The sequence below is a fragment of the Rathayibacter rubneri genome (assembly GCF_023743255.1).
In the GTDB taxonomy this organism is placed as follows: Bacteria; Actinomycetota; Actinomycetes; order Actinomycetales; family Microbacteriaceae; genus Rathayibacter; species Rathayibacter rubneri.
On record NZ_JAMRYM010000003.1, the window covers coordinates 113,258 to 159,121 of the forward strand.

Below are 45,864 nucleotides of genomic sequence, written 5' to 3' on the forward strand. Positions count from 1 at the left end.
GTCGGGGCTGAGGAAGTTGGGGCTGAGGAAGCTCGCGGCTACGAACACCACCGCGAGGATGATGAAGATGGAGTATCGGCTCGCATCGAGAGCCTTCAGTCTGGACAGCATTGTCATGCCACCTCGATTTCATTCATGGCGTACGTGAGGATGGTTTCCTGCGAGAACTGCTCAGGTTGCAGTTCAGCGGTGAGCTGCCCGGCCGCCATCACATAGATGCGGTCGCACATGCCAATCAGCTCGGGCAGCTCAGACGAGATCATCAAGATTCCCCGTCCTTGCTTGGCGAGGTCGGTCATGATCTTGTAGATCTCGACCTTGGCTCCGACGTCGATCCCGCGAGTGGGCTCGTCGAGGAGGAGGACCTTCGGGTCGGCGATCAGCCAGCGGGCTAGGAGGACCTTCTGCTGATTGCCTCCGCTGAGCGAGTCGATCCGCGTCTCGGAGCTGGGCGCCTTGACGTTCATCTTCGTGAAGTACTCGGCGACCAGTGCCTGCTCAGCGCGATGATGCGTGAAGCCGCCGTGCACAACCTTCTTCAGGCTCGCGAGCGTGGCGTTCTTCTTGATGCTCAGCTGAGGGATGATCCCGACGAGGCGGCGATCCTCCGACAGCATCGCCACACCGTTCTCGATCGATCGACGCGGGCTGCCGAGCGCGACTTCCTGCCCGTCGACCTCGATCGTCCCGGCATCGAGCGGGTCGAGACCGAAGGCGGCCCGGATGACCTCGCTCCGGCCAGCACCGATCAGACCCGCCAGTCCGACGATCTCGCCCGCCTTGATCTCGAAGCCGATGTTCTCGAACATGTCCCTGCTCGAGAGACCGGTCGCCTTGAAGACGGTCTTGCCGGTCTCGACCCGCTCTTTCGGATACTGCTGGTGGTTAAGGTCGCGGCCCACCATCTGCGCGATCACCTGACTCGGCGTGATTTCGGAGGACGGCTGGGAACTGACCACTGTGCCATCGCGCAGCACGGTGACGTCGTCGGCGAGCTCGAAGACCTCATCCATCTTGTGAGAGATGTAGATGATCGACTTCCCGGCCTCACGCAGAGCACGGATCTTCGCGAAGAGGGACTCGACCTCGCGGTGGGCGATCGCCGAAGTTGGCTCGTCCATCAGGATCACGTCGGCGCTGTGGTAGACGGCTCGCAGGATCTCAAGGGTCTGGATTTCGGACACCGTCAGGCTGCCCAGGCGCCGATTGACCGAGAGGGTGAGACCCTCGGCGCGCAGCACTTTCGTCGCCTCGGATCGGATGAACTTCCAGTCGATCCTGCCGAGCTTGCGCGGGAGTCGTCCGAGGAAGAAGCTCTCAGCGATCGACATGTCCGGGACGTAGTTGAGCTCCTGGGCGATCATCGCGATCCCGCGGCCGCGTGCGTCGATCGGGTTCTTGATCCGGACGTCCCCGCCACGTACCTGGATGACTCCGTCATCCGGCTGGTAGATGCCGTTGATGATCTTCATCAGCGTGGACTTGCCCGCGCCGTTCTCCCCGCACAGCGCGTGCACGGTGCCGGGTCGGACCGAGAAGGAGACGTCGTCGAGAGCTTTGACGCCCGGGAAGGACTTGGAGATGCCGGCAACTGAGAGCAGCGACTCCATCACTCGACACCTCGGACCGAAGGCTGGGCGATCTTACCGATCCCGGGGACGACCATCCTCTTCAATGAGTCCGAGGCTCCCTCGCCCGTGAGCGCCTCTTCGACCTGCTCGATCCCGTAGACGTGGGTCACGAGGGAATCGAGCTCGACCCGCCCGGAGGTGAGGAGAGCGCGGGCGATCGGCCAGGTGTTGGTGTACCGGAACGTGCCGGTCACCACGACTTCGCGCATAGCGATCTCCGGGACGGAGAGCGGAATCGTGTCGGCACTCCCGACGAGGACGACCGTTCCGCCCGCGCGCACGGAACGGATCCCGTTCAGAATGGCCGGGGTCGCACCTGAAGCGTCGATGAAGACGTGGGCGCGGAGACCCTCGGTCGGCTCGGCCGCCGGGTCGACCACTCGGGCGCCGTAGCCGGCCGCAAGCTCACGACGGGCGGGATTGATGTCGGCGACGACGACGTCCGAGGCGCCGAACGCGCGAGCGACCTGTGCCGCGATGACCCCGATGGGGCCGCCGCCCGCGATGAGGACCGTGTCGCCGACCTTGATGCCGCCCTTCTGGGCAGCGGCAATGCCAACGGACAGGGGCTCCATCAGGGCTGCAGCGTGGTCGCTGATTGAATCGGGGACGGCGTAGGCGAAGTCGTCCTGGATGAGAACGTACTCGCAGAAGGCGCCGTCGATCGGCGGAGTGGCGTAGAACTTCATGCTCGGGCAAAGGTTGTAGGCGCCTTCTCTGCAGAACTCGCAGCTGCGGCACGGGCGCTGCGGCTCGATCGCGACTCGCTCGCCGATCCGGGCGTCATCCACGTCGGACCCGACAGCGACGATGCGTCCGCTGGCCTCATGGCCAAGGATCATCGGAGCATCGACGATGAAGTCCGCGATGCGCCCGTGCTTGTAGTAGTGAACGTCGGATCCGCAGACCCCGACGCTGTGAACCTGTACGAGGACCTCGTCGTGAGCAGGGGTCGGGACGGCGCGCTCTTCGAGCGCGAGCTTGCCCTGACGGACGAGCACGCTGGCCCGCATGGTCGAAGGAACGGTCGGAGCAGTCATGCAGAGTCTTCTTCCTTAAGGGACGGGCTGAGAGGGGTGATGTTCTGCCCCAGCAGTGCGCGGCCAGAGACGGCGAAGTCCGCCCCGGCCAAGAAGCACGCGTCGGCAATCGGCCGTGTCACGCCGCCGTCCACTCCGACGCGAACGTGGGGTGCCCACGAACGGACCTTCTCGATGAGCGCATCGTCGGCCGACTGGGCGGTGCCGGGTTCGATCAGCATCACCAGTACTCCGGCGATGTCGAGGCGCTGGACGTCGTCGAGATCCGGGCTGTCGTGCGGCGCCAGGGCCAGCCATAGGTTGGGCGGGGAGTCGACTTGATGTATTGCCTGTCGAGTGGCGGCGACGAGGTCGTTCGATACGCAGATGCGCTGCGGACGCGCTCGAACGATCAACGGAATGTCGAGTGTGCCAAGAGCATCGGCGTGCACGATCGCATGCACGTCGATGAGCGCATCGGGATAGGTACTCCGCAGCTCTCCGAGAGCTTCTACGGGCACGCCGACCGAGGAACCGTCGGCATCGATGATGATGTCCACGTGCACCCAGGCACCCCGGGAGATCAGAGCCTCGGCGAACGCCATGCGGTCATCGTGCGCAGCCGAGTACAGGCTGCCGCCAATCCCCCCAGCGCCGAAGACGTCGATCCAAGCCTCGAGCTCGGTCCACGGATCCTCTCGGAGCACGCGGAGGCCGGCGCCCCGGTTCGGCGCCGGGTCGACGTTCTGCAGATGGTGGGCTACTTTGCCGCTCATGTGAGGCGATCCTGTTCTCAGGTGTGGAGAGAACAAGAGCGTGTCAGACCGGGTGAGCCACTCCAAACGAAATGCTCAATTGAGCAGCCCTGCTACACATCTGATGGATGTGCATCCGCTTCGTCGGCTGTCTATGACCGAGCTAGTAGCCGCTCCGCCGTCATCGCGTCGGTGATGAGTGTGGTGATGAAGCCAGCATCAAGGACAGCGCGGATCGCAGCCGTCTTGCGCGGGCCGCCGGCGACCGCGATGACCTCGGGGATTCTGCGGAGCTGAGCGAGGCTAATGGTCAGCGTGCGCTCACCGAGTTCGTCAAGACGCGAGCCGTCAGCGGTGTACAGCGATGCGCAGACCTCGGCACGAGCGCCGAGACCCGCCAGCCGCTCGCGTTCGACCGGTTGCAGGTTGTTGTACAGCTGCGACTCCGGCGGATCCCAGCTCCCGATCGCGACGACCCCCTTCGTGATTTCGCCGAATCGGGCGAACACCGACGAGATCTCCTCCTGTGACCGCAAGGACTGCGCCGTCTCCGCATCTGAAACGAGAAGTGGCGCGTAGATCGGTCGTGCGAGAGCGCCCGATAGTTGACTCACGGAGCGGACGACATCGCCCGCTGTCTCTCCCATCTCACCTGCCATCCCCGTCATCTGGACGATCTCTGCGGATGACAAACGCGTGAGGAAGTGGCTCATCGTGATCAAGGTGCGACCGGCACTTAGCCCCAGGACGTCGGTTTCGACGACGATGCTCTCGAGAAGCTCGGCCGCGACCCGCCCGAGTGACTCGCGAACGACTCGGTTCTCCTCGTTGGCCGTCTGGACTGCGAGCACCCGCTGGAGTCCGAAGGTGCTTCGCAGCCTCTCGGACAGCTCGGCGTTCACCGCACCGGGATCGGACACGGTGATGGTCACGAGCCCGCGTTCGCGGGCGTCGTCCAGGAGCTTTGCGACTCGGAACCGTGTAATGCCGAGTTCCTCCGCAATCTCGATCCGTGTTCGGTCGTCGAGATAGAAGCGTCGCGCCGCCAGGACCATCTTGACGTCGTCATCGATTCCCACGGAACACATTCGCCCTTCTCCTGTTGCTCGTCACACAGTAGAGGAGACGCACCCTGAGAGTGGGAGCGCGCACGCTGGTACGCAGACATTGTCAGAGGGGCCCGCGCGAACCGCCTGGACGCACCGCTCGGTTCGCGCACGGGGACACCAGCACGGGCGGGAACGTCACGGACCGAACGACGCAATTGGAACCGCACAGCTCAGCACTGCGATCGGTAGGACGACGAGGCCATCGAAGTGAACACCTGCACTCAGATGGTCGGTTTCAGCGGAAGCACGTTCTTGTTGCTCCTGCTTCAAAGGAACTGAATGCGACGACGTCTCGCGCTACTCCTGATTGTCGGTCCGGCAGACATGTGGCGCAACGGTGTCGTCACGCGAACTCGTGCGACAGAGCGATGAAGCGTCCTGCGTGCACTTGTCGTGGAGAAGCGCAGAGGGACGTCCTCAGGTTGACCGCGATGCGTTTTCGCTAGCTCTCAGTTCTGAGCCATTCGAGGGCGCCCGCAAGTAGGGCGAGGTGTCCTCGCGAGGTGAAGGAGGCTGCATTATGGCCGAGCGCGTCATAGACGGTGCGGCCGCCTCCGGCACGCTCGAGAGCCCAGGCGATCGGGTGATCCCGCCCTTCGTCGTGGTGGGTGGCGAGGACCTGGGCGGCGGGATCCACCTCGAGCAGGGAGTAGCGCTCGTCCTCGACGTCGAAGTCGGTGACGTGCTCGATCGCCGGATGCGGTTCGGTGGCGCGCTGGATGCGGGCGGGCCCGAAGTCCGGGTGCTTCGAGACACCGCGGATCCAGCGGCCGCCGAGAAGGGCCGGCCACTCCGGCGCGTCGATGAAGGTGGTCGAGCTGACGTGGATCCCGAGGACCGGCGTCGCGGAGCGCTCGATGAGCGCGAGCGCAGACCTGCCCTCCGGGCTCGGCGTGGGCTGTCCGTCCCGAGGGAGACCAGAGTTGACGACGAGCAGATCGGGCACCGTGACGCGGCCGGTTGCGATGTCCGAGAGTGCTCGGTCGACGTCCCCTCGGACCTCGACTCGGTGGCCGCGCGCCGTGAGGACCGCGACCAGCGCGGATGTCGTCTCGGCGAACGGATGCCAGGGGTCGCTGTACCTGCCCTCGCCCGTCAGCAGAAGAGTCGTCACGAGGAGCCCTGGCGCGCCCCGCCCACCCCTCCGGCCCCGATCTCCGACGCGTCGACGGGCTCCGCGCGCAGGCGGAATCCGGAGAAGTCGGCGGTGAAGGCCGCGTCGACCAGGTCGACGACGTCGAGGCCGGCGAACGCTCCGGTGAAGCGCAGGCGCGGGCCGTGGTCGTCGGAGAGGAAGGTGACGTCCACGGCCTCCCCGATGCGGGTGGGCGTCGTGTGCACCGCCCCGGCCGACAGGATCGCGAGGGGTCCGTCGAGGTCGGCGCGGAGGGTGACCGGGCCGGTCTCCGGGAATGCGCGGACAGCGAGGACGGTCTGCCCGTCCGGGTCGCGTCGGGTGAGGACGAGGGCGCGGTGGCCTCGTCCTTCCCACTGCTGACCGCGCTGCGGCTCCCCGTCGGGTTCCCGCCAGGTGATGTGCAGCGAGAGGTAGGCGTCGGTGTTGTACCAGAGCACCAGCCCGGCGGCCTGGGTGAAGGAGGTCGGGTCCGCGTCGACCGTGACGCTGACGGTCGTCCGGTGCTCGGTGAGGGGCTGGCCGATCAGGCTGTGCTCGCGGAGCGATTCAGGACCCTGGCGCCCGCGCAGTCGGATCCATCCCGGTCGTGCGTCCTGGTCGATCCAGTCCCGCGAGGCGGGCGTCCGCAGCGTCCGCCACGGCCAGGGCAGGAGCGACTGCGGAGGCGTCGGACCGGCAGCGGAGTGCGGGACGTCCGGCACGTCGAGTTCGATCCTCGGATGCCAGCCGCCTCCTTTCAGCCGGGGCCAGCCGTCCCGCCACTCGATCTCCTGCAGGGCGCTCTCCCGGCCGAGGGTGTTGAACGCGCCGTCCTCCGTGCGGATCGGTCGGCTGACGAGGTGGCCGAGGTACCAGCGCCCTGACGGCGTCCGGATCAGTTCTCCGTGCCCGGCCTTCTGAAGGGGCAGGTCGAGAGCGTCGCGGGTCGTGAGCAGGGGGACGTCGTCGACCTCGTAGGGTCCGTGGAGTGAACGGCTCCGGGCCATGAGGACCCCGTGCTCGATCCCGGTTCCCCCCTCGGCGAGGGCGAGCACGAACCAGCCGTCGTGATGGATGATCTTGGGTCCTTCGACGAGGTCGGGACGCTGCAGCAGGAGCGAGGTCGGGCCCGTCGTGCGGAGGACCCCGCCGTCGTCCACCAGCTCGGTGAGGACGATGCCGTCGAAGCGGTTCCCTCCGGGGCGGTGGTCGTTCTGGATGTTCACCAGCCAGTGCCGGCCCTCGTGATGGAACAGCGACGGATCGAACCCGAGACCGCTCACACGCTGCGGCTCGGACCACTCGCCGGGGAGACCGTCCACCTCCGGAGCGCGAGCGATGTAGGTCGCGAGGTTGAAGTACGGGCTCTGCAGCGACTCCACGATCGAGTAGACCACCCAGAACACGCCGTCCGCGGAGGAGAGAGCGGGCGCCCAGATCCCGGCCGAGTCCGGGTAGCCCGTCAGCGACCGGCCGGGTGCCGCCGACTCGACTGCACCGTGGAACTCCCACGTCGCGAGATCCCGCGATCGCTGGATCGGGATCGTGGGGAACCACTCGAAGGAGCTGACCGCGAGCAGGTACCAGTCCCCGACGCGGAGGAAGGAGGGATCGGGCGAGAACCCGCGGACCACGGGATTGGCCGTCGTCACCATCACGCCCTCCTGTCGATGTGGAGGACCCGAGCGCTCGGGCCGGGAGCAGTGCGCACTTGCACGAGGCCGTCCGCGGCGCCGATGTCCCACTCGGAGTCACCGCGCGGGAAGGCGATCGTCGGGCTCCCGTCGACGCGGAGGGAGAACTCCGCGGCGTGCTCGCCGCGGTCCCAGACGAACAGCAGCACGTCATCACCGTCACGGAAGCCGACGACGACGAGCTCGTCCTCCCAGCCGGGCAGCCCGAGGGGCCAGAACGGCGTGGAGCGCGCCAGGAGCAGCCGGTGCTCCTTCGCGAAGGCCACCGCGCCGGCGACCAGCGCGGACTGCGACGGCCGCAGCCGGTCGAGGAAGCCCGAGAGGATGAGACGCCCCGGCAGTCCCGTGACGAGGGTGAACACCGTCTCCTCCTCGGTCATCCCGGCGCTCGGATAGGCCCAGTTGCCGCTCTGCTCGGGGAGGACCGCCGCGGGTGATGCGGCGGCGATGACGGGGTAGCGGAGGAAGTCCTGCTGGTCCGACGTCGACTGCAGGTCGTTCTCGACGAGGTAGGCGTAGTCCATCCGCATCGCTCCGGAGGAGCAGTTCTCGAGGATCAGATCCGGATGCCGCTCGCGGATGCCCGTCAACCAGCCGACGAAGGCCCGGCTGTGCGCGAGGAGGCCGTCGCCGGCCGCCGTGGCGTCCCGCTCGGTCCCCGCTCCCGGGTTGATGTTGTAGTCGAGCTTGAGGTATCCGATGCCGTAGTCGTGGACGAGTCCGTCCACGACCGCGTCGAGATGGGCCCGGGCGGCCGGGTGCCGGAAGTCGAGGTGGTAGCGCTCGTGCTCGACGACTCGGGCGCCGAAGCGCTGGAAGAACGCCTCCTCGGGCAGGCTGCTCGCCATCGGACTCGTGACTCCGACCACCTCGGGCTCCAGCCAGGTTCCGGCGATCATCCCGGCTGACCTGATCTCGTCGAGGATCGAGAGGAATCCGCCGTCGAAGCGGTCCGGGTCCTCGGCCCACTCCCCCACCGAGTTCCACCAGTCGCCGGGCCCGGCGAACCAGCCGGCATCGATGCAGAACACCTCGGCGCCCGCCGTAGCCGCTCCCGCGATGAGGGGTCGGAGCTTCTCGCTCGTCGGGTCCCCCATCAGCGTGTTCATGAAGTCGTTGTAGATCACCGGCAGACCGCGGATCCCGCCGTGGCGGGCGACGAGCCACCGCCGGTAGAGCGTGAGCTCGGTCAGCGCCTCGTCTCTCGCCCCGTCGACGACGACCACGGCGGCGGGCGCGGCGGTGAACGAGTCACCGGGGGCGAGGCAGTGGGCGAAGTGGTGCTCGAGGTCCGCGGGACCGGTCAGGCTCAGGAAGCCCCCGTCCAGGGTGGATCCGAGGGACCACTGCCAGGCCGTGCCCGATTCGATCTGCCAGGCGAGGCTCGACGAGGTGCCCGGATCGACGACGACGCCGAGCGGGAGGTGCTCTCCGGTCGGCCAGGCGCCGTGGCTGGTCAGGGCGAACCGGCCCCGGCCGTCCTGCGCGTGGATGCCCAGCGAGAGCGCGGGGACCCGGTCGCGGAGGCGGTCCTCGTACCAGCGGCTCTCGGCCAGCCACTCGCTGTCGGCCCACGCGAGCACCATCGGGTCGAGGTCGGCTTCGGCGTGGCCGATGCCGACCACCGCCGACGTGACGGCCGTCAGAACGACAGGCGCTGAGCCCGCGTTCACGACGTGCTGCGTGATCCGGAGCGCGCGGAGACCGCGCGGCCGGGTGAACGTGCTCACGACGCGCACTCCCGTCCGCTGGTCGGACTGAGTGACGGTCACCTCCACGGCGTCCTCCCGCTCCCTCTCGACGAGGGAGTCCTGCCGGAGACGCTCCCCGACGGCGGAGCGGACGTAGCTCTGGCTCGTCCGAGCGCGCTGCTCGTCGGCGGTGAACACCTCGACGACGGGCCGCCAGGACACCAGCGAGGGGGCGGTGCCGGCGAACCCGCCGAACTCGACGGGGCCGTCGAGCCCTCCCCGAAGGAGGATCCCGGCGTCCGTACCGTCGCCGGCCGACGGTACGGACGTCTGCTGCACGGAGTCCCCGCTCATGCGATCGTCGCGAGCGACTCGGCGGCCACGGGGAACGCGGGCGGGAGTCCGTCGCGCAACCGCCTCGCCTCCTCCAGCACGGCCTCCCCGAGGAGGAGCAGCTCGGTCCCGCGGGACCCGGCGATGTGCGGAGTGACGAGCACGTTCGGGAAGGCGAAGAACGGATGGTCCTCGTTCAGCGGCTCGGGATCCGTCACGTCGAGCACGGCGTCCAGTCGACCGCTGCGCAGTTCCCCGAGGAGCGCGTCCTGGTCGACCAGCGCCTGCCTCGCCGTATTGATGAAGGTCGCGCCGTCGCCCAGGAGGGCGAACTCCCGCCGACCGAGCAGACCTCGCGTCGAGGGCAGGTCTGGCGCGTGCAGGGAGACGACCCGCGACCGCGTCAGCAGCTCGTCGAGCTCGACCTTCTCGACACCGAGCACGGCGGCCTCGTCGTGAGACAGATACGGGTCGGACACCAGCACCCGGTACGAGAACGGGCCGAGGAGGCGGATGAGATGCCGTCCGGTGCGCGACGCTCCGATGATCCCCACTGTGGAACGGTAGGCGCCGATCTGCGGGTACTCGTTCTCGAGGTCGATGGAGGACTGGCGGCGGGCGTACTCCTGCGCGATCGGCAGCACCTTCTTCCCCGCCAGGAGGACCATCGCGAGGGCGTACTCGGCGACCGGGACTGCGTTCGCGTCGGCCGCGGTCGTCACGAGGATCCCGCGGTCCCACACCTCGGGGGTGGTCATGCCCTTCACGGAACCGCCGGCGTGCAGGATCGCTCGCAGCCGGGGCATGCGGTCGAGGACACGACCGTCGACCGCGGGGGCGAACCATCCTGTGACGAGCACCTCGATATCGGCCAGGACCTCGTCGGATTCGCTCGAGTAGTCCGAGACGGTCCGGGTCAGATCGATGTCGACGAGCCGTTCGAGCTCGCGCGCGAGCCGGTCGTCGAACAAGCGGTACTGCAGGTCGGGCTGCATCGCCAATGCCGCTTTCATGCGGATGCTCCTTGTCTTCCCACCGCACAGGGGCGGCGGTGATGGCTGGGTGAGGTGCGAACGGGTGCGCTGAGTGGAACGCGCTCTCTTGGTAGAATTCGCGAAGAATCAGGGGACGAGCGAGGGAATCGATGCCGCAAGAGGGAACCGCTATCCGCACCGGCCCTGCCACCCTGGAGGACGTCGCCGCTCTGGCGGGTGTGTCGAGGGCGACCGCGTCCCGGGTCCTGAACCCGTCCGCCCGGACGGTGGGCGCGGCGAACCGGAAGAAGGTGGAGGCCGCGGCGGCCGAGCTGGGATACGTGGTCAACGCCTCCGCGCAGACCATCGCGAGAGGCCGCTCCGACAGCATCGCGTTCGTCGTGAACGCGATCCCGGACGACTACCTCTCCCCCATCGCCGCCGGCGTCTTCCACGCCGCCGATGCCGCCGACCTCATGGTGACGATGGTCTCCACGAACGAGAGCGCGGCGCGTGCGCGGCGCATCATCTCGGTGTTCCGCGGGCTGCGTCCCCGCCTCCTGATACTCGCCGGCAGCAGGCACGTCGACGACGCTGCCTTCGGACCCGTCGTCGACGAACTCCGCGCCTTCGAGGCCGACGGCGGCCGCGTCGTGGTCATCGGGCAGGTGGGGCTCCCCTTCGACACCGTCTCGATCGACAACGTCGGCGTCGGCCGGGCAATCGCCCGCGCCTTCCTCGACCTCGGCTACGAGCAGTTCACCGTCTTCGCCGGACCGGCCAAGGCCGTCACGCCGCGCGACCGGGCGGACGGCATCCTGGCGGAGTTCGCCGACGCCGGCATCCACCTCCCGCCCGATCGCATCATCACCGGCGCGTTCTCCCGAGAGGGCGGCTACGTCGCGGCCGGCGAGTTCCTCCGGCGCCGCAGCGACACGGAGGCGATCCTCGCGACAGCGGACGCCGTCGCCCTCGGTGCGATCGCCCGCTTGCGCGAAGCCGGCGTGAAGCTCCCCGGCGACGTCGCGATCTCCGGGGTGGACGACCTCCTCGCGCTGCGGGACGTGACGCCCGCGCTCACGACCGTCCGCCTCCCCTGGAACGAGGTGGGCGTGATCGCGCTCGAGCTCGGCCTCGAGCCGGCGCCGACGGACGGGCCCCGCACTCGCACGCTCTCCGGTCATGTCGTCCTCCGGGAGAGCAGCCCCCGCCTCGTCCCCGGCGGGTGACGGCTCGTGACGAGGCCCGGTGAGCGCGCTCCCGATGGCGACCATCGTCGCGCGGAGGTCCGCGCGGTCGCGGAGGGGCAGCGCACTCACCGGTCGCCTCACTTCGCCGCGAGGTAGGCGTTCGCCTGCTTCTCGAGCTCGGCCTGCACCTTGTCGAGACCGGCGGCCTCGACCGCCTTCTTGAGGTCGTCGAGGCCCTTGTCGACGTCGACCGCGCCCGCGTAGAGCGGATTGCCGTACTGCGCCAGCGCCTGGGTGATCTGCGCGTTCTCGGCCTCGACCGGGGCGAGGTCGGGGATGAACGAGGCGAACGGATCCGTCGTGAAGTTCTCGTAGTCCTTCGCCCAGAGGAAGTTCTGCTTCTCGGACTCGGCGATGGTGCTCGAGAGACGCTCGAGCGGGACGCGCCAGCTGAGGGCGTAGCCGGGGAAGTTGTTGTAGTCCGAGATCGACTCGAAGCTGTCCTCGCCCACGGCGTTCCAGTCCTTCCCCTCGACGCCGTACTCCAGAAGGTCGTGGTTCTCGGCGATGGAGACCCAGTCGAGCAGCTGCAGCGCCTGCTCCTGGTTCTTGCTCGCCTTGTTGACGACGACGATGTTGTCGGCCTGGAACAGCTGGTTCGGCTTCGCGTCGAGCCCCTCGGCGAAGGGCATGACGTCCAGCAGGGAGGCGCCGGGCACGGCCTTGAGCAGGCCGGGCAGGTTGGTGGTGGTCGCGGTGCCGTCCGTGATGGCCCAGGTCGAGGCTGCAGCTCCGCTCTGGAACTGGGACTGGACCGTCGCCGCGTCGATGTTGAGCATGTCCGCGTTGATGATGCCGTCGAGGTAGTACTGGCGGGTCGCGCGCAGGGCTTCGACGTACGGCTCGTGCTCCCAGAACGGGACGAGCTTCGAGGACCCGGTGGCGGTGGCGTCGGCGGCGGGGACGAACATGAGCGAGTCGGCCGAGAAGTAGACCGGGATCATGTCGGGCTTCTCCCAGCCCTGACGGTAGAACACGCCCGTGGGTGCGCCGATGGACGAGAAGGTGCTGAGCCGCGCCACGTAGGGGGTGATGCCCTCCTTCTGCTTGACGTCGTACCAGAACTTCTCGAGAGCGTCGTAGGAGTCGATGGTGCCGCCGGCGTACGTGTCCGCGAGGTCCCCGCGCACGCTGTAGTGGTGGATGCGTCCGGCCGAGTTGACCGCCGGCACGCCGTACAGCTCTCCGTCGCTCCAGCGGTTGGCTTCGAGAGCCTCGGTCGAGATCGTCGAGGCGAGGTTCGAGTACGTTCCGGAAGCGAGCTGCGAGCTCAAACCGGTGAGGGCCCCGTCCGAGATCAGCTTCGAGATGTTCAGCCAGCGGGCGCTGAGCGCCGTCGCGAAGTTCTCGCCGGCGGTGAACTTGAGGAGCGACTGGTTGGAGTAGTTCTGCCAGTTGATGAACTCGGGCTTGATGGTGAAGCCCTGGTCCTTCTCGAGCTTCGTGTTGACCGCGGCGAGGACGGCGCTCCAGCCGGTGGGTGCGACGCCCGGCAGCAGCAGGCTGAGCTCGCTCGACGAGCCGGAGGAGCCGCCTCCGCCCGTGCAGGCGGCGAGGGAGAGCAGCGCGGCTGCGCCGGCTCCTCCCGCGAGGAAGCCGCGCCGGGAGAAGCCGCGACCAGCAGCAGTGGTGATCGGTGCCATGAGGAGTTCCTTTCGAATGTGATCGCCGGCTGCCGAGTGCAGGCTCGGTCGGCGGGCCTCCGTGAGGGGGAGGTCGCGTGGGTGGAGAGCTGCGAGAGGGGCGTCAGCCCTTCGTCGCTCCGAGGGTGAGGCCCTTGACGAAGTACCGCTGGGCGAAGGGGTAGGCGAAGAGGATGGGGGCGATCGTCACGACCGTCATGGCGAGGCGGATCTGGTAGGCGGGTGCCGTTCCCGTCTGCGACAGGTTGTTGGCGTTGCCGATGCTCGCGATGAGGTTCTGCAGCACGAGCTGGAGCGGGTACTGGTCGACGTCCGTGATGAACAGCAGGGCGTGGAACCAGTCGTTCCAGTAGGTGACCCCGTAGAACAGGGCGATGACGGCGAGCACCGGCTTCGAGAGCGGAAGCACGATCTGGAAGAAGACGCGCAGCTCGCCCGCGCCGTCGATCTTCGCCGAGTCGAGGATCTCGACGGGGACGGCCCTGAAGAAGGACACCTGCACGAAGACGAGGAAGGGAGCGAGTGCGAGAGGCAGGATCACGGAGAAGAGGGAGTTCTGCAGCTGCAGCACCTGCGTGACCAGGATGTAGAGCGGGACGAGCCCTCCGGTGAAGAGCATGGGGATGTAGGCGAACACGGCGAGCGACGTGCTCAGGCGCGGAAGACCGCGCGCGATGACCCAGCTGATGCCGGAGGTCGCCGCGAGCGCGATCGCGGTTCCGACGACGGTGATGAAGATCGACGCGCCGTACGCCATCCACAGCCGGCCCCCCGCGAAGAGAGTCGCATAGGCCTCGACCGAGAACGGGGTGGGCCAGAACGAGTACCCGGTGCGGGAGAGCACGGATTCGTCGGTGAAGGATCCGGCGACGACCATCCAGAACGGGATCAGGCAGGCGAGAGCGAACAGCGACGTCCCCACGTAGCTGATGATCGTGAACGTCTCCGGACGGCGGCGGGGTCGACTCGGCACGGTCGTCGGCGTCCCCTGGTCATCGGGGACGGCCGTCGGGACATCGGGGGTCAGGACAGTGCTCATAGCAGCGAGGTCTCCTTGGCGTAGCGCCGCTGCACGAGCGTCGCGAGGACGACGAGGACGAATCCGACGACGGACTGGAACAGCCCGATCGCCGCGGTGGTCCCGAAGTCGCCCAGGGTTCTGAGGGAACGGAAGACGTAGGTGTCGATGACGTCGGTGGACGAGAAGAGAGTCCCGTTGTCACCGACGATCGCGTAGATGGTGCCGAAGTCTCCGTAGAAGATGCGTCCGACGCCGAGGACGAGCAGGATCGCCGCGGTCGGCATGAGCAGCGGCGTGGTGATGCGCAGGGCCATCTGCCAGCGCGATGCTCCGTCGATCTGGCCGGCCTCGTACACCTCCTCGGGGATCGCGGTGAGCGCCGCGAGGAAGATCACCGAGAGGTACCCGCCCTGCTGCCACACCTTGACGATGGTGAGGATCCACGGCCACGGACCGGGCTCGGTGTACCAGCTGATCGACGGTGCTCCGAAGACGTTCAGCATGTCGTTCACCATGCCGCCGCGCCCGCCGACCCCGGCGAGGTAGGACTGCAGGAAGATGCTGACCACGATGGGCGAGACGAAGTACGGGATGAAGATCACCGACTGCAGGAACTTCTTCGTCGTCTTCCCGCGGATCTCGTTGAGCATCAGCGCGAGGAGGATCCCGGAGAGGAGCGTCGCTGCGAGGAAGAGGACGTTGAGGAACAGGGTGTTGGCGAGGATCCGGCCGGCGTCGCCCGAGGTGAAGAAGAAGGCGAAGTTGTCGAATCCGACGAACGGCGAGCCGAAGATCCCCGAGCTGACGGAGAAGTCCTGGAACGCCACGATCAGGCCGGCCATCGGCGCGTAGGAGAACACCAGGAACAGGATGATCGCGGGCACCGCGAGGATCACGAGACCGTAGTCCCGCGGCTGGCGTCCCCCGTCGCCGAGGCGCTTGGGCCGGCGACCCTGCTTCCGGCTGACGGCGACATCCGCTCCCAGCGCCGACTGGTGGCCGTCCGTGGTGATGGTGGTCGTCATCGCGTCCACTCCGCACCGGGCCCGCTCGATCCGCGCTCGTGGGCGCGGCACGCGGAAGGCGGCCTCGTTGTCTTCAGCATCATTGCTCCTTGTGGTCCTGGGACGCCGGCCGGTCGGATCTCCTCCGCCGGAATGCGTTTTCCAATAGTGGAGCCGCTCCGTTCCCGATGTCAAGGAAAGCCGCGTAAAATAGCGCCGTGACTGATGGAGAGCGGTATCCAGACGCATCCTACGCCTCCTTGGTGAACTCTCTGCCGGCGGAGTGGGTCCGTGCCGGCGGTGCGGCCCTGCGCGTCCGCCGCTTCCCGGGCCGAGCGGGGCGCCGCTTCGTCCTCGTGCACGGATGGGGCTGCAGCTCGGCGAGCTGGGACGAGTCGATCGAGGGGCTCCTCGACCTGGGCGACGTGGTCACGCTGGACCTCCGCGGTCACGGCGGATCGGAGGCCGGCTCCGCCCGCGCCTCGATCCCGCGCTTGGCGAGCGACGTGCTCGAGGTCGTCGACACGCTCGGTCCGGGCAGGGTCACGCTGATCGGCCACTCGATGGGTGGCGCGGTGGTCACAGCAGCCGCGGTGTCCGAGCCGCGCTCGATCGACTCGCTCGTCGTGATCGATCCCGCCTACGGGGCGGACGACGAGGAGATGGGCAGTGCGCCGGCGCGGCTGCACGAGTACCGAGCCGCCGGTCCCGCGAAGGCCGCGGCCGACGTCGGCCGAGCGTTCTCCTCCGATGCCCCCGAAGCCCTGATCGGCAGGGCGCGGAAGGACCTGCTGCGTGCGTCCCCTCGCGTGCTCGCCGACGCCTTCGAGTCGCTCTACCTCGCTCCGGAGTCGTTCGGCGCGGCTGACGCCGCCGTCGAGTATCTGCGGAGCCGACGCCTGCCGACGCTCGCGCTGTACCCGACCCGCGACCGCGCGGCGACGGAGCACCGCGCTGCCGACGGGAGCGGCCCGGTCTCGATCCGCATCGCCCCCGTCCAGAGCCACTTCCTCCATGAGGAGGCGCCGACATGGTTCGTGTCCACCGTCCGCGACTGGACCGCTGGTGCAGACCTCCCACCTCCGACCCGGTGATCGGGCGACGCTGCCGTTGCCGACGTGAGCGGATGCGCTCCGTGCAGCAACGGCAGCGACGTCTCAGCGGGCAGCGCCAGCGGGAACGGTCTCGTACCCGCCTACCGGGCGTCGTACGGAGCCGTGAGGGTCCGATCCGCTTCACCGGGGCGCGTGATGACGACGGTCGCTGCTCCCGCGGGAACCGTCTTCTTCTTCGTGGGGATGGTCACGCTCTCGGTGGCGCCCGGAGCGATGCTCTCGATCGTCGTCGTTCCGTGGGCCGTCCGGACGACGGCACTCACGGCCGCACTCTCCGGGTTGGTGACGGCGACCACGAGGACGACCTTCTTCTTGACGATCTCCGTGTGCGCGGCCGCCGAGACCATCGGGGCTGCGGGCTTCGCGGTGACGGTCACCGTCGGAAGGGTGACCGAGATCCCGTCGACGGTCGCGGTGACGGTCGCCTCCCCGGGTTCGGCAGCGGCAGTGAGTGGTGCGTGCTCAGCGCGTCCGGAGGCATCGGTGGTGCTTGTCGACGTCGTTCCTCCGTCGGTGAAGCGTGCCGCGCCGTCGACGGTGAAGAGGACGTCGCGGCCTGCTGCGGGCGAGCCGTCGGCGCGATGTGCTTCGATCCCTCGAGCGGCGATCGCGGTGCCCGCCTCGACGGTCTGGGGCGACCCCGTACTGATGGCCGAGGTCGCCAGTGCAGGGTCGGGGAGGGGCGCGATCGCGCCGAACAACCGGATCTCGGCGATGTTGATCCAGGTGTTGTTGGCGATCCTCAGATACCGGAACGGAGCCGGGTCGGCGTTGGTCAGCGCCAGCTCCTGCCAGGCAAGCGTTCCCTTGGCCGAGGTGGTGATCGTCGTCCAGGAGGTGAGGTCGGTCGAGGCCTCGAGGTGCAGGCTCGAGGCCCGGCTGGTGCCGTTGGAGTCCTGGCGCACGAGCAGCTCGACGCGTTCCAGGTCGAAGTTCTCGTCCTCTCCCGCGTCCATCACGAGGTAGTAGGCACCGCCCACCGCGCCGATGTCCGAGAAGGTGCTCGCCACCGAGTCGGTCATGCGCTGCAGGTGCACGGTCTTCGCCGTCTCGGCCGTGCCGGTGAGGCCGATCGTGGTGACCCGCGAGGGGAGATCCGAGATCAGACGGTCACCGGTGCTGACGGTGACCGTCGATCCGTCCGTGGTGGTGGTCGATGGTCGACCTGCCGCTCCCCCGGCGGTGGTGTACTCGACCCGCGACGCGACCCTCGATCCCAGTGCGGCCGTGGCGGGGACGACCGCGGATGCACTCCACGCCGTTCCGGATCCGGTGACAGCGGCAGGGACTCCCGCGAGGGTGACGCGGACGCCGGCGAGGGGCTCGGTACCGGTGATCGCCAGAGTGACGGTGTCTCCGGCAACGGCGAGCTTGGGAACGCTGTTGCTGCTCGTGAGCGTCGAGGTGGCGATGAACGACGCCGGTGGCGCGACATGGGTGCCGAACAGTCGTAGTTCCGCGATGTTGATCCAGTCGCCGTTCGCGATCTTGAGGTAGCGGAACGCGGAGGTGCTGCTCACCGCGAGCGTCTGCCAGTCGAGAGTGGCGGTCGCGTTCCCCGTCAGCGTCGTCCACGTGGTGAGGTCGTTCGATCCTTCGAGGTGGAGGCGTCCCGCGCGGCTGGTGCCCCAGGAGTCCTGGCGGACCTGCAGCTCGACTCGCGAGAGTGCGATCGAGCCGCCCTCGCGAGTGTCGAGGATCGCGGCGAACGCGCCGTTGTCCTGCCCGATGTCGGAGAAGGTCGAGCGGTCGCCGTCGAACGTCTTCGCGATCTGGGAAGCGCGACTCGGGTCGAGCTCGCCGGCGGAGTTGATCGTGTCGACGATGCCCGGAAGCCCGCGGATCATCGTGGTCTCGTTCGAGAGGAACAGTGTGGAGCCGTCGGACGTCACGACGAGCGGATCGGCCGAGGTCCCGTCGGCGAGACGGTATCCGATGCTGAACGCGACCGGTCGCCCGGACGTGACATCAGCAGGCAGGACTGCTGTCGCGGTCCAGGAGCGCGGGCCGCCCGAGATCGTCGCCGCGGCCCCTTCGATCGTTCCTCGGACGTCCGTCACGTCCTGGGACGTGGTGAACGAGAGCGTGACGGTGTCACCGTTCGCCGCCCGCCCCTTCGACGAGTTCGAGGACGTGATCGTCGCGGAGGAGACCGCGGAGGCGGCTTCGACCCGTTCGCCGTCGATCCGGAACTCGCCCACGCTGAGGATGCCCGAGAAGTTCGAGTCCTGGAGCTTGAGGAAGCGGAAGGACGAGTCCCGGTGCTCCTGGGCGACAGCGAGGGTCTCGTTCGCGTTCGTGTTCGTCGTCGAGGCAGGGGTCAGCTTCGTCCAGGTGACGTTGTCGTTCGATCCGTAGACAGCGGTACCTGCCAGTCGGCTCCCCCACAGGTAGCGGGCCTGGAGGCTGAACGCATCGGCTCGGACGCGGTAGGCGGTTCCGAAGTCGAGCGTCATCGAGTCGACCGAGAGGTCCCCGGAGAAGGTCTCGGCGTCGAAGTCGAGCAGGTTGCCCAGCTTCGCGGACCCGATGGACGAGGTGGCGATGTCGACGTAGTCGAGAGAGCCGTCGGAGGCGCGCGGGGAGAGCAGGGCGAGAGCGGCCGTCGCTTCCTGGAGTTCGAGCAGCGCAGCGTCGAACGCACTGCTGCTGCCGGAGGCCACGAGAGCGTCGGCGGCGGCGAGGGCGCTGTCGTAGGCCGTTCGAGTCGTCGAGGTGTACACCGCCTGCTCGTCGAACGCTGCTCGTGCACGGGCGATCGCGGCGGGCCGATCGGCGACGACCTCGATCGTCACCGCGAGGGCGGCTCCGGTGGTTCCGTCGTCCGCCTGCACGACGAGGCGGGACGTGCCTGGAGCGTTCGGAGTCAAGGTCAAGGCTCCGGTCGAGCCGTTCAGCACGGCGCCGCTGGGCAGGTCGTGGCCGGTGTAGGCGAGGGAGCCTCCCGGATCCTTCGCGGACAGGTCGGCGCTCAGCGCCTGCCCCTGCACTCCGATCACCGTGGTCGACGCACCGCGGTCGAAGACCGGCGGAGTCAGGGTGTCGCCGGCCTGGACGTCGACCTTGTCCAGGTCAATGGCGCAGTCGGCGTCGCTGCTCGTGCAGCTGCTCGTGAAGGCGTAGTACGCGAGGTGGTTGTCGCCCATCTCGGGAAGCGGGACGACGGACTGATTCATGTCGTAACTGATCCAGCGCCACTGTCCCTCCGTGTCGGGGATCGTGACCGTCTGGTACGGGTCGACGTCGGGGAGCCTGCTGACTTCGAGAGTGGCCGGCTCGGTGGTTCGCACGCGGACACCGACGGGGCTGAAGGAGATCCGGGGGCCGTAGACGAGCGAGCGGACGGCGACGACCGTCCCGTCCTCACCGGGCATCACTCGGAGGACTGCTCCGGAATCGACGGCAGTCGCGTCACCCGAGATGACCGATCCCTTCTGCTCAAAGGTGACGGGCGACCCGTTCTGAGGGGCGATCACATCGGCCGAGGCGGCGTCGGGAAGCGCGAGCCAGTACTCGGCGCCGGGCATGCTGCCACCCCAGAAGGTGCGCCGGCCGTCGGTGTCGCCGCTGACCGCGGTTCCGATCTCGAGGCTGGGGAAGTTGTAGAACATCGCAGGGTCCTGCTGCTCGTGCTGCTGGGCGACGTACGGAGCGATGGTCGCGACATCGACGCCGAGCTCGCGCGCGTAAATGTTGTAGAGCTCGCTGAGCGAATCGGACCAGCGACCGCGGTACCACTGCGAGAGCTTCGCCGGCCCACCGGTGATGTCCACGAAGGGGACGTCGTAACCCATCATGAAGCCCACGAACTGGTTCACTCCGCGCAGGAGCCGGTAGTCCTTAAAGGCGTACGGAGAGACGGCGTCGGCCGCAGTCGAGGCGGTTCCGTCCTCCGGGTCGACCTTCGTGCCCTGAGAGTCCACGACGCGGGCGAGCGCGGTGAGGATGTTCACATCGCCGCCGCCGTGCGCCTGGTCTCGTGCCATCTCCTGGTGCTGCACGAAGGAGTAGCCGTAGGTGTTGTAGGGCGCATCGGCTGGGATCTCGCGGAAGATGCCGGTCAGTGCTCCGTTGATCGCCGGGTCAGGGGCGGTCGAGTTGACGGTGAACCACTCGACGCTCTCGTCGTAGCGGGCCCTGTCATCGCGGAAGATGTAGCCAGCCATCGCACCCAGCAGCGGGATGCTGAACTGGTTCATGTAGTAGCTGTTGTCGTGCAGGATCGACTCCGTCATCGGGACGATGAAGTTGTCGCTCAGCTTCGCCTGGTCCTGAGCGCTCCACTCGAGCGGGTACGACGACGCGCCCTGCGTGAAGGTGGACGAGCGGATCAGCTCTGCCGCGGCGACGAGCTTGTAGAAGACGATGCCGGTCTTAATGTACGAGTCCGGGTAGCGGACGTAGCCGGAAGGGTTCATGTTCTCCCACACCCGAAGGATCCGCAGCGCATTCTCCCGATAGACCGCATCTCCGGTGAAGTAGTAGAGGACGGCCTGGGTGTAAGCGCCCTCCGCATCCGTCCAGAGGCGGCTCGAGTCGGACGCGTCGTCGTAGCGGGCGTCAGCCGGAGTGGTGTCCGAGGACCCGAGATTCGCTGAGCGCAGCGTCCGAGACGCGAAACTCGAGGAGAGCATTGCCGAGTAGTAATCGGTCCAGGGCGCCTGACCGGCGAGGAGCTTCGCCCGCGTGCTCTCCAGCTCCGGTGCGGTCACGCCAATCGCAGGGTGCTTGAGGCCGGTCGGTCCGGTCGACGTGACAAGGCTGATCGCGGTCGAGATGGACGGAGCCTCAGCGGCCGCGGCTACCGGTGCAGTGCCGACTAGCCCTGCTAGAAGAGCGGCGAGAAGAACGAACACGGACGGAACCCGCAGGATTCGTCGGCGGCTGAGGGTTTTCATGCAGATCCTCCGTTGGATTGTGCGCGCACCTTCGCAGCGCCGGTTAAGGAAAGCGCTCTCCGTCTACCGTTGTCAAGGGCGCTCGTTGCCTCCACTGCGCTACGTTTTTCTGGAGCGCACTCTCCACAGGGCCTTTTGTAGGACAGAAGACTGCCCATCGTGGCTCAGCTGGTCAGTGGAAGCGTGAAGCGTCAAGCCTTCGGAGGGAGGACTGTGTCGACACCGACCTGGCTCTCTTTGTCACGGTGACCTCACAAAATCTTCGGCCGAATATCGGTCGTCACTTCTGCAGATCTGGCGAAAACATGCCCCTTGGTGGCTCGACGTAGGGAAGCCTCTCTCCGGTCCGGTTCTCGTCGGTCGAAGTCGCGAACGGTCCTGTATGGGAGAGCAGGACTCTCATGTGCGGGTCGAGGTGATTGATCCAGTAGGCGCTGAGGTCGGCAGGGCTCGTGCGAACCTCCTCCCACATCCGCCAGAGCGCTTCGATGCGGGTCAGCGCCTCCACGCTGCCCCACCACTCGGCTGCCCACCGCTCTCCGCCGTTCTGGCCCTTGGCCGTCACGCGGCGTCGGTAGGAGGGCAGGAGGAACTTCCGCACCCACTCGTCGGCCGAGCCGAAGTACGTCGGTGGCACCTCGTCCGCCGCGGCCTGCGCCGACTCCGGTTGCACGTCGACAACTTGAGCGGGTGCCGAGAGCGGATCCGGCTCGACGTCGAACACGTCCTCGTCGCTCATCACGCGCTCCGGTTCTCCGAGCCCTGCTCCACGTCGAGCTCCGCCGCTGGCTGCGCCTCGAGCGGAGGCATCACCGTCACGACGGGCGACACCGGCGCGGCGTTCGCCGGTCCGCTGCTCGCGTCGTGCGCGGCGATGGAGGCGTTGATCGCGGCGACCTGCTCCTTGGGGCCGTTGTACCAGGGCACGGTGTCGACGAGGGCGGCGCGGGCGCCGGAGGAGAGCATGATCGCGCGGCCGCGGCCCATGCTGGTGAGGTCGGCGACTTCGAGGATCTTCTCTCGCCGCAGTGCTGAGGTGGTGGAGCGGACGCCCTTGTTGTAGCTGGCGGAGGTGGTCTCCTTGTCGTAGGTGCCGATCAGCTCGGAGAGGGTGCGCAGGAACTCGTCTTCCGCGACTCCGCCGGCGTACAGCTTCACGTTCGCCGCGGACCACAGCTTGAGCATGCCCTCCTTGCCGAACACGCCGACGCCCTGCGACCAGGACTGGAACACGGCCATGATCGGGATCCCGCGCGAGCCGTAGTGCGAGTACAGGTCGGGGAGGTCCTTCCACCGGCAGACGTTCGCTGCCTCATCGAGAACGGCCACGAGCGGCGTCGCGAGGCGCCCGCCGCGCGAGCGCGCGGCGTGCTCCTCCGCGGCCTCGATCGTCGCGGCGGTCAGGGCGGTGACGAGGGGGCCGGCGGTGCCGGCGCCCTCCTTCGACAGCGAGTACAGCGTCTGGGTCGACGTGACGAACGTCTCCGGGGCGAACTGCGGGCGGGTGTCGTTCGGGCGGGCGTTCACCCAGTCGGCGGTCGCGGCGCTCTTCAAGCACACGGCCATGCCCTGCGCGGTCGAGTAGATCCCGTCGCGGGCTTTGTCGGCGGTGTTCATGATGCCGCGGACCGCTCGCGCGTTGGTCGGGTAGCCGTTGTCGTGCAGGAGCTCGACGGGTGTCTCGTCCTCGACGGAGGTCAGCCAGAGCAGCACGTCGCTGATCGGCCGGTTGCCGGCCGCGGCCGCGAGCAGCAGGTCGGACAGCAGCTCTTGGCCCTTGCCGTCGAAGTAGGCGTCTGTCTTCGCGTTCATCGCCCGGGTACCGGAGGCGAAGTGCGTCGCGAGCTTCGCGGCTTTCGTGTCGTCGGTGACGTAGGAGAGGGGGTTCCACCACCAGGTCGCGTCCTCGAACGCGACGCGCTGCGGGTCGAACACCCACACACGGCCCTTGGCGGCGCGGACGTCCCTGGTTGCGTCGAGCACGTCGCGCTTGTTCGACGTCGTGACCACGGCGCCGGGGGCGGCCATGATCGCGGGGATGACGAGGGAGGTCGACTTGCCCACGCGGGGGCCGGCGATCAGCAGCATCATGTCCTCGAACGAGGCGTAGAGCATCTGCTTCCCCAGGTGCAGCCGGCCCACCGGGACGCCGGGGTTCTCAGCGACGCCGAGGCGGGCGGACTTCTTGAGCGCCTGCTTGCGCATCATCGGCGCCAGATCGCGCGGCGTCGCCATGTATCGGGCGGCGTGGTCGACGCTCGAGCGGTTCTTCCGTCCGAGCGAGCGCATCCACACGAGCCAGAGGCCGACGAGGACGATGACCGCGACGGCGGCCGCGGCGATCATCGTCGCGGACGTCGACCACACCACTCGGCCGCGGAACAGGCCCGAAATGATTTCGAACGGATCCGAGGGCAGGCCCTCGTTCACACCGTCGAGCTTGGAACCGACCGCGACGGCCACCCAGACGATGCCGATAGCAGCGATCGCCGCGAGGGCGGCGCCGAGCATCAGGGCGTCGTTGCCCGTCTTGCCTGGCTCGCGGCGGCGGTTGTTGGCGGTGGCGCTCATGCGGAATCCTCCGTGTAGATCGGGCCGGCCCATCGCGGCGTGCGGTCGTCGGCGGATGCTTGCTTTGAGGTCCCCCAGGAGAGGACCGCGAGGCCCCGCTCTGCGAACGAGCGGGGCAGGTCGGTCGTGTGGAACCGGTGATCGCCTGGTGCCGCCCGTTGGCAGGCCCAGAGGTAGCCCTCGAACGCGAGCGTCGACGGGCAGCTCACGCGATCACTCGATCCCACTGGTCCCAGGCGACGAAGCTCGCCAGGAGCGCGACGCCGGCCCAGCAGACGGTGAGGAGGAACCGGTCGCGGTCCGCGGTCCGCTGACGGGCGCGGATCGCGCTGACGATCGCGGCGCCGGCGGCGCCGGCTGCGACGCAGCTCGCGCCGAGCGCGACGAGGACGCTCACGGCAGGATCTCGACGTTCACGGGATCGGTGGGCAGCGGTTCCGCTGCGCGGCCGGCGCGGGAGGTCGCGTGCCAGAGCTTGTTGGTGTCGTTGACCTCCTTCTCCGCCGCGGTCAGCTCGACGCGCACCGGGATCCCGGGGCGTCCGCCGACCTTGATCAGGAAGCGGCCGCGGCCGGGAGGCTCGGACTCGTGCCCGGACACGGGGTCCCAGGCGGGCGGGTCCTGCCAGGAGGTGAGCATCCCCTGCTCCGCGATCGACATCGGCACCGCCGACGTCAGCAGCGGCATCTCCGCGCCGGGGAGGCCACCGCAGATGACCATGCCGGAGCGCTCCACGAAGCCCTTCGCCTTCATCTGGTCCTCCTGGGAGGCCAGAGCGAGGAGGTCCGACATCGTGTGGCTGATCATCGCGAGGCCCACGCCGCGGGCGCGGTTCAGGCGGGTGAGGGCGTCGACGCGATCGACCATGCCCTTGCCCGCGCGCAGCGCCCGCCACAGCTCGTCCAGGATCACGAAGTAGTGCCGCTGCGGTTCGAGCTCCGCGTCCGCGAGGGCGGCCGCGACGTTGACGGTCCCGAATCCGGCGGACCAGCAGGCGAGGAGGATCGCGGCCTGGAGGTCGCCTTCAGAGTCATCGATCGAGGACACGTCGTAGACGACGGGCCGGTCCCGGCGCATCGGCGTGGTCGTCTGCTTCGAGAACACCTCGCCCAGGCGTCCACCGGTGGTGAGGCCGATGAGGGAGGCTTCGAGGTTCTCGGTGACGTCCTTGTACTTCTCGATGTCGCCGCGGTCCAAGGCGACCTGACGAATCTCGTCCGGCGCCTCCTGGATCACGCGCAGCAGGTCCGCGAGGACCGGCACTCCCTGGTGGTGCTCGTCCAAGTACTTCAGTGCCCGGTCGATGATCGTCTCTTCGCGGTCGCTCGGCGGCTGGGAGCGGAGGATCGTCAGGAGCGCTGCGACCATCGTGTGCCGGCGGCCGTGAGCGTCCGCGAGGACCTGGTGCGCGAGGCGCTGCACCTTCGCGGCGTGCGTGCGCAGCCGGCCGACCTCCGCGATCATCGCCGCGGTGTCGTCGGAGACGCCGAGCGCGTCGACCTGGTGCGCGAGCTCGCCGGCTCGCTCGAGCGAGCGGTCGGCCTCGTCACGGAGGCGCTGCGCCGCCTCGGACGCCTCGCCGGGATCGAGGATGTTCAGGTACCCGCGGCCACGGCCGAGAGGGATGACCTGCCCGTCGAGGGCTTCGATCAGATCCACGTAGTCCGGCTTGAGGTCGCCCAGCACGAGGGGGATCGTGCCGTACCCGGCGAGGCCGGCGGCCATGCGGCGGGTCAGCGAGGACTTCCCCAGGCCGGGCTTGCCGAGCACGAACATCGACGGGTTGCTGATGAGGTTCGCGCGCTGGAACCAGCTGATCGGGTCGCAGCAGACGGAGGCGCCGGTGGAGAGGTTCTTCCCCAGCGGCACCCCGATCATCGGCGTACCCGTCCCGACCGAGAACGGGTAGAGCCCGCACACCTGCACGGTCGTGCCGCGGAACTCATCGGCGGCCGTGACGTTGACGGCCTCGCCGCCTCCGCGGCCGAGCCACCCGCGGGTCGTCGGCCGCAGAGGACGGCGCAACGCGGTCCCCTGGGCCTTCTTCTTCCCGCCGTGCGGGATCTCGACCTTCTTCCCCTCCCGGCGCCTGGTGCGCGGGCGGGTGCGCTCACGAGCCAGTGTCGGCCGCTGCGCGACCGCCATCACCGGACCCTCGCTCTGTGCTCGAGCAGCTCGCCGCGAGGGCGCCGTAGTGGCGGCCGCGGGCTGCGCGGACGAGGAGACAGCGCCGGAGGGAAGACCGTCGACGGGCAGGTCCTCCCCCGTGGTCTCTCCGTGCGCGGCGGTGACTGCACCGTCCGGCAGGACGTCCTCGCCGGGCTCGAGCTCGTTGTCGCTGTTCGAGGAGCACAGGCGGGTGATCAGGCTCACAGGGACTCCCTCACTTCGGTGGGCAGGCGCAGGTGGCGCGGGAGCACGAGCCCCAGCGGCAGGCCGGCGGCGAACACGGTGTCCTGCGATCCGAACGCCGGCCGTACCCGCAGCCGCGCCGCGGCGGTCAGCGAGTCGATCGCCGCGCGGGCGTCGGCCTCATGCACGGGATCGGTGGTGGTCGCGGTGACGATCAGGCCGAAGTTGAGCAGGCCGGCGCCGGCCGCCTCTTCCGCCGCGGTCGCCTGGGCGGAGCGGGTGGAGAGGGTTGAGCGGGCGGTGGGCTTGGTGGACGCGGAGCTGTTGAACTGCGCCGCGTTCAGGTCCGCCTCCACGATCGCCGCGGCGCGGGCCGGGTCGATGGGGCGGTAGAGGAGGGTGACGCGCTTGCGGGCGACGTCGCGGTGCGGAGCGAGCAGGCGGGCGAGGATCCCGGACTGCACGACTCCGCGCGGTGGGGAGGTCATCGTCCACGACGTCGACACGGCGCCGTCGTGCCGGTACGAGTCCCACCGGGACTCCGCGGCCGCGGGGCCGACGTCGGTCCAGGACAGCTCCGGAACGTCGCCGGAGGCGCGGGCCTCATCGATCAGGACGGCGGCGGCGGGGTCGTAGGCGACCCGGATCACCTCGCACAGCTCCTGAGCGCCGAGCGGCCGCGCAGCGCCCGCACCGGTCGCGGCGAGGCTCGTCGTCAGGCCAGGCAGGCGGGCAGCGAGGTCGGCGGCGACCTCCTTCGCGTTGCGGCGCTTCCCGCCGATGCGAGAGAGCGAGGAGAACGTGATCGCGACGTAGGCGCGGATCGTGGCCGACCCGACCGGGTAGCTGCTCACGACCTCCGAGAGCATCGCTCGAGCGAACTCCGGTGCGTCGGGGTCCATCGACCCCTCGACTTCCGACCGCAGCCGCGTGCCTGTGTCGGGGGCAGTCTCGACGGTGACGGAGGCTGCTTCGATGCCGGGCTCGTCTCCGAGGTTGGAGAGCCAGATGCCGTACTCCGCGACCTGGTTGTTGACCTGTTCCTGATCCACCAGCGCGGCGCCGTCCGGCTCCGTGGCGATTACGACGGTGTAGTGCTTGGTCGAGGGGACGTGCACGAGAGCGAACCGGCGCCCGTGCGAGTCCTCGTGCTCGGAGAGCTGCGACGCCGCAGCAAGTCCCGGGAGCTGGAACGTGCCCCACTTCGCCCGGCCCGCGGGGCCGGAACGGTAGATGTTCGCTCCCTTGGCCTTCGTGCGCATCCAGTTCACGCGATTCACCGTCCTTCCGAGGGCGCTCTGCCCGTGCTTGTCCTTCACCGACACCGTCAGCAAGATCCCGCCGAAGATCGCGGCGACGATCAGCGCGGCCCCAAGTCCCGAGAACATCGACGCGATGATCGAGGAGAGGATGCCGAGAAACAGCACCCCGGTGGCGAGCTGCCCGAGGCCGCCGAGTCCCGCAGTCTGCGGGCGGCGCCAGTTGCCGTAGGTCCGCGGCGCCTCAGCGCTGCGGGTGGGAGTCGTGGTGGTCATCAGTTCCCGCTCCCGTTGCCGCCGGTGGCGTCCTCTGTCGCGGCCTTGACCGCTCCCGTTGCTTGCTTCGCTCCCTCAGCGGCCTTGCTCGCCGCCATGACGCCGATTCCGATAGGACCGCCAGCCGCGGCCGCGGCAGCTCCGCCGCCTGCTGCAGCGACACCTGCCGATGTCGCTGCGCCACCGGCCGATCCGCCGACTGCAGCTCCCCCGCCGGCGGCGGAACTCGCGCCGCCAGGAGCGGAAGCCGAAGCGGGCGATCCCGTACTGCCCGCGGAGGCGTTGCTTCCGGTCGGCGCCGAACCGAATCCGCCGCTACCGCCTGGAGCTCCCCCACCTCCCCCGCTGTCGCCACCGGCGCGGGAGCGGATCGCACCGGTGGCGATATCGCCAGCGCCGCTTACCGCGGCGGCGCCGAGGAGCAGGCCTGCCCCTCCCCCGCTGCCGCCGACAGAGGAGACCGCGGGGACGAGGAATCGCATCAGCGCGGGCAGAGCCACGAGCGCGATGAGCATCAGCGCGAGACCGGTGACGATCTGGAACAGCCCCGTCCCGTCCGACTTGAATAGGTCGGTCCCGGTCATCCGGAACGCGATCGCGTAGACGATCGCCGCAGCGGGCTTATAGAGGATGAATGCGAGAGTCCAAGCCATCGTCTTCTTGAACCACTGCTGCCCGATCTCGGTGTTCGTCGCAGCCGCGGCGATCGGGAAGATCCCCGCGAGGACGACGAGCATCGCGCCGCGGAAGATCATCAGCGCGACCTGGATATAGGTCATCAGGACCGCGAGGATCCCGAGGAGGAACAGGCCGATGAGTCCGATGCCCGAGGTGGCGGTCAGCGAGATCATCGCGAAGACGTTCGTGCCGAAGCAGTTGCTCTCGCCGTTGGTGACGTCACAGTCGGTGGAACGGTTGAGGATCCAGACGGAGAACTCATCACCCGCCTGAGTGGCAAGGCGGATCACGACGAGCCCGGCTCCGGCCACAGCGATCAGCGTCAGCACGGACCGGGCGAGGGTGCGCAGCTCGGCCGCGCGCTGAGTCCAGATCATGCGGCCTGCGGCGACGAGGATCGAGAGGATCGCGAGACCGCCGGCGTACCACTCGAGCTGCCCTTGCACCCAGCCGACCACGCTCGAGGACTCGTTCAAATGCATTGCCAGCGGCAGGAACCCGGTCACGAGAGCGGAGGCGGAGGACAGGATAATCACGGCCAGGAGGATGACGCCGATGCGTCCGAGGTGCGCTTCGCCATCTCCGTAGCGGCGTCGAGCGGACATCATCACGCCGGCAACGATCAGAGACATGACCGCGAGACCGGCGGTGACCCACGTCACGTAGCCGAGGATCGTCTCGAACGCCTCCGGCACCGGCGGCGCTCCACCGCCGTTAACGCCGCCTCCCCGGTCGACCACAGTCACCGGGGAGGGAACATTCACCCAAAGCGTGCCGAGCGACACGATCGCTTTGCCGTAGCCCTCCAAGATGTTGTTCACGAACTGCTGCAGCGCATCGTTCGATGCCTGCGAGACGACGTTGCCGATGCCTTCTGATGACCAGCAGACGACGTCCCATGGCTTGCAGGCTTCGCCTGCGGGTGGGGTCACTGTCATTCGGTACCTGTCCAAGGGATATAGCCGCCGAGGTTCTGCAACGCCGACGGGCGGAAGGGCGGCTGACCGTCATCGGTCAGGACCGACTTCCAGTCGCCGTCGACCCACTGCACGGGAGCGGGGAAGCTGAGGAGCTGATTGGCGTTGGAGCGGAAAGCGATGTCGATCGTGGCTTCGTCAGCGGTGTACGAGCTCACGCGGAAGCCGACGATCTGCACGCTGCCGCCGGTATTGCTCTGTGGAATGTCCGCGGCGATCGCCGCATCACGCCCCGCTCCGGGTGCGGTCTGGCGATCGAGCACAGGGTCCGCAAGGCGTCCGTCCGTGCCCATCGCCCAGAGGTTTGCGACGGAGAAGAGTGCGCCTTCAACGGTGTGGGCGTAGCAGCTGCGCAGGCCGTCGTCCTCGATCACGCCGGGGCCGGCGGTGTCCGAGGAGGGGGCGGCCATCGTGCCGACGATGGTCCACTCGGTGACGGGTGCGGCGGTGAGAGTGCCGCTTTCGTCGTAGCCGGGTAGTTCGCAGACGCTCGCGGCGTCTGCCTGAATCTCGGTTGTGGCGGAAGCGGTAGGTGTCGCGGAGGCGACGGGAGTGTTCTGCCCGTCGCCTCCGCCCAGAGACGTGACGGCGACCAGGATCCCGGCCAGTACGAGGATCCCGACGATGATCGTTCCGAAGATTAAACCTCGCCTGGTGAACGGGTTGCGCTGCTCCGTGTCGCTCATGACGTCATGCCTTTCGTTGGTGGTGCGGTCTATGTCCTTCGGACGCTACGCACCCATCAGGAAGCCGACGATTGGGAACGCGGCGGACACGACGATCACGCCGACGAGGAGGCGGCCGAGCCAGCCGCCGATCTCTCCGCCCTCGCCGCGGCGGGCGGAGACGGTCATAGTGACGCCGAGGACGATCAGGCCGACGACGGCGACGCCGAGACCGACCCACTTGGCCCAGCCCATGGTGGTGGTGAAGGCCTCGAACCCGGGAGGCATGCCTCCAGGGCCTGGGTCGGGGACGACGGCGCCGAGGCTGCCGGCGGCGGTGATCAGCTCGGTGGTGAGAGCGAGTGCGGACATGAAGTGCTCCGTTTCGTGTGGTGGTGGTGCGGGGTGTTCGGTTCCGCCTGGTGGGGCTCCGAAGTTGTCCGGTTATCCGGTGGTGAGGGGTCCGTCGGCATAGGCGACGTCGAAGTGCAGGTGGTTCGGGGTGTCCGTGAACTGGGTGATGTGCTCGTAGCTGGTCGAGCGGCACTGGATCTGTCCGGCGCGCGAGCCCGTCGGGACCTGGGGGTCGAGGACGCTGAGGAGCTTGAGCGCGTTCGGATCGCAGCCAGTCGTTGCGGTGTCGTCGAAGGAGAAGAAGTCGACCGCGTTCCCGCCACCGTTCATCCAGTGCGAGGAGCCGGTGCCGGCGCCGAGGAGCGAACCGGTGCACTGGCGGTTGAGGTCCGAGACGCCGACCGAGGGGAACGTGTTCAGAGCGATAGTGATCACCTGGAGGATCCGCACGTCGATGCCGCAGTTCTCTTTGGCGGTCCCCGCGGCCATGTCGCGGATCTGCTGCGCGTAGCGGTCCTCGAGCAGGCGCAGCCGCCCCTCCTCAATCGCCGTGACGAGCCCGGCCGCGAGGGCCTGCGCGTCACCGGAGACGGCCACGCATCCACCGACCGGCGCGGGAGTCGCGGGCGCGGTGCCGGTGGGCGTCGACGGGACGCCGACTGCGGCGGTGGTCGCCGTGAATGCGGTCGTGCTCCTGCCGAGGCCGTTGAGGTAGATCATGATCGCCACGGCGTCGGACCGGTACTTCGTGTAGTGGTTCGGATCGGCGTTGCGCTGCACCTTGTTGATCGCGATCGAGGGCTCCATCGACTGCCAGCCTTCGACCTGCATGAGGCGGTCATAGAAGAAGCCAGCCGAGGCCGTGGGATCCATGCGCTGCTCGAAGGTGCCCCAGCTCGACTGCTGCTGGAACAGACCGATCGAGTCAGCGACCGAGCCGTCCGGGTTGATCGCACCGTCCCCGTAGTTGATGTTCACGAGCGAGGACTCCCCGATCGCCGTCTGCACGCCGAGGATCTGTCCATCGGCGCCGAGGCCCTTCGCGGCTCCCGCGTTCACGATCAGCGCGGCGTTGACGAGCTGGTCGTGCCCGTAGGCGCCGACCTTCGCGTCCGCGAGGATCGCGGACACGTTCACCGGTCCTCCCCCAGGCAGGCATGCCGCGTTGGCGTCTCCGGCGGCGCCGAAGAACAACAGCCACAGCAGCAGTGCGATCGCGAGAAGCGGTGCCAGGACCGCCGCGAGAACCCCCATTCCCTCCTTCGCCACCGGGCTACTCCGACGCCAAGGGGGTGATCTGCTCGACAGCCCAATGACCTGTCTCGACGGTGCGGTGGACGTACACGGAGTACTCCCCCGCATCCGTGGGAACCACGATCCGCATCGTGAAGGCGCCGTCCCCGTCCCGGACCGACGCAGCGCCCGTCAGGGTCGTGCAGGGCACGTTCGCCGGGTCGACTGTCTCGTAGGCCACTGCGGCCTGCTGGCTCAGGAACGGGTACAGCTCGCTGATCCAGGTGTCGTAATTCAGGGTCGGCCGGCAGAACGCGGTCACCGCGTCGGTCGCGAGGCTGGTGGTAGAAGTCTCCGCAGAGGCGTCTTGGGTGATTTCCGCATCGCTCGGCACCGCCTCAGTAGGAGCGGCGCTCGGCGTCGTTGTTGTCGGCGGCGCAGGAGTCGATGCCGCAGAAACCGCCTGCGATGAGCTGATGTCGGCCGGTGCGGCTTCCGTGCTCGCCGTGCAGGCCGCGAGTCCGCAGAGCGACAGTGCTACTGCGCCTGCGATCGGCGTCAGCCTTGTTCCGGTCACGCTGTTTCCCCTCGTCGTGACGAGGTTGGCTCGCCACCACGAGCCTAATCACTTTTCGAGTTAGTCACCACGCTAGATGTGGTGGCAACCAAGCTGCGTGTTAGGGTGTACAGAACGCTGCGAGGGTTTTGTTTCTTAGTGCGCCATCATTGGTGCATGCCCGACTCCTCGCCCATGCCGATACCTGACGGGGTGAAAGTGGCGATACGTGTCATTGGGGACGAGATCAACCACCGCATCCTGTGGTTTCTGCTTCACCTCGATCAGCCCGAGCGCGGCTCCTACTTCGGCCCCATCCGCAAGCAGGTGCCGGAGAAAACGGCCGAGACCGTGCGCCGTCACCTTGTGCAGCTCGAAGACGCGGGAGCGGTCATCGTTGACACCCCCGTCGCTGATCGGCCGGGCCGAACCGTGCTCTATCGGGCGGATAAGGCGTTCATCAAGGCGCTGTTCGCCCAGAGTGAGGCCAACATGTTCTCGGATGCGCCCCGGCCCGAAGTCGGCCTCTAGGCGCACAGCTCCTCAGGGAAAAGGTCGGCGCACGCGGCGGTCCAGGTTGCGTGCAGCTCGGCACGATTGACCTCATAGGTGTGTGCGCGCCCCGAGTTCTCGTGAATGTCCACCAGGCCCAGCTCCTTGAAGACCCGCAGCGGCGGCCGGATCGAGGTCGGCGGAAGCGCCGTCACCTCAGCGAGCTCATCGCACGTCGCCGGGCCGTGAGTGACCAGCGCGCGGATCACCAGCCAGCGACGCTCGTGGAAGACGGCCAATGTTCTGCGTATGTCGAATGCGGCTGGTTCGCTGCCGCCGATTGCTTGAGCTCCTGAGTTGTTCCCCGTACTCACAGAAGCACATTACCCCGACAAATAGAGCCGTGCTATGCATCCAGTCGTGGCGCTGACCTCGATCGTCGGACTGAGGGGGTCGATCAACCTCGATTGGCTCGACTGGACTGGGCGCAATCGGTCACGGTGCCGATCTTGGTCGTCCATTCGGCGGCGATCGCAAGATCCCGCTCGCCCCCGTCGCCTAGCATCCCGACACGGCGACGCTTTCAGGGATCGGCAGGAGCTGATCACGCCTGGAAGTACAACGTCGACGCCGAGCGCTCTACGTCGAGCGTCGCCTCCTGGCTCCGAGGGTGGGTTGACGCCGCGGCCGAGGGCTCGTGCTCGTCGCCCTACCGACGCGGTAGGGTCGTGACCACGTAAAATGTGGTTGTAAATCAGTGGTAGCCGCTAGATCGAGGGGACGGAAGATGAGCGATCTCCTCACGGAAGTCCCAATACGCCGCCGCGCCTACGTGCTAGCACGTGACATCTCTGCGTCGCTGCGGGTGGTAACACGGCGATTGAGCTCTCGTGCTGCAATGTGCCGGGACGCGCACGGATGCATGGACGAAAGCCCCTGCCCGGCCGCGTTCCCCGTCTCCCCCGTCGCGCCGAGCGCGCCACGGGTGACCGACCTGACAGCTGCCATCAGATGGTTCCGGCTGCTGTCCTTCGATCACCTAGTCGACGGGCAGGACCTCGAATCGACCTTCGAACGGCTGGTACAGCGCGTCGACTTGGCGACACACCGTCGTCCTAACGTTTCCGTTAACGGAATCGCAGGATGATTTTGCCCATGGCTAGACCGAGCAAGGGACAGCGAGTCCCCATCATGGCGAAACCCGCGGTGCCTCTTGCAGAGGTCATCAAGGCCAACGCGACAGCCGCTGGGCTGAGTTACGGCGAGTACATCACCGCCCTCGCGGCGGAGTCCCTCGGTATGCCGGAGTACGCGCCGCGTCCCCGCCGAAACCACGACAACGAACTGCCCATCCCGCAGGAGGCGCGCACGACAGCCGCTTAAACGAAGGAGGCCCGCCGAAGCGGGCCTCACCAAGTTTCGTAGCCCGCTCCCCCATTGCTGCCAGGCTCCCGGGGTTCGAGCTAATCAAGTCACCACCCTCACGGGAGGCTTCTCTATGCCCGAAAGATTACACGACGGGCTGGGAGATTCAATGATGGATCTCTCGGCGCGCCCTAACGGTTCGCCGACGTTCAACGGTGATGCGTGGTCGCTGACCCGTCGGTTGAGCCCACGCGACACCGTGCGGACGATGCGCCGCGACGCTTACGGGCGCCTGGACGAGAACGCGTACCCCACGGCGTTCCGGGTCTCGCCCGTCGCTCCGAGCACCCCTTGGGCGATCTACCTCGCGGACGACGCCGGCGTCTTCCGGCTGCTTTGCTTCGACTTCGACGGCAAGGACTCGCACGGGGTCGACCCTGACCTGATGGAGCAGGCCGCCGATGACTGCGACGCGCTCTCCGTCGTGCTCGACGCCCATCAGGTTGCTCACGTGGTGTGCGAGTCCTCCGGAACTGGAGGGCGCCACCTATGGGTCGGAGTCCGTGGCGGTGCTGCCGCGGCCGAAGTCGACCGGTTGGCGATCGCTGCCAAGGCGAACTTCAGCACGCTGGATCACGGCATGCTGCACAACCCGCGCACGGGTGCTGCACGCCCTCCGCAGTCTCCTCACCGCGATGGCAGCGTGTCGAGGATCCTCCGCGGCCGCGTCGAGGATCTGCTGGATCCCATTGTGTTGCCGGCCTCGCTGGTTGCGGTCGCGGCCGCTCTGGAAGCGACGCCTTCCGGCCGCCGCTACTTTGCCCCGACTCAGGGCGCCGTTGTTTCTCAGCACCGCACTCATCGTGCACTGAGCGCTGCAGGCGCCGCTCACATGGCCACGGCCGATGGTGGCGCCAACCCCTCGTGGACCGCGTTCATGTGCCTGCTCTCGGCCGCGCACGCGGGCTGGACGATGACTGATGTCGAGCATGCCGCCCAGACCGCTCCCGGCATGGAGCACTACCGCACGAAAAACACCGGTCGCGGGAGCCGCCGCCCTCGAGCGCGTCACGAGGCCGCCGATCGACTTGGCCGCCAGTGGGAGAAAGCGCTTCAGTTCGCGGCCTTGCATGCCGTGCTGCCCTCCCCGCGTGAGCCTCGCGATCTGACGGAGCTCGAGGGGATCGTCGCCGCCGTCAGCAACCTTCTCGAACGGTTCCGCGCGCACCCGGGCCGATGGGGTCGCACCGAGCGCGCGACCTCCGAGCGGACAATCCTCACCGCCCTGGCCTACCTCACCCTCCACACCGGAAAGCGCACCGTCGCTGCCTCCGTCCGAGATCTCGCACTGCTCTCCGGCCTCGGCCGCACCACAGCCGCCAGCGCCCTCCGGACCCTCCGCGAGGACGGCTACGTCCAGCTCGTCGCCCGTGCCGATGGCAGCAACGCGAGCGAATGGCGCTTGACCGGCACCTTTTCCACAACCCCGAGCACAGTCCGGACACAACCATTTAATAACCCCCGCCCCCCCGGCCAGGTTTTCTCTGAACGCGCGGTCTTCCTTGACCTGCTTGAGAAGGACCTCACCGATGCACGCCACGACCTCTTCACCCGCTCAGGTCTTGGACACCTCGCGGGGAAGGTCTACGCGCTGCTGGGACGCGAAGCATCTGTCACGGTCGACAGCACCGCCCGCATGCTCGGAGTGACGGCCCGCACAGCCGCCACAAGCCTTTCTCGCTTGCGCAGCCACCGGCTCATCGTCAAGCACATCGATGGGTGGAGACGATCCCTTCGCGACCTGCGCACCACCGCAGCCCGAGTCCTCGGCGTCGACGGTCTGCTCGAGGACCGCGCCTACCGCTACGGCATCGAACGCGAAGTCTGGGCGTGGTGGCAAGCCGAACTCGCCTACCGCTCCTCCGCACCAAGGGAACGCCCTCGACGCCCACACGTCACGAGCCGCCCTCTTTTCGAGGATTCCTCCTCTGGGGAACGTGTGTGGCCTCTCTACCCCCGCGACGCCGCCGGCCGCGGCGATCACCGAGAAGCCCTTCACTGGGGACGCACCGGCATGCTCGCCCCCGGCTCCCTCTGGTGGTCCTCCGTCGCCGCCTAACCGCGGAGCCGACAAAGCTCGATCGGCCTCGACGCGCCCGACCACTCCCCCGCCGTCCCGCAGAACCACTCAGCACGGAGGGATTGTCAGACCCCCCGACCTACACTCAACCAATATCGAACACATGTTCGAATAGTGCGGAGGTGGCTGGATGAGCGTGGCGATCGTGGAGCGAATCTCGATCCCCTCACTGGACACCGTGACGCTTGCATTCCTCGTCGCCGGCGAAGCAGTCGCGGCCGGGTTCCCCTCCCCCGCGCAGGACTACTTCGACGGCTCCCTCGACCTCAACGACCACTTGATCCGCGACAAGACCTCGACATTCATCGTCCGCGTCTCCGGGGAAAGCATGATCGGCGCCGGAATCAGCGACGGCGACGAACTCGTCGTCGACCGCTCCCTCACCCCCAAGCACGGCAACGTCGTCGTCGCGATCCTCGACGGCGAGCTGACCGTCAAACGCCTCGAGCTCTCCCCCAGCGGCGTGACCCTGCGCGCCGAGAACCCCGAATACCCGCCGATCCACGTCCAGGAGCTCAGCGACCTCCAAGTGTGGGGCGTTGTCACCGTCTGCCTGCACCACCTGCATCGTGCGCTCTGAGCGGCGCATCGGCTTGGTCGACGTGAACTCGTTCTACGTCTCCTGCGAGCGGCTCTTCGACCCCAAGCTGCAGCGCCGGCCCGTCGTCGTCCTCTCCAACAACGACGGCTGCGTGGTCGCCCGCTCCGACGAGGCCAAACAGCTCGGCATCGAGAACGGCACCCCCTGGTTCAAGATCGAACCCCTCATCCGCTCCGGCCGCCTCCCAGAAGTCATCGCCCGCTCCAGCAACTACGAGCTCTACGGCGAGCTCTCCGCCCGCGTCATGGAACTCCTCGGCCGCTACTCCGCCTGGCAAGAGGTTTACTCCATCGACGAATCCTTCCTCGGCATCGACGGCAACGTTGCCGAGCGAGCCAAAATCGGCCGCGCCATGCGCGCCGCCGTCGCCCGAAACGTAGGCCTGCCCGTCTGCGTCGGCTTCGGACCCAGCAAGACCCTCGCGAAGTTCGTCAACAAGGGCGGCGCCAAGAAGCACCCCGCGCTCGGCGGCGTCTGCGACACCGACTGGTACACCCCCGAGCAGCTCGACACGCTCATGGCCTCCCAGCACGTCACCGAACTGTGGGGCGTCGCCGGCCGCACCGGGAAGCGACTCGCGGAACTGAACATCCACAGCATCCGCGACCTCCGCGACGCGGACCCCGCCCTTATCCGGAAGAAGTTCTCCGTCGTCCTGCAGCGCTCCGTCTACGAGCTGCGCGGCATCGACTGCATCCCCCTGGAAGCTGCCCGCACCGTCCGCGACCAGCTGATCTTCTCCCGCTCCTTCGCCACCCCCGTGACGACGATCGCAGACATGGAGCAGGTGCTCTCCGTCTACGCGCAACGCGCCGCGCACCGCCTCCGTGCGCAGGAGTCGGTGACGAAGACGATGAGCGTGTTCGCGTCGACGTCGCCGTTCGCGGACACGCCCTACGAGTCCGCAGGCGGCCTCGCCGGCTTCCCTGTCCCTACCGACGACCCGGTAGCGATCGTCAAGGCCGCCATCGGCACGCTGCGGCCGCGTTTGCGCGAGAGAGCGCGGTACGTCCGGGCCGGCGTCATCCTCACCAACCTCTCCCCCAAGAACTCCCACGCCTTCCTCGACGTCTTCGATACCGCCTTCGACACCAAGGGCCTCGGCGCCACCATCGACGCCGTGACCAAGCGCCACGGCCGCTCCGCCGTCGGCCTCGGACTCGCCGGGATCCGCAAGGGACCCGTCTTGACGATGAAACGCGGCGCACTCTCCCCGCGCTCCACGACCCACTGGGGCGAACTGGCGACGGCATTCGCGCACTGACCGCAGCTGCAGGCATGCGGAGACGTCAGTCCGATTGCGGTAAGAGTTCCGAACTCCGGAAGGTTCAGAACTACGGAGTCTGTAAGTGTTTAGCTCGTCGGAGGACATTGATCTGTAGGTACCAGAGTCACGAACTTCGTAGGTCGCATCGCTCGACGGGGGGCAATGCGACGCAGAAGACCGACGAGGGCACCTCTACAGAGTTACAGACTTCGGGGTTCTGTAGATCGTAGACGTAGACGACGGGCGAAGCTGCTGGCAATGGCAGCGGAGGACTTCCGGCGCACCACCTGGCCCTGGTGAAACGAGCCGAACTCAAGCGCTAGAAGGGATCTGCGCCGCAGGCATCCGTCGATGCGCCAGTCCTGCTCGGAGGACGACCAGGTGCGGCTTGGGTCGTCGAGGGCAACGGTCAACCACACTTTGGAATGTGTAGAACTACGGAGTCCGTAAGTCTGTAGCTCGCCGGACGACAGGGTCTGTAAGTACCAGAGTCACGAACTCCGTGGGTCACATTGCAAGACGGGGGCGCAGTGCGACAAAGAAGACCGACGAGGGCATATATACAGAGTTACAGACTTCGGAGTTCTGTAGATCGTAGACGTAGACGACGGGCCGAAGCTGCTGGCAATGGCAGCGGAGGACTTCCGGCGCACCACCTGGCTCTGGTGGAACGAGCCGAACTCGAGCGCTAGAAGAGATCTGCGCCGTAGGCATCCGTCGATGCGCCAGCCCTGCTCGGAGGACGACCAGGTGCGGCTTGGGTCGTCGAGGGCAACGGCCAACCACACTTCGTAAGTGACAGACTTCCGATGTTTGTGAGCTTCAACCGAACTTTGGTAGTCTGTAACTACGGAAGTGATCGGAGCATCTATGCGCATCGTGTCCCTGGCAAATCAGAAGGGCGGGGTCGGGAAGACGACGAGTTTGATGAACCTTGCGGCTGTCGCCGCCAAGAATGCGCGAGTGCTCGTGGTCGACGTCGACCCCCAACAGTCGACGACCATGTGGGCGGCTCGGGCGGGGGAGCGGCTGCCCTTCGACTTCGCGGAGAACACCGACCCCAGCACGCTCGTACGGCTGCGGGAGCTGCCGTATGACGTGGTCTTCGTGGATACGCCAGGGAACCTGACTGATACGGCAATCCTCGGTGCCGTTCTCGACGTCTCCGACTTCGCGATCGTGCCGATGGTTCCAGAAGCGCTTGCTGTCGGTCCGACGCGCAACACGATCAGCAAGCTCATCGAGCCGCGAGACATTCCGTATCGAGTCTTGCTCGGCAAGGTGGACATGCGTGTACCGAACCTCCTCGAAGACTGGGTCAATCTCGTAGACGTAAGCCTCAAGCTCCCTCGCTTCAAGCAGCACATACGACAGTACAAATCGATCAGCGATTCACCGCTCACCGGAGACGTTGTGACGCAGTACCCAGACACCAGACAAACCGCCAACGCGATTTACGACTACAACGCGGTCGCCCTGGAGCTAACCTCCATCTGGGCGCACTCGACCCCGAGGAGCTCCTAATGGCCCGTCAGGACCTCAGCGCGATGCTGTCCACGCCAGCTCAGGCGAATTTGTCTCCTACCCCGCCCGTGGCACCACCAGAGGCGGTGGAGCCCGCCCCGGCGTTCAAGACAAGTCGGACGGGGGACGCCGCTCCGGCAGCTCGGCGGGATCCAGTGGAGGAAGTTGGCTACCGATCCTTCGCCAGGAAGGAGGCGAGAGTTCGAGACGATCAGTACACCGCACTGACTGCGCACGCGCGTCGACTCACGCGAACCAGGCCTGCCGGGACCGAGCGAATCACGGAGAACACCCTCATCCGAGTAGCGATCGATCTTCTTCTCGAGAAAAGCGATCAGATCGCGGGCGGGTCGGAGGCGGAAATTCGGAAGTCTGTTGGTCTGTAAGTAACAGACTCAGGGGCGAGTCGTCCATGGCAGCCATCCTTGAGTAGGTCCTCCGCTTGGGCATCTCTACTGACCGAGATGGCCCTTCGATAGAATGATCTATAGGAGGTGGTTGCCATGTCGATCGCTCAGACGCCCGATGGGGACACCGTTCGCCGGCTGCGCAGCCGTCAGGTCGTGACGAGAGTGTCGTATCTGCGGGAGCTGCGTCGTGCTGCGCAGGGCACCACGCAGACGCAGCTCGCGCGTCTGATCGGTATCTCCCAGCCCTCCGTCAACAGCGCCTTGAAGTCCGCGGCCGCTGTGCCGGACGTGCGCCCCGGCTTCTCCGGCGCCACCACGTACGAGATCGCCCAGCGCTATGACGCCGGCGAGCTGACGCGGGAGCAGACCATCGATGAGCTCGGCCGCTGGTCCTACCGGCCCGGCTCGCCCAGCGACGGCTTCGACTGGACGACCGCGGACGCGGGGGAGTTCGAGGACGTCGAGCGCGCGTTCAGCGAGCACCTGATCGACGCGGAGATGTACGACGAGATCCTGACCCGTTACAGCGAGCAAGGTCGGTGACGGGCGAGGACTCGTCAGCGATCGCCGCGCACCGCGAGACGGTGCGCGAGTGGGCTCGGGCCGGCGGCCCGCTGAGCCCTGCCAGCGAGCGGGCGACGGTCAACAACAGAGACTGGTTCGTCCGCGGCCCTGACGGCGTGGACCGGCCGCGCGCTGCGCGCCGCCAGCTGCACGACCGCATGGTCGCCGCCTACCGCGACGAGTTCCCCGACGTCCGTGCAGAGCGGAAGGCGATCATCCTCGCCGGCCCGCCCGGGGCCGGGAAGTCGACCGTCCTCGCGGACGTGCTCGGCGCCGACCGCGGCGCGTGGATCACCGTCGACGCGGACGAGTTCAAGCGCGCCCTGCTCACGGAGGCGATCAAGGACGGAAGCTACGACCGCGCGATCATGCCGCCCGAGGTCCACGCCGCCGAGGCGGCGGGGGAGCGGTTCTTCCCGCTCGAGCTGGCCTCCCTCGTCCACGAGGAGTCATCCCAGCTCGCGATCCGCGTCCGCAACGAAGCGGTGCGGGACGGGCTGAACGTCGTGATCGACACCGTGCTCTCCTCACCCGAGAAGGCCGTCGAGCTGGGGCAGCGACTCGGATCCGCCGGCTACAGCGTCGAGGTCATCGACGTGGAGGTCCCGTTCGAGCTGTCGGAGTCGCGCATCGCCGGCCGCTGGCAGCAGTCCTACGAACGCGCCCTCGACGGCGCCGACGAGCTCGGCGGCCGATGGGTGCCCAGCGAGTACGCCCGCGGCGTCTACGCCGGACCGGACGGCCGCTCCCTCCCCGAGGTCGCCGCCGAGCAGCTGGCCGACACCGGACCGACCGTCATGCGCTACCGCCGCTACAGCACCCCCGCCGAAGGACAACCGCGCACGCTCGACGTCGACAAGTCGCGCACCGCCTTCGGAGAACCACTGATCGACACGACCCTCGCGCAAGCACGAGCGACCGTCACCCGCAGCTTCCCCACCACGACGCCGGCGCAGGCGCCGGACCGCGGCGACCGAAGCCGCTAGACCCACTGCCGGCGGCGCCCGCCAGCTTGCACCCTCCCTCTACCCGTTCCGGGGGCCGCGAGACGCGGCACCGGCGATGCCGGGGGAGGGCGGCCGCTGTGCGGCCCGTTCCCCTGCGTTTTCTTCACCTCTCCGCGGTTTCAACCTATTTCGCTCCACCGGCTGCGTGCCACCGATCCCGAACGCGGTCGCTGCGCTCCCTCACATCGCTCGTGATCGGCGTCACTCCGCCGCCTCCACTCAAACGGTCTTCCCCGCCGGAGAGGCAAAGAAAAACGATCAGCCAGAGAGAGACACACCATGAGCCAGCAGCGCGGCACCCGTACCGAAGTCATCAAGAGCGAGTACCACGGACCCGGGGCGGACGGGATCAGCCGGACCGCCCGTCAGGTGGTCATCGTCGGCGCCGGTGGCCGCGACCCGGTGACCGAGCAGACCCCCGCCGTGCACCTGGTCACCCGCGAGGGACGCGCGGGACTTCCCGGGGTGACGTTGCAGCACTTCGAGCCCGTCGAGGCCCTGCCCGCGGATCGCGTCGGCTACATGGCCTCCGGCGCCTACGTCGTCGTTCCGGTCGACGTCGCGCGAGCGCTCGACCTGTACCCGGCCGCGTACGCGCTGCACGACCGCAGCGAGACGCCCGCCGACTACCGCGACAACGACTGAACCCCCGAACCGAGAAGGAGAACCGACATGCTCACCATCACCCACACCCCCGAAGCCGGAACCCTCATCGAGGGCACCAGCCGCGGCGACGGCACCGCCGAGATCCTCAAGGCGACCGGCTGGCGCTGGGGCCGCTCCATCGGCGCCTGGTACGTCCCGCAGTCCCGCGACCGCCTGCCGAAGTGGTGGACCATCAACCGCGCCGCGACCGCCCTGCGCGACGCGGGACACGAGGTCACCATCGAGGCCGAAGAGACGTTCCGCCCGACCGCCGAAGCGGAGGCGGCGACCCTCGAGCGCCAGGCCGCCCGCGTCGACGCGCTCGACGCGAAGGCCGACCGGCGCATCGCGGACGCCGACACCGCCGACGCGGCCGCGCGCCGCGCATTCGACCGGCTCCCCGAGGGTGGCGAGCCGATCAAGATCGGCCACCACTCCGAGACGCGGCAACGTAACGCGATCGAGAAGGCCCACAACGCGATGGGCCGCAGCGTCGAGGCCGACCGCGAGGCCACCCGCGCCCGCGCCCGCGCCGACGTCGCCGCCGGGACTACCGAACACCGCTACGCCCCCGGAATGGTCGCCCGCCGCATCGACCGCCTCGACACCGACATCCGCGGATACATGCGGAAGATCGAGGGCAGCTCCCACAACTTCGGCGGCGGATACATCGAGACGACCGCCCCCGCGACCGGCGACTACCGGGAGCGGCTGCTCACCCAGCGCGCGCAGCTCGAAGACCAGCGCGACTACTGGTCGGACGTCCACGAGGCGCAGGCCGCCGCCGGACAGGTCACGATCCACAGCCGCGACACGATCAACAAGGGCGACGCGATCAAGCACCGGTTCGGCTGGCACGTCGTGACCCGTGTGAACCCCAAGAGCGTGACCGTCGCCCTCGACTGGAACGACAGAACCCGCCCCTACAAAGTCGCCTACTCCGACATCCAGGGGCACAGCACCGCCGCCGAAGTCGACGCAGCCCGCCAGGCCGCAGCCGAGAAGGCAGCTCAGGAATCGGCCGCGGCGAGCTGAACGGGAGCGGGCTACCTACCTAGATAGGTAGGTAGCCCGTGAGGGGCGTCCCCCCTCACACTCCCCGGCGTCCCCGTTCCGGGGCGCGAGCTGCGCTCGTGCAGCGGCGACGGAGCGCCGCCCAGAGGCCCGGCCGGCGGTGCCGGCCGCTGATGTTCGCCCGGTGGGCTCACGTTTCTTTGCCGTGATTCTCAATCAAGTTCGCAAGCTAGAACGGCAGTTTCCTGGGGATTTCGTCGGGTGTGGTCTACTGAGCGTGACCTGGGGGGAAGTGTTCTATGGACACCACTGTTGGACGATCGGGATGGGCGCGCTTCTGGGACCAGGGGCGGTGGTGGAAGGCGCTGGTCCTCGCTGTTGGGTATCTCGCGATCTACGAGCCGGCGTCTTTGCTCATGGCGCCGTTCGTGCCTTTCATCGGAGACGAGGGCTCTGCGAGCTACGTCGTCGTGCTTATCGTCGTGCCGGTGCTGATCGGCGGCCTCATTTTGGTCGGATTCGGAGCGAGCGTCGGCTGGCTGCGGAGCACGTTCGAGCGACAGCCGATCCGTGGCGGTGGCTGGATGTGGATCGCGATCGCGGTCGTGCTGCTGTTCAACGTGATGCGGTTCGCGAGCGTCGACTATTCCGCCGCGGGTTTCGATTGGGTGGCCGCGTGGCTGCTCGCCGGGCTTGTCATCGGCTTCTCCGAAGAGGTCCTCACCCGCGGGTATGTCGTGCGGATCATGCGCTCCTCAGGTCGATCGGAGATCGCCGTGGGTCTTGTTTCGGCAGCACTGTTCGCCCTGCTGCACGCGACCAACCTGTTCATCGGCCAGCCTCTGCTGTCGACGCTGCTGCAGATGCTTTACACGTTCTTCTTCGGCTTCTGCATGTACCTCGCGCTGCGTGTGACCCGCACGATCCTCGCGCCGATCCTGCTGCACGCCAGCACGGACCCCAGCATCTTCATGCAGGGCACCTACCCGGCGACCGGCGCCCTCGCGTCCTTCGCGCAGCTCGGCAATATCGTCGTGATCCTGGTCGGAGTCGTCCTCCTCGTGGTCTTCCTCATCACCGAACGCCGAGCTGGACACCGCGACCGGGTGGCGCGGCACGAGTCCGCGCAAATCGCGTAGCGAGCCGCAACCCGGGAGCCTCTGCTGAGGAATCGCTAGCGGCTTAGGGCGGCCACCTCTTAACGCCGCGTTGGCAAGCGCCGATCTCCAGTCGGTCTTCTCATGTGGAGGAGTTGGTGGGCGCGAATGGTGTGCCGTCTCGGAGGATGGCCCAGATGACGTTGATGCGCCGACGGGCGAGGGCGATGAGAGCCTGCTTGTGCGTCTTTCCTTCGCGGCGTTTGCGTTCGTAGAACGCTCGGGATGTGGCGCAGTGCATGGAGGCGATGAACGCCGCTTGAAAACAGGCGTTGAGGAGTCGGCGGTCGTAGCGGCGTGGTCGGTGGTGGTTTCCGGAGACTTTGCCCGAGTCGTGTGTTGCTGGGGCGAGGCCGGCGAAGCTGGCAAGCCGATCGGGCGTTTCAAAGTGCGAGAGGTCCGCGCCCGTGGCGGCGAAAAAGTCAGCTGCGAGGCGCGGCCCGAATCCTGGGATGCTCATGAGGAGTTCGGCGTGCGGGTGACTCGTCAGTCGCGTGTTGATCTCGGCGTCGAGGTCGAGGAGTTCTTGGCGTAGGCGGAGCAGGTCGTGGGCGATCTGGCTGACGAGGCGAGCTGCTGCTGCTTCGCCGTGGACGGAAGTGTGCTGTTCCGCTGCGGCTGTGAGTGCAGTGCTCGCCAGAGCTGCTGGCGTGCGAGCACCGTGGTTCTTGAGCCAGTTCGTGAGCCGTCGTTGTCCGACGCGTCGTAGTGCTGAGGGGGTCTGGTACTTGGTCAGCAGGAGCAGCGGTGACTTCGTGCTCGCGTAGTTGAAGGCAGCCTCGAGTGCGGGGAAGTAGTGCGCGAGGGTCGAGCGGAGGCGGTTGGCGGCGCGGGTGCGGTCGTGGACGAGGTCCTCGCGCCGCGCGGAGAGTAACCGGAGCTCGGCGGACACATCGTCGATCTGTCGGATGGGTTCGAGGTCGTGGCGCATCCGGGCTTGGTCGGCGATGATCACGGCGTCCTTGGCGTCGGTTTTCGCTTCGCCGCGGTAGGTGTTCGCTGCGTGGTGGACTGCTCTGCCCGGAATGTAATGCAGGGCGTGCCCGTGGTCGGAGAGGACGGCCTGCAACAAGCCGACGCCGCCGTGGTTCAGGTCCGTGGTCCAAGTGATCTGGGCGCCGGTCTGTGCGCTCGTCACATCACCGAGGAGGGTGAGGATCTCGGGTTCGCGGTTGGCGAAGCGGCGGGAGAGGAGCTTGTTCCCGTCGGCGTCGATGACGACGCAGTGGTGGTGGGTCTTGCCGGCATCGATACCGGCCCAGAGTTGCGGCACGCGCTTGTCCTTCCTCGAGGTTGTTTCGTGCGCGCCTTCAGCGACCAAGCCGGCAAGTCCCTACAGGGCGATCAATCGCGTTTCTCAATGAGCGGTCGAGTCGTTGCGGGATCCCGGGTGGCAAATCACGGCATGCCATCAGCGGGCTGAAGCCTTCTGGCCATACCCAGGATCCCTGGCGCGTTCCGAAGCTTACGAACGCTTCGGATCCACGTTTTTTACCGTAGGGA

Annotated in this window: 38 protein-coding genes (1 of these 38 running past the window's edge); 13 read left to right on the plus strand and 25 right to left on the minus strand. The window is 67.7% G+C overall.

The window, feature by feature from the left end:
• From NB037_RS02320 to NB037_RS02360, 9 genes are all read right to left on the minus strand, one after another.
• On the minus strand, window positions 1-111 hold the start of the coding sequence (locus tag NB037_RS02320; RefSeq protein WP_251943276.1) for an ABC transporter permease. The gene continues 930 nt to the left of window position 1, outside the view; only the first 111 of its 1,041 coding nucleotides appear in the window; its start codon is at window positions 109-111; the stop codon falls past the left edge of the window.
• A gap of 2 nt (window positions 112-113) precedes the next feature.
• Window positions 114-1,610, minus strand: a complete 1,497-nt coding sequence (locus tag NB037_RS02325) for a sugar ABC transporter ATP-binding protein (protein ID WP_251943278.1) — start codon at window positions 1,608-1,610, stop codon at window positions 114-116.
• Window positions 1,610-2,671, minus strand: a complete 1,062-nt coding sequence (locus tag NB037_RS02330) for an NAD(P)-dependent alcohol dehydrogenase (RefSeq protein ID WP_251943280.1) — start codon at window positions 2,669-2,671, stop codon at window positions 1,610-1,612. Before NB037_RS02330 ends, NB037_RS02325 begins: the two co-directional genes overlap by 1 nt.
• Window positions 2,668-3,426, minus strand: a complete 759-nt coding sequence (locus NB037_RS02335; protein WP_251943282.1) for a beta/alpha barrel domain-containing protein — start codon at window positions 3,424-3,426, stop codon at window positions 2,668-2,670. The genes NB037_RS02330 and NB037_RS02335 overlap by 4 nt, the downstream gene beginning before the upstream one ends.
• Before the next feature lie 131 nt (window positions 3,427-3,557).
• Window positions 3,558-4,484, minus strand: coding sequence for a sugar-binding transcriptional regulator (locus tag NB037_RS02340; RefSeq protein WP_251943284.1), 927 nt, complete (start codon window positions 4,482-4,484; stop codon window positions 3,558-3,560).
• A gap of 472 nt (window positions 4,485-4,956) precedes the next feature.
• Window positions 4,957-5,628, minus strand: coding sequence for a ThuA domain-containing protein (locus NB037_RS02345; RefSeq protein ID WP_251943285.1), 672 nt, complete (start codon window positions 5,626-5,628; stop codon window positions 4,957-4,959).
• Window positions 5,625-7,286, minus strand: a complete 1,662-nt coding sequence (locus NB037_RS02350) for a glycoside hydrolase family 43 protein (RefSeq protein ID WP_251943287.1) — start codon at window positions 7,284-7,286, stop codon at window positions 5,625-5,627. The genes NB037_RS02345 and NB037_RS02350 overlap by 4 nt, the downstream gene beginning before the upstream one ends.
• The gene (locus NB037_RS02355) at window positions 7,286-9,370 is read right to left on the minus strand and encodes a glycoside hydrolase family 36 protein (RefSeq protein ID WP_251943289.1); all 2,085 of its coding nucleotides are present in this window, start codon (window positions 9,368-9,370) and stop codon (window positions 7,286-7,288) included. Before NB037_RS02355 ends, NB037_RS02350 begins: the two co-directional genes overlap by 1 nt.
• Window positions 9,367-10,362 carry a hydroxyacid dehydrogenase gene (locus tag NB037_RS02360; protein ID WP_251943293.1) on the minus strand — a complete coding sequence of 332 codons (996 nt, stop codon included), beginning with the start codon at window positions 10,360-10,362 and terminating at the stop codon, window positions 9,367-9,369. The genes NB037_RS02355 and NB037_RS02360 overlap by 4 nt, the downstream gene beginning before the upstream one ends.
• 131 nt (window positions 10,363-10,493) lie before the next feature.
• Here NB037_RS02360 and NB037_RS02365 point away from each other — a divergent pair, with 131 nt between their 5' ends.
• Entirely contained in the window at window positions 10,494-11,552 is a 1,059-nt protein-coding gene (locus NB037_RS02365; RefSeq protein ID WP_251943295.1) for a LacI family DNA-binding transcriptional regulator, read from the plus strand.
• Between the two features lie 98 nt (window positions 11,553-11,650).
• Here the strand turns inward: NB037_RS02365 and NB037_RS02370 are convergent, their stop codons facing one another.
• The 3 genes from NB037_RS02370 to NB037_RS02380 all read right to left on the minus strand — a co-directional run bounded on the left by NB037_RS02370 (window position 11,651) and on the right by NB037_RS02380 (window position 15,262).
• A complete protein-coding gene (locus NB037_RS02370; protein ID WP_251943297.1) occupies window positions 11,651-13,216 on the minus strand; it encodes an ABC transporter substrate-binding protein in 1,566 nt (521 codons plus the stop codon).
• A 103-nt stretch (window positions 13,217-13,319) separates the two neighbouring features.
• On the minus strand, window positions 13,320-14,255 hold the full coding sequence (locus NB037_RS02375; RefSeq protein WP_251943299.1) for a carbohydrate ABC transporter permease: 936 nt from the start codon (window positions 14,253-14,255) through the stop codon (window positions 13,320-13,322).
• Window positions 14,252-15,262: an ABC transporter permease gene (locus tag NB037_RS02380; RefSeq protein WP_251943300.1), complete on the minus strand. Its 1,011-nt coding sequence runs from the start codon at window positions 15,260-15,262 to the stop codon at window positions 14,252-14,254. The genes NB037_RS02375 and NB037_RS02380 overlap by 4 nt, the downstream gene beginning before the upstream one ends.
• Before the next feature lie 242 nt (window positions 15,263-15,504).
• Here NB037_RS02380 and NB037_RS02385 point away from each other — a divergent pair, with 242 nt between their 5' ends.
• Window positions 15,505-16,335, plus strand: a complete 831-nt coding sequence (locus tag NB037_RS02385) for an alpha/beta fold hydrolase (protein ID WP_251943302.1) — start codon at window positions 15,505-15,507, stop codon at window positions 16,333-16,335.
• A 101-nt stretch (window positions 16,336-16,436) separates the two neighbouring features.
• On the opposite strand, the gene NB037_RS02390 is transcribed toward NB037_RS02385, so the two are convergent.
• The 11 genes from NB037_RS02390 to NB037_RS02440 form a co-directional block, all read right to left on the minus strand.
• A complete protein-coding gene (locus tag NB037_RS02390; RefSeq protein ID WP_251943304.1) occupies window positions 16,437-21,068 on the minus strand; it encodes an alginate lyase family protein in 4,632 nt (1,543 codons plus the stop codon).
• 466 nt (window positions 21,069-21,534) lie between these two features.
• Window positions 21,535-21,993, minus strand: a complete 459-nt coding sequence (locus NB037_RS02395; protein ID WP_251943307.1) for a DUF4913 domain-containing protein — start codon at window positions 21,991-21,993, stop codon at window positions 21,535-21,537.
• Window positions 21,993-23,825 (minus strand): type IV secretory system conjugative DNA transfer family protein, encoded by a 1,833-nt coding sequence (locus tag NB037_RS02400; RefSeq protein ID WP_251943309.1) that lies wholly within the window; start codon window positions 23,823-23,825, stop codon window positions 21,993-21,995. The genes NB037_RS02395 and NB037_RS02400 overlap by 1 nt, the downstream gene beginning before the upstream one ends.
• 205 nt (window positions 23,826-24,030) lie before the next feature.
• Complete coding sequence (locus NB037_RS02405) at window positions 24,031-24,222, minus strand: hypothetical protein (RefSeq protein WP_251943311.1); 192 nt, start codon at window positions 24,220-24,222, stop codon at window positions 24,031-24,033.
• Window positions 24,219-25,970 carry a putative type IV secretion/conjugal transfer ATPase gene (locus tag NB037_RS02410; protein WP_372490676.1) on the minus strand — a complete coding sequence of 584 codons (1,752 nt, stop codon included), beginning with the start codon at window positions 25,968-25,970 and terminating at the stop codon, window positions 24,219-24,221. Before NB037_RS02410 ends, NB037_RS02405 begins: the two co-directional genes overlap by 4 nt.
• A gap of 224 nt (window positions 25,971-26,194) precedes the next feature.
• On the minus strand, window positions 26,195-27,712 hold the full coding sequence (locus NB037_RS02415) for an SCO6880 family protein (protein ID WP_251943314.1): 1,518 nt from the start codon (window positions 27,710-27,712) through the stop codon (window positions 26,195-26,197).
• The gene (locus tag NB037_RS02420) at window positions 27,712-29,322 is read right to left on the minus strand and encodes a TrbL/VirB6 family protein (protein ID WP_251943316.1); all 1,611 of its coding nucleotides are present in this window, start codon (window positions 29,320-29,322) and stop codon (window positions 27,712-27,714) included. Before NB037_RS02420 ends, NB037_RS02415 begins: the two co-directional genes overlap by 1 nt.
• 2 nt (window positions 29,323-29,324) lie before the next feature.
• The gene (locus NB037_RS02425; protein WP_251943317.1) at window positions 29,325-30,053 is read right to left on the minus strand and encodes a DUF8175 domain-containg protein; all 729 of its coding nucleotides are present in this window, start codon (window positions 30,051-30,053) and stop codon (window positions 29,325-29,327) included.
• Between the two features lie 45 nt (window positions 30,054-30,098).
• Window positions 30,099-30,404, minus strand: a complete 306-nt coding sequence (locus NB037_RS02430; protein ID WP_251943319.1) for a hypothetical protein — start codon at window positions 30,402-30,404, stop codon at window positions 30,099-30,101.
• Between the two features lie 72 nt (window positions 30,405-30,476).
• Window positions 30,477-31,640: a hypothetical protein gene (locus NB037_RS02435; protein WP_251943320.1), complete on the minus strand. Its 1,164-nt coding sequence runs from the start codon at window positions 31,638-31,640 to the stop codon at window positions 30,477-30,479.
• Window positions 31,641-31,659: 19 nt separating this feature from the next.
• Window positions 31,660-32,196: a hypothetical protein gene (locus NB037_RS02440; RefSeq protein WP_251943322.1), complete on the minus strand. Its 537-nt coding sequence runs from the start codon at window positions 32,194-32,196 to the stop codon at window positions 31,660-31,662.
• Window positions 32,197-32,352: 156 nt separating this feature from the next.
• Here NB037_RS02440 and NB037_RS02445 point away from each other — a divergent pair, with 156 nt between their 5' ends.
• Complete coding sequence (locus tag NB037_RS02445; RefSeq protein ID WP_251943324.1) at window positions 32,353-32,706, plus strand: helix-turn-helix transcriptional regulator; 354 nt, start codon at window positions 32,353-32,355, stop codon at window positions 32,704-32,706.
• Here NB037_RS02445 and NB037_RS02450 read toward each other — a convergent pair.
• Window positions 32,703-32,966, minus strand: a complete 264-nt coding sequence (locus NB037_RS02450) for a helix-turn-helix domain-containing protein (RefSeq protein WP_251943326.1) — start codon at window positions 32,964-32,966, stop codon at window positions 32,703-32,705. The genes NB037_RS02445 and NB037_RS02450 overlap by 4 nt on opposite strands.
• Window positions 32,967-33,454: 488 nt before the next feature.
• Here NB037_RS02450 and NB037_RS02455 point away from each other — a divergent pair, with 488 nt between their 5' ends.
• The 10 genes from NB037_RS02455 (at window position 33,455) to NB037_RS02500 (ending at window position 44,343) form a co-directional block, all read left to right on the plus strand.
• The gene (locus NB037_RS02455) at window positions 33,455-33,814 is read left to right on the plus strand and encodes a hypothetical protein (protein ID WP_251943328.1); all 360 of its coding nucleotides are present in this window, start codon (window positions 33,455-33,457) and stop codon (window positions 33,812-33,814) included.
• A 387-nt stretch (window positions 33,815-34,201) separates the two neighbouring features.
• Window positions 34,202-36,151 (plus strand): hypothetical protein, encoded by a 1,950-nt coding sequence (locus tag NB037_RS02460; protein WP_251943330.1) that lies wholly within the window; start codon window positions 34,202-34,204, stop codon window positions 36,149-36,151.
• Between the two features lie 151 nt (window positions 36,152-36,302).
• On the plus strand, window positions 36,303-36,752 hold the full coding sequence (locus NB037_RS02465) for a LexA family protein (protein WP_251943331.1): 450 nt from the start codon (window positions 36,303-36,305) through the stop codon (window positions 36,750-36,752).
• A complete protein-coding gene (locus NB037_RS02470; RefSeq protein ID WP_251943333.1) occupies window positions 36,742-38,037 on the plus strand; it encodes a Y-family DNA polymerase in 1,296 nt (431 codons plus the stop codon). Before NB037_RS02465 ends, NB037_RS02470 begins: the two co-directional genes overlap by 11 nt.
• A gap of 873 nt (window positions 38,038-38,910) precedes the next feature.
• On the plus strand, window positions 38,911-39,564 hold the full coding sequence (locus NB037_RS02475) for a ParA family protein (RefSeq protein ID WP_251943335.1): 654 nt from the start codon (window positions 38,911-38,913) through the stop codon (window positions 39,562-39,564).
• A gap of 503 nt (window positions 39,565-40,067) precedes the next feature.
• Entirely contained in the window at window positions 40,068-40,517 is a 450-nt protein-coding gene (locus NB037_RS02480; protein WP_251943337.1) for a helix-turn-helix domain-containing protein, read from the plus strand.
• The gene (locus NB037_RS02485) at window positions 40,514-41,524 is read left to right on the plus strand and encodes a zeta toxin family protein (protein ID WP_251943339.1); all 1,011 of its coding nucleotides are present in this window, start codon (window positions 40,514-40,516) and stop codon (window positions 41,522-41,524) included. Before NB037_RS02480 ends, NB037_RS02485 begins: the two co-directional genes overlap by 4 nt.
• 300 nt (window positions 41,525-41,824) lie before the next feature.
• Window positions 41,825-42,190 (plus strand): hypothetical protein, encoded by a 366-nt coding sequence (locus NB037_RS02490; protein WP_251943341.1) that lies wholly within the window; start codon window positions 41,825-41,827, stop codon window positions 42,188-42,190.
• A 27-nt stretch (window positions 42,191-42,217) separates the two neighbouring features.
• Window positions 42,218-43,225, plus strand: a complete 1,008-nt coding sequence (locus NB037_RS02495; RefSeq protein WP_251943343.1) for a DUF3560 domain-containing protein — start codon at window positions 42,218-42,220, stop codon at window positions 43,223-43,225.
• A 278-nt stretch (window positions 43,226-43,503) separates the two neighbouring features.
• Window positions 43,504-44,343, plus strand: a complete 840-nt coding sequence (locus NB037_RS02500) for a CPBP family intramembrane glutamic endopeptidase (protein ID WP_251943345.1) — start codon at window positions 43,504-43,506, stop codon at window positions 44,341-44,343.
• 100 nt (window positions 44,344-44,443) lie between these two features.
• Here the strand turns inward: NB037_RS02500 and NB037_RS02505 are convergent, their stop codons facing one another.
• A complete protein-coding gene (locus NB037_RS02505; protein ID WP_251943347.1) occupies window positions 44,444-45,634 on the minus strand; it encodes an IS110 family RNA-guided transposase in 1,191 nt (396 codons plus the stop codon).
• Window positions 45,635-45,864 lie beyond the last annotated feature (230 nt).

Excerpts from the sequence above, each read along its gene's own strand:
- NB037_RS02325 (WP_251943278.1), bottom strand. The coding sequence starts at position 1,610 with ATGGAGTCGCTGCTCTCAGTTGCCGGCATCTCCAAGTCCTTCCCGGGC.
- NB037_RS02330 (WP_251943280.1), bottom strand. The coding sequence starts at position 2,671 with ATGACTGCTCCGACCGTTCCTTCGACCATGCGGGCCAGCGTGCTCGTC.
- NB037_RS02335 (WP_251943282.1), bottom strand. The coding sequence starts at position 3,426 with ATGAGCGGCAAAGTAGCCCACCATCTGCAGAACGTCGACCCGGCGCCG.
- NB037_RS02350 (WP_251943287.1), bottom strand. The coding sequence starts at position 7,286 with ATGGTGACGACGGCCAATCCCGTGGTCCGCGGGTTCTCGCCCGATCCC.
- NB037_RS02355 (WP_251943289.1), bottom strand. The coding sequence starts at position 9,370 with ATGAGCGGGGACTCCGTGCAGCAGACGTCCGTACCGTCGGCCGGCGAC.
- NB037_RS02360 (WP_251943293.1), bottom strand. The coding sequence starts at position 10,362 with ATGAAAGCGGCATTGGCGATGCAGCCCGACCTGCAGTACCGCTTGTTC.
- NB037_RS02365 (WP_251943295.1), top strand. The coding sequence starts at position 10,494 with ATGCCGCAAGAGGGAACCGCTATCCGCACCGGCCCTGCCACCCTGGAG.
- NB037_RS02370 (WP_251943297.1), bottom strand. The coding sequence starts at position 13,216 with ATGGCACCGATCACCACTGCTGCTGGTCGCGGCTTCTCCCGGCGCGGC.
- NB037_RS02375 (WP_251943299.1), bottom strand. The coding sequence starts at position 14,255 with ATGAGCACTGTCCTGACCCCCGATGTCCCGACGGCCGTCCCCGATGAC.
- NB037_RS02380 (WP_251943300.1), bottom strand. The coding sequence starts at position 15,262 with ATGACGACCACCATCACCACGGACGGCCACCAGTCGGCGCTGGGAGCG.
- NB037_RS02395 (WP_251943307.1), bottom strand. The coding sequence starts at position 21,993 with ATGAGCGACGAGGACGTGTTCGACGTCGAGCCGGATCCGCTCTCGGCA.
- NB037_RS02400 (WP_251943309.1), bottom strand. The coding sequence starts at position 23,825 with ATGAGCGCCACCGCCAACAACCGCCGCCGCGAGCCAGGCAAGACGGGC.
- NB037_RS02410 (WP_372490676.1), bottom strand. The coding sequence starts at position 25,970 with ATGGCGGTCGCGCAGCGGCCGACACTGGCTCGTGAGCGCACCCGCCCG.
- NB037_RS02415 (WP_251943314.1), bottom strand. The coding sequence starts at position 27,712 with ATGACCACCACGACTCCCACCCGCAGCGCTGAGGCGCCGCGGACCTAC.
- NB037_RS02425 (WP_251943317.1), bottom strand. The coding sequence starts at position 30,053 with ATGAGCGACACGGAGCAGCGCAACCCGTTCACCAGGCGAGGTTTAATC.
- NB037_RS02430 (WP_251943319.1), bottom strand. The coding sequence starts at position 30,404 with ATGTCCGCACTCGCTCTCACCACCGAGCTGATCACCGCCGCCGGCAGC.
- NB037_RS02435 (WP_251943320.1), bottom strand. The coding sequence starts at position 31,640 with ATGGGGGTTCTCGCGGCGGTCCTGGCACCGCTTCTCGCGATCGCACTG.
- NB037_RS02445 (WP_251943324.1), top strand. The coding sequence starts at position 32,353 with ATGCCCGACTCCTCGCCCATGCCGATACCTGACGGGGTGAAAGTGGCG.
- NB037_RS02455 (WP_251943328.1), top strand. The coding sequence starts at position 33,455 with ATGAGCGATCTCCTCACGGAAGTCCCAATACGCCGCCGCGCCTACGTG.
- NB037_RS02460 (WP_251943330.1), top strand. The coding sequence starts at position 34,202 with ATGATGGATCTCTCGGCGCGCCCTAACGGTTCGCCGACGTTCAACGGT.
- NB037_RS02465 (WP_251943331.1), top strand. The coding sequence starts at position 36,303 with ATGAGCGTGGCGATCGTGGAGCGAATCTCGATCCCCTCACTGGACACC.
- NB037_RS02475 (WP_251943335.1), top strand. The coding sequence starts at position 38,911 with ATGCGCATCGTGTCCCTGGCAAATCAGAAGGGCGGGGTCGGGAAGACG.
- NB037_RS02480 (WP_251943337.1), top strand. The coding sequence starts at position 40,068 with ATGTCGATCGCTCAGACGCCCGATGGGGACACCGTTCGCCGGCTGCGC.
- NB037_RS02490 (WP_251943341.1), top strand. The coding sequence starts at position 41,825 with ATGAGCCAGCAGCGCGGCACCCGTACCGAAGTCATCAAGAGCGAGTAC.
- NB037_RS02495 (WP_251943343.1), top strand. The coding sequence starts at position 42,218 with ATGCTCACCATCACCCACACCCCCGAAGCCGGAACCCTCATCGAGGGC.
- NB037_RS02500 (WP_251943345.1), top strand. The coding sequence starts at position 43,504 with ATGGACACCACTGTTGGACGATCGGGATGGGCGCGCTTCTGGGACCAG.